Below are 56,000 nucleotides of genomic sequence, written 5' to 3' on the forward strand. Positions count from 1 at the left end.
CCGGCGGTGGACGCCCACCACCTGGTCGCCGCGCTTGGGGATGACGGCGAGGGTGGCCGTCCAGGCGCGGACCGGACGGTCGTCGGCGGCGAGGCGGGCCAGCACCCGGCGGGCCGGGCGCCAGTCCCAGGGGCTGCCGTTGATGAACTGCTGGAGCGAGAGCGAGGCGGTGGTCGCCGTCGGCCCGGTCGCCAGGCTCGCGGCCATGTTGGACAGGGACTTGCGGCCGGGGGCCGTGAGCAGTCCGCGCAGGTAGGCGCGGGCCCAGCGGCGCTGGTCCACCCGGGTCAGGTGGGCGAAGACCTGCTCGGCGAACCGGGAGAGCGTCGCTTCGCCGGCCGGTGGCAGGGTGTGCGCGTCCATCTGAGCTCCCCGGGGTCGAGTGGTGCCATGAGATGCCGTCCCTCAAAGAATAGCGAACGATCGCTTTGTTTTTGAGTCCCTTGCGGGCCGTGAATCGGTTTTGGCAAGTCCTGGCGCCCGGCGGCCGGGCGGGAAGCGCCCGGCGCGGGGGGCGGGTCGATCCGGCGCGGGGGCGGGTCGATCCGGGGCGGAGGCGGGTCGGTCCGGGGCGAGGTGGTGGACGCGCCGGTCAGCGGTGTGCGCCCGGGGCGGGCGGCCCGGCCGCCGCGCGGCGCCAGAGCCGTCCCAGCCGCCGGCGGACCTCCGTCCGGGCCGCCGGATCGCCGCCGCCGAGGGGGACGATCCCGCGCCGCAGCGCCTCCGAGCCGACCACCAGGCAGTGGGCCAGGGCCTCCAGGTCCGCGCTGTCGAGGCCGGGCTCGCCGGCGTCGGCGTCCTCGGCCGCGGGCGCGGGCGCGGAGGTCCGCTCACGGGCCAGCCGGTCGCGCAGGTCGGGGCTCCAGTCCGCGTGCCAGTTGCCGGGCGACTCCGGCTGCTCCCAGGTGAGCCGGGCGGCTGCCCGCACGCTCGGCTCCTCGTCCAGCAGCCGGGTCAGCGTGTCGATCAGCTCGACCACGCCCGCCGCGGGCCGGCCGTCCGTACCGGAGGCCCGGGCGACCGCCGTCCGGGTGAGCGCGGCCGCGTGCGCGCGGACCGCGTCCGCCAGCGCGGCCTTGGACGGGAAGTGGAAGGTGAGCGCCCCCATGGTGACCCCGGCGGTCTGGCTGACCCGGGCCAGCGAGGTGCCCGCATAGCCGTGCCGGTCGAACTCCGTGGCGGCGGCGTGCAGCAGGGTCCGGTGGGTGTGCTGGGCGCGTTCCTGCTTCATCGCGCACCGCCGGTCCGGCCGACGGGCCCCCGCCGCGGGTGGGCGTCCGCGTCGCCGGCCGCACCCGAGCGACAGGGCCGGGCGGCTGCGGGGTGCCTCGTCGTCAGGGCTGTCCGGGGGTGAGGGGGGACGAACCACATGGCCGCCGGGGCTCCTTCGCGCAGTCGGGGCGCGCCGGTGCGTACCGGCACGGTGACACTCCGACGCTACGCCCCGGCCTGCCGCACATGCGCGGTATCGCCCGGATCCTCCGGCAGCTTTGGCACTTCCTTTGCAAATGCCCGCAAAGACACGGAGGTTGGGCCATCCTGGACCTTTACGACCGGCCCCCGGAGGCCGCCCCGGAGGGCGCTCCGCCGGCCGCCCCGGCGAGGTGCGACCGGTACCAGGGCGCGGCGTCGGCGAGCCGGTGCAGCGGGCCCGGTCCGGGATCGGTGCCGGTCAGCCGCCAGATCTCCTCGCTGCGGTACCAGTGATGACGGGCCAGCAGTTCGAACTGCCGCTCGCTGTACGCCCCGGGCACCCGGCCGAGTTCGGCGGTGCAGCGCTCCCACGGCCAGTCGGCGTCGGGCACCGGTGGAAGCACCCCGTGTCCGGCGAGCGCTGCCAACAGCTCGGCGGTGGTGACGGGCCGGGGGTGTCCGGCGTGGTGCACCCCGGCCGGGACGGCCGCCCGGTCCGGGGCGACGGCGAGGTCCGCGATCAGCCGGGCCAGGTCCGTCACCGCGACCAGGGAGAGCAGCGCCCCGCCGCCGTCCCAGCGGGCCGGTACCCGGCGGAGCAGGTCCGCCAGGCAGGGCACCACCCAGCGGTCGCCGGCGCCGAGCACCAGCGGTGCGCGCAGCACCACCGCCCCGGCCTCCAGCGCGGCCCCTTCGCCGGTCAGCCGGGTGCGGCTGGCCGCCGAGACGGGCGCCGGCGCCACCTCGTCCACGCCGAGACCGCGGTGCGGGCCGGCCCCGTACACCGCGGCCGTGGAGAGGTGGACGATCCGGCCGACCCCGGCCCGTCCGGCCTCGGCCAGCAGCGCCCGGGTGCCGTGCACGTTGACGGCGGCGCACTCCTCCTCGGGGCCGCTCACCACCGAGGCGAGGTGGATCAGCACCTCGGCGCCCTCGGCCGCGCCGCGCAGCGTCGCCGGGTCGGCGAGGTCCGCCGCGACCGGGACGGTGCCGGCCGGTGCGGACGAGCGGGTGAGCGCCCGGACCTCGCCGATCCCGGGCAGCGCGCGCAGTGCGGCGAGGACGGCGGAGCCGATGAAGCCGCCCGCCCCGGTCAGCAGGACGGTGGGCCCGTCGGCGCCCGCCCGCCCGCCGTCCGGTTCCCGGCCGTCCCCTGGTCCGTCCCCCGGCCCGTTCCCCGGCCCGTTCCCCCGTGTCGTCCCCCGTGCCCCGGTCATGCCGGCTGCTTCCCGTGCTCCAGCAGGGTCGTGCGCAGCTCGGCGACCACCGGTGCGGGTGCGACGCCGGGCAGCAGGAACCACCACAGCTGGACGATCCGCTCCGGCAGGTCGGCGCGCCCGGTGCGCAGGTGGGACATGATCTGCGAACCGGTGTACGCCGCGACCAGGACCTGCGCGAGCTCCTCGATCACGACGTCGTCGAGCAGCTCACCGGCCACCCGGGCGGCCTCCAGCTCGGCGCGGAACTGCTCGGCCCACATCTCGTACGGGGTGAAGTCGCGCAGTCCGAGCTGCCCCTGCTCGACGGCGAGGGTGACGCCGGCGCGCAGCAGCACGTTCTCCCGCAGTTCGTCGGCCAGGTAGAGGGTGATCCGCACGAGCTGGCGCAGACCCGTCGGCTGGCCCGGCAGGTCCAGGTCGGAGGCCTGCTCGTCCATGACCGCCTTGGCGAGCTCCTCCTTCGACTTGAAGTGGAAGTACATCGCCCCCTGGGTCGTCCCGGCCAGGTTGATGATCTTGCTGACGCTGGACCCGCTGTAGCCGTACTCGTCGAAGATCTGCGCGGCGGCCCTCAGGATGGTCTCGCGGGTGCGTACGGCTCTCTCCTGCTTGGCTCTTGCCACGAGTAGCTCCAAACTCCTCGACAAACAAAAAGAACGACCTCTATGTTATTGGTCATGGGCGCCCGGCGTACACACCGGAGCACCGATCTTTCGCCTAGCCTGTGGCCACTCTGGGGGAGTGCATCCATGTTTCGCACAGTCCACAGCACGATCATGACCAACGACATCGACGCGATCGGGCCCGTCGAGGGGGAGGCCGCGGGCGCGGCCACCACCACGGCGGTCGCCGGGCCGGCCGCCGTGCCGGTCGCCGTACCCAAGGAGTACGTACACAAGCGGGCGGCCGAGGAGGTGCTGCTGACCGGCTGGGAGCAACTCACCGAGGACTCCTACCGGATCACCGCGCGGTGGCCGCGCGACCACCGTGCCTACGGCGTCCGCGACGGTCACCACGACCCGATGCTACTGGTGGAGACGATCCGTCAGACCTTCCCGCTGCTCTCGCACGTGGCGTTCGACGTCCCGATCGGCCACCAGCTGATCTGGGACCACTTCGGCTACGCGCTGATCCCGGACGGCCTGCGGGCCGACGCGGGCGAACCGGCGCCGGCGCAGCGCGGCACCGTCCCGCCGCAGCGCGTCGCCGGGGACGCCGCCGCGCACGCCGCCGCGCACGCCGCCGCGCACGCCGCCGCCCACGCCCGGCAGTCCGGCGAGGGGTACGACGAGGTGCAGGTCGACGCCGTCTGCCAGGACGTGGTGCGCCGCGGCAACCGGGTGGCCGCGCTGACGCTCGCCTACGTGGTCAGCCGGGACGGCGAGCCGATCGCCACCGCGCAGACCCGCTTCACCGTCCAGACCCCGGCCATCTACCGCCGCCTGCGCGCCGCCAAGGGCGACGCCGCCGAGATGATGGCCCGCGCCGTCCCGCTGCCCGCCCCGATCCAGGCCGCCCGGGCCGGCCGCGCCGTGCCGCACGAGGTGGCGCTCTCCGCCGGCGACCGCGCCCGGCGCTGGCAGCTGCGGGTGGACACCCACCACCCGGTCCACTTCGACCACCCGGTCGACCACGTGCCCGGCTCTCTGCTGCTGGACGCCGCCCGGCAGGCCGCGCAGGCGCTGCACCACGGGACGCCGGTGATGGCCGTCGCCATGGAGTGCGACTTCGGCCGCTACGTCGAGCTGGACGAGTCCTGTCTGGTCGACGTGACACCGCTGCCGCGCGACCCCGCCCGCCGCGACCGGGTCGGGGTGATCCTGCAGCAGGGCGAAGGCGACCCGTCCTGTTCGATCATCGTCACCGTGGCGCCGCTCACCACGGACTGACGGTGCGGGTGGGGGCGTGCCGTCCCCGCACCCGCGCGGGCCCGCCGGTTGTTCCCACCGGCGGGCCCGTCCTCCTGCTGCCTTCCGCTCTCCCGGGCCCTGTCCTCCCGGGCCCTGTCCTCCCGGGCCCTGCCCTCCCGGGCCCTGCCCTAGCGGGCCGTCCGCCGCCCCGTCCGCCACCTCGTCCGCCGGGCGAGCAGCAGCCCCGCCGCCGCGCACGCGAGCGCCGGCAGCAGCAGCGCCGCCCCCGCCCGGCCCGGGGAGCCCGCGAAGACCCCCAGCACCGCCACCCCGAGCGTGGCCCCCACCTGCCGGCCGGCGTTCAGCAGCCCGCCGGCCGTGCCCGCCGCCCCCTCCGGAGCCGTCGACACCACCGCCGTCACCAGGGCCGGCAGCGCGAACGACACCCCGAACCCCGCGCCCAGCAGCCCCACCGCCAGCACCGGGTACGGCGCCCCGGCCGCCACCGAGGCCGCGGTCACCAGGCACCCGCCCGCCAGCAGCGCCAACCCGCCCACGGCGGGCCGCCACGGACCGGTCCGGGCGACGATCCGCCCGGTCAGCAGCGGATTGAACCCCGGCGGCAGGGTCATCGGCAGGAACGCCGCCCCGGCCGCCACCGGGGACAGCCCCCGCCCGTCCCGCAGCAGCAGCGGCAGCAGGAACAACAGCCCCAGCAGGGCGAAGTTCACCGCCGCCCCGGCCAGCAGCACCCGCCGCATCCCGGGCGCCCGCACCACGTCCGTCCGCAACACCGGGGCGTGGCTGCGCCGTTCACGCCGGACGAAGACCGCCCCGGCGAGCAGCGCCGCCACCCCCGACCAGCCGGCCCGCGCCCACGCACCCGCCCCGGCCCCGATCAGCGCGTCGGTGGCCGCCGCCAGCGTGGCGCAGGCCGCGAGCTGCGTCCACCAGTCGACCGGCCGCCCGCCGCCCGGGCAGCGCACCACCCGGCCCGCGGTGAGCGCCAGCACCAGCGCGGTCAGCGGCACATTGGCCCAGAACACCGCGCGCCAGCCGCCCAGTCCGACCAGCACCCCGCCCGCCACCGGCCCGAAGGCCATCGCGCAGCCGCTGACCGCCGCCCACACCGCCACCGCCCGGGCCCGCTCGGCCGCGTCCGGGTGGAGCCGGGCGATCATCGCCATGCTCGCCGGCACCGCGGCCCCCGCCGCGACCCCCAGCAGCGCCCGCAGCACCACCAGCGCCGGCAGGCCCGGCGCGAGCGCGCTGAGCAGCGACCCCGCGCCGAACGCCGCGATGCCCCAGCGGAACGCGCGGTGCGCGCCGTACCGGTCGGCGATCGCGCCGCCGGACAGCAGCACCGCCCCGAACGCCACGCTGTACCCGGTCACCACCCACTGCAGCCCGGCCGTCGAACTCCCCAGCGAGGCCGCGAGATCGGGCTCGGCCACCGACAGCACGGTGGTGTCCAGCAGCACCGCGAAGTACCCCAGCGCGATCCCGGCGAGCGCGCGGCCCCGCCCCTCGTGTTCCTTCGGCATGCCGCCCACCCTGCGGCCCCGACCGCCCCGCGCTCCACCGCCCGCCCCGGACCCGGCGTTCGGGCAACCCGAACGCCGGGAGCCGTACCCTGGACTCCCGCGTCGGACACCAGGGGGACGGACCGCGCATGGAACTCAGACAGCTCCGCACCTTCGAGGCGGTCGTCGTCCACCGCACGGTCACCGACGCGGCCGTCGCCCTCGGCCTCGCGCCCTCCTCCGTCTCCGAGCAACTCCGCACCCTGGAACGCTCGTTGGGCACCGCGCTGTTCGAGCGCTCACCGCGCGGCATGACGCCGACCCGGGCCGGCCACCGCCTGCTGCCCTGGGCCCGCCGCCTGCTGGACCAGGCCGAGCAGGCCCGCCGCGAGGTCGCCGGCACCCGCCCGGTCCTGCGGCTCGGCGCCCTGGAGACGGTCGCCGCCACCCACGCGCCCCGGGTCCTCGCCCGGCTCGCCGAACGCCACCCGGACCTCGACGTCGCCCTGCACACCGACGCGGCCCGGGACGGCCTGCTGCACGGGGTCGCCGCCGGGAGGGTGGACGCCGCGCTCCTCCTGGACACCGCCGGGCCGCTCGGCGAACTCGGTTTCGCCCTGCCGCCGGTCCCCCTCGCCCACCTCGACCTGGAGGACGTCCCGCTCGCCCTGGTCGCGGCCCCCGGCTCCCCCGCCACGGGTCAGAGCCTGCTGGTGAACGCCGCTGCCTGCTCCTTCCGCCTCGCCGCCGACCGCCTCTTCGGCCCCGAGGTCGAACGCGTCCACACCGGCGGCGTGGCCACCACCCGCGCCTGCGCCGAACGCGGCCTCGGCATGGCCCTGCTCCCCGAGTTCGCCGTCCGCGACCAACTCGCCGCCGGCACCCTGAGCCGCCTCACCCCCGCGACCCCGGTCCCCCCGCTCCACCTCCGCCTGGTCTGGCGCGCCGACCGCGAAGCCCTCCCCGCCGTCCGCGACGCCCTCTACGCCGCCGCCGCCCCCCACTGACACCCACTCCGAAATCCCACCCGCACCCTCGTGCCCCACCCCTGAGTCCCAGTCACCCGGCCGTGCACGCACACGACAGAGGCCCTGCCGGATCTCTCCGGCAGGGCCTCTGCACTGGGTCGGGGTGGCGGGATTTGAACCCACGGCCTCTTCGTCCCGAATTAGGCCCTGGAAGATCGCTGAACTGCGAGACCTGCCAAAGGTGCAGTTCAGAGCGTTGGTCTGTCTTGGTCTGCATTGGTACTCCAGCGGCAGCGCTCCAAGATCTTCTCCAGGATTTCTCCAGAGCCCGAACCAGGGCCGGATGGGTTCGGCACTCCCGGCCCTGACTGCCCACGCCAACCCCGAGGGTTGGCGCTGTCAGAGTGCCGCACTAGTGTTCGACCATGCTGATGCTGTCGGAAGTCCTGTGCTGCGCGCCTCCTTGATCTAGGCTTCACGCGGGGAGGTGGGCCTATGGCGTCGGGCGAGGCTGCAACTGAGAAGAAGCCGCGCAAAAGCCACATCCAGGCCGTAGACCCCAAAACAGTCACGGACATGATGGAGCTGCTTCAGCTCGGGTACGTGACTAGCGTGGCTGCTACGGCTGGATGCACTGTGGAGCGTGTGAGCGCTGACCTGTGGGGCATGGACCTGGCATTTGTCCGCCCTCCAGCCACCCCGCTGGAGGAGGAGGTCATGCTCCTGGCCGCGCTCAAGTGCACTACTCAGGTGACGCCGAACCCGGCGAGAGACACCTTCAGCTACCAGTTCACTAAGCGTCAGTACTTCGACCACCTGGCCAAGAATCGCCGTAACTTCAAATCCATCCTGATCGTTATGACTACGCCGGTGGTCCAAGCCGACTGGACGGAAGCTTCTCATGACGGCCTGCTGACCAGGAGGGCGTGTTACTGGAAGCATTTGCAGGGTATGGAAGTTGACGCCGGCGTTCAGAGGCCTAGCGTAAAGATCTCCACGAGCGACATATTTGATGCGCAGACGCTAATTAAGCTCATGGACCGAGTCGACAGGGGTGATCCGCTTCATGGCTGAGCCTTCTGCTTCCGCTCTGGCGGAGCGGGTTAACCCGGAAAAGCTCGCGATCCTACTTGGGGAGTCCGGCTGGACGCTTGCCGGCGGCCGCCGAGGAATCTATCTACGTCTCGCGCCACCCGGTGATGGTCCCAGTTGGTCGCGGTCCCCCTCCTTGTTGCTCCCCCTGGATCAGGATGATCCAGATTACCGTGAGATGATGGTTGCGGCTCTTGATCAAATTGCCCAGGATCCCGACTTCTGGGGACGTGTCGTATTTCCTAAGCTGGCGGTAAGTAGTTCGGATGAGTTTCGCTTTCGGCGAGAGTCGGCTGCTCCTAGTGGGCTAATTGGCTGGCGCAGCGGTGAGCAATTGATTGAATCGGCTCGACGCGCAATGATTGCTGGGGCCAAGTATTATCTGGGGCCGGAGCGTCATTTTGTTAATCGGCATGGTCGCTTCGCCAGTAGGTACCTTGACCAAGTGCTGATGGGGCAGACGGCGCCGGGGAGTTACATCGTGACTGCCTTTGTCCCGCCAACGGCTGGCGTTCCACTGAAGTCTGAGCCCGAGCCTGCACTTGAAGGTTTGGGGTCGGTCTCATCTCGCTCGGTGAGTGAGGCTGTGGTCAAGGCGGTTGAAGCCACTTTGGAAGCCGTCGAGCACTTCAGGAGTCTTGGCACTCTTTCTGGCTTCATTGAAGGCGTTCCGAACGGCGTTTCATACGAGATGACAAACGCGCTTCTCGGGATGGCCGCGATGTCTGACGGGGCGGATATAACAGTTGACTGGGATCCAGCGGTCCCGGCCGGCGGATCCCAGTCAGTCCACTTTGAGCTTAAGGGGTCTGATGCTGAGGTTCTAGGTAAAGCCGCTCAGCAACTGGCCGAGGATACCGGCCCCCAGTATGTGACGATAATTGGCCGGGTTCACCTGCTTGCTAAAAAGCAGGCTGGCAGCCCGGGTGTATTCGGCGTGGAATCAATTTCATCCAGCTTGCCCAAGAAGGTGCGGGTTAGGCTCGCTGACGAAGAGGACTACCATGAAGCGATTCGGGCGCATGAGGAGGATCTGGCGCTTCAAGTGAGCGGAAGACTGGAAAAAGAGGGAAATCTTAGCTGGTTGTACAATGCCACTGTGGTCCGAATCCTTGGCCCGCTGGAGAATTTCGAGACCAGGAAGCGACGGAGGGGTCCGGTGGCTCACATTGACCAGCCCCCTCTGTTTGATTCTCCAGAATAGGGAAGAGGGTTGGGCTCATGAGCGATCGATCTCCCGCGAAGCGGTCGATGAGGCCGGCGGTAGGGTCGCCGTCATGGGCAAGCTCGTTCTCATCGACCTCGACAACACGCTGATCAACCGGAACGGTGCTATGGCGGACTGGGTCGCCGACTTCGGTGCGTCCCGGCGGCTGTCGCCAGAGGCAGCACATTGTCTCGCCGAGGGGCTCAGGGAGCGCGCGACGGTCGCTACATTCGACGGCCTTCGCTGCACCCTCGGCCTGGTGGAGTCGGCTGCCCAACTGTGGGACAGGTACGTGACCGGAATGGCAGCCCGGGTGGTCTGCAGGCCGACGACACTGTCCCGCCTCGACCAACTACGGGCCGCTGGCTGGTCGGCACGTGTGTTGACCAATGGGTCTGCCGACATTCAGCGGGCCAAGATCGCTGCTGCGGGCATCCTGGGCCGAGTCGACGGGGTCTATATCTCGGAGGAGATCGGTGTCCGAAAGCCGGACCCCAGAGCGTTCCACGCGGCGACTGAGTGGTGCGACAGCCAGGTGTCGGGTGTGGGCTGGATGGTTGGCGACAACCCCATGACCGATATCGCCGGAGCCAGCGCGATTGGCTTGCGGACCATATGGATCTCAGCCGGACGACCGTGGATGGTACCGGGCCTGGCCCCGGACCATATTGCCGAGACCGCCAACGATGCATTGGACTTCTTGCTCGGACTCCCGGAGGACTCACGATGACTGTCAGGCCGATTGTGGGCATCCTTCACCCAGGGAGCATGGGGGCAGCCGTAGCCGCCTGCGCTCGCCCGAACGCGGCGCGGGTGCTGTGGTGCCCGGTGGGCCGCAGCCCGGAGACCGCGGCACGGGCCGAGCGCGCCGGGCTCGAACCCGCCGCCGACCTCGACGACCTGCTGCGGCAGGCCCACGTCGTACTCAGCCTCTGCCCGCCGGCCGCAGCAGAGGACGTGGCCCGGGCCGTCGCTGAGCGGCAGTACGCCGGCGTCTACGTGGAGGCCAACGCCATCAACCCGGAGAGGTCCCAGCGCATCGCGGACCTGCTGGTCGGCTCCACCCACGCGGTGGTCGACGGCGCCGTGATCGGCTCGCCGCCGATCGGTGGCAAGCGGACCCGGCTCTACCTGTCCGGGCCGGCGGACGCACTCGCGCTGCTGGAGGGCCTGTTCGCCGGCAGCCCGGTGGAGACGCCCGTGCTGGGCAACGACATCGGACAGGCGTCGGCACTCAAGCTGGCCTACAGCTCCTACCAGAAGGCATCGCGCGTGCTGGCGGCGCTGGCATTCGGCGCGGCGCGAGCCCACGGCGTGGACGAAGCGCTGCTCGACGTCGCCGGGAAGCGGCAGGGCAGCTACCTGACGGAGACCGGGTACATCGCGAAGACGGCGACCCGCGCATGGCGCTGGGGCCCGGAAGTGGAAGAGGCCGCCGACCTGCTCGCCAGCGCCGGCCTCCCGGACGAGGTCCTGCGGGCCGCCGCTCAGACGCTGGCACGGTGGGACAGCAGCAAGGGCCTCACCGAGCTGACGCCCGATGAGGCCCTCGACCGTCTCGCTCAGCCGTAGCGCCCGCTGTCGGGCCGTCTTTCGTTCACCCCCGTGTCGACACCAGCTCGTCGATCAGCCGAGCCGCTTCGGCCGGCCCGGTGCTGCCGGTGTCCACCGTGAGGTCCCACCGCTGACCGGGGTGCGCGTCCACATCGGCTCGCGTGGCGTCCCACGCGGCCAGCCGGGCGCCGGTGTCGGCGTCCCCTCGACCGGCCGACCGAACCGCGGTCTCTTCTCGGGTGCACCAGAGCAGCACCGTAGACCAGGCGGCGGGGTACCCCTTCACGAGGGCGTCGATGCCGTCGATCTGTCCCAGATGGACGACCGGGATCCCGTCCTCGAACGCCTCGCCCAGACCCGGTCGGTCGATGGCGTAGACATTGCCGTACCGGCTGTTCTCGTAGACGACGTCGCCGTCGGTCCTCAGCTCGGCGAGCTGCTCGGCCGTGCCCATCCGGTATCCGACGGACTTCCCCGATCCGACCTTGAGGCGGGAGAACAGTCGGTACTCCGGACTGATGTCCTGGAGCGCCCGGGTCACCGTGTCCTTCCCGGCGGCGGGCGGCCCGTACAGGATGAGGCCCCGAGCGATCACAGCACGCCTCCACTCAGTACGTCGCGAGCTTGGTCAGCAGCGGCAATGGCCGCGCCGAGGCGGTTGTCGACCACGAAGTGCGGGCCCTGAGGACGCAACTTCAGGTCGACCGTGGCCAGGTAGTCCTCCCAGTGCTCCATCTTCCAGAGGTCGCGGGCAGCGCCACGAAACTCGACGTATTCCTTCATGGAGTCGGAGTCGCACTCGACCCAAATGGCCGCGACTGTCGCCCGCTTCGCCTTGCACCGGTTGTAGAACCGCTGCATCCATTCCTCTTGAGAAAACTCAGCCAGGAACGGGGCATCGAGGATCACGGATGTCCCGCAGTCGACGTTGTCCCATGCGGCCTCCATGAGGCAGCGGTATTCGAGCGGTCGGACCTTTTCCCGGTAGAGGTCAGAGCTTCGATCGTTCGCCTCGCCGCCTAGTGCGGCGAGAAGTTGGTCGACCAGTGGGCGGGTCAGTGAATCCTTATCCAGAATGGGCCAGCCGGTGAGGCGACCCAGGAACTTTGCGAATTCACTCTTCCCGGACCCGGCGTATCCTCCTACCAGGAGGATCATCGGGCCACTCTCGGCGCCGTTGCGGCGCTTCCACGCGTCGATGACCCGGGTGCGGAATGCATCAACGTCAACCTCGCCTGCCCCCTCGCGGACGCTGTCGAGTGCTTCGCGGATCGCACCGGCCGGGTCGGGGGCTGCTTCGACTGTTGCGCGCTGGCTGGGCACCGTAGCCACCTCTCCGGGGAGAGCCCGGCGAAAGCCCAGTTCCGCTTCGTTCAAGCGATAGAGAATGCCGTAGGCGCGGCGATAGTCAGGGCGGGGATACGACGTCGCGTTTTCGTGAGCCCAAACTGTCTGAAAGTTGGCGGCAAGGTGGAACCTGTGCCGCTCGCCGATGTCCCGCAGCTTCTCGCCGACTTGCTCAAGGGTCAGTTCGTGGGATTCCCTGATGGCCTTGAGGATTGCCGGGTTCCATCCTGGGCGTTGCCGAGCCATATTCCCCTCCTAGGAAACTGCTCGTGCCGCGAGTGTAGCGGCTCGTTGAGTCACCTGAAAATCGCGATAGAAGTCGTGATAGCAGTCGTGTAAGGAGCCGCGACCGAATATCGGTAAAGCTCTGTGATACCTGCGCGGCGCCGCCCCGGTGTGAACTGGGACCAGTCCACGCCAGGAGGCATCAGTGAAACTCGGTCCGCGCTATGCGACCGGGGGACCGCAGCAAGGCCGCGATCCCCCGAACCCCCCACCTGCGCGTCATCGCGCCTCAAGCTCCGCGACCCGGGCCTGCAACTCGCGAAGCTCGCCACGAACTTCGTCGAGCTCACGCCGCAGCCGCCCGGCCTCGCCGGCCGTTGCCGCCGTCGCCTTCGACGCCGCGTCCGCAGTCAGGAACGCTGCCTTGCCTTGGTGGCTCACCACCAAGCCGGCCTTTTTGAGGTGCTCGACGGCCGCTCGTGCGACGGTGGCGGTCACCGTGTAGTGCTCCTGGAGCTTCGCCAGGGACGGGATCTTTCCGCCCGCCTCAAACTCTCCGTTGGCGATCCTCGCGCAAAGGTCGTCCGCCACCTGCCGGTAGGCGGACTTCTCTCCGGTCCACTCGACCATCAACACTCCACATCCCTCTGCGTCTCTGCCTCATAGTGCCGCACCGTCTGGCCGGAACCAATGCTTCCGCATCTCGCCCGGCCGATGAGCTTGCTAACTCTGCCTCTCTGCCTCACAGTGGACTGTGCGGCAGAGAGAACAAAGTTCTCTCAGGCCTCGCTATTCCTGCACGTCTGCCGCCCGGAGGGGTGGGGTGACAGCCCCTCGAAGGAAGCGGTCGTTCCTTAAGAACTCCACAGAGTGTCTATCGCGACGAGGGGCTTCTCCTCGTCCCCGCTGCGGACCGGGAGATGTCCGCCCCTTGGCGACCACTTCCTGTCGCACCGGCTCTGGACGAGACCCCGCTTGCGGGGTGCCACCCGGTGCGCGTCGCCCTGCTGGCGCCAGAGCAGTGACGATGGCGCGCCCGATCACGGGCTCGGGACCGGCCGGCGTGGCAACGGCGGCCTGGTGAAGCCCAGCGTCCGAGTGTCTTTGGTCCCCGATCCGTCCGCCTGTCGGCTGGGTCGGGGGTCATGGCTGCTCGCACGTGACGAGTAGCTGGCCCGCATGAGTCGGGCCGCCGCGCTCCGGCCAAGGATCGCGCGGCGGCCCTGCGGGCTCACCCCCCGATTGGACGAGGTGAACCCATGAAACTGATTGTTGCAGGCCAGGAGGCCGCAACGCCTGAGGAGTTCGCGGAGCTGGCCTTCGGGACCGGTGCCGACTACGGGTTCGGCGTCGACACGGAGCTGTTCGACGGCAGCACGGACAGCTCCGCCGAGGACCGGTTGGTCCGGCTGGACGTGGCGCGGGCGGTTCTGCGGGACCTGGACCCGCCGGCCGCCCGCTTCGCGTCCGCGCTGATGCGCACGGCCGAGCGCCGCCGGGCCCAGGTGTGGAAGGCGGCGGCGTGATGGCCGAGCTGCACAGCCTCCTCAGCGGGCCGGCGACCCGCACCCCGCACCTGACCGGCCGCCCGGCGGCCACCGTGCTCGCCGAGGTCCGCCCGGGCGGGGACGGCGACCTGCGTGGCGCCGCCTGTGCCGGTGTCGACACCGACCTGTTCTACCCGGACCCCGAGGAGATCGGGCCGGAGGCGGCCGAGTGGGCCGAGCGCCGCGCCAAGATGATGTGCGCCGGGTGCCCGGTTCGCACGATGTGCCTGGCCGACGCGCTGAAGCGCAAGGAGCCGACCGGCATCTTCGGCGGCCTGACCGCCCGCGAGCGCTACAACCTGCAGCGCAGGGGCACCCGCTCCCGGGCCCGGGTGAGCGCCGGGGGTGGCCGCTCGTGACCACTCTGCTGATGCTCACGGCCACCGTGAGCGCGCTCACCGCCCGCTCATGGCGCACGGTTCGGGGGCCGCGATGAAGGCGGCGATGAGCCCCGCGCAGATCCGTTCGGCCGAGCGTGCGCTGAGCGTCGGGACGTGGGCGATCACGTTCGGCGCGGTCCTGTACAGCGTGCTCACGGTGACCCCGCTCATGGCCGGCCACACCCCGCCGGGGTGGAAGTGGACGGCGCCGATCCTGCCGATCGTCGTGGACGCGGCGGTGGTGATCGTGGTGCGGATGGACGCCACGCTCGCCCGCCTGAACGGCGACGGCGGACGCTGGCCGGTCGTGCTGCGGTGGATGACCGGCCTCATGACGGTGCTGCTCAACGTGGGTCTGTCCGCCCTGGACAAGGACGGGGTGGGGGTGGCGGTTCACTCGGTGGCACCGCTGCTGCTGATCGTCACGGCCGAGACGTCCCTCGCCTACCGGCGGGCGATCGGCGCCGCGCTGGCCGCCCGTGAAGACGCTGAGCGGGCCGAGCGTGAGCAGCGCGAACAGCGGGCCGAGGCCCGGCGCCAGGAGGAGCGGGCCGAGCGGCTCGCCCGGTGGGAGGCCACGGAGCGGGCCGAGCGTGAGCGCCGTGAGCACGACGCCAAGGTTGCCCGTGAGCAGCGTGAGCACGACGCGAGCATGGCCCGCGAGGAGCGCGCGGAGACCGCCCGCCGCGAGGCCGCCGAGCGCGATGAGAAGGCCCGGCGGGAGGACGCCGAGCGGGCCGAGCGTGAGCGCCGTGAGCGCGAACGGCGTGAGCGTGAGCGCCGTGAGCGTGAGGCGAGCGAGCGTGAGCGCGCCGAGCGGGCCGAGGCTGAGCGGCGTGAGCGGGAGGTCGCCGAGCAGGCCATCGTCGATCTGCTCGCCGCCGGTCCCGCCGCCGAGAAGCTGCCGGAGGAGCGGGCCCGGGAGGTCGCCGCTGCTGCCGTCGCGGCCGGACTGTCCCAGCGTCAGGCGGTGGAGCTGACCGGCTGGTCGGCCGGCTGGATCGCCGCCCGCTACAAGGAACACCCCGCCGTCCGGCCCGCCCTGCACGCCGTCCCCACCACGACCACCGACCAGGAGCAGGCATCGTGACCACCACCACCGACACCCGCCCCACCGCCGCCGACCAGATCGACGCTGCCAGTGCCCTGCTGTCCCTGCTGACCGCCCACTCGGCCCTGCCCACCGCGACCATCCAGCTCCAGTACCTGCGGATGCCCGGCACGGACGACTTCCTGTGGGGGTTCGAGGTCGCGCTGCACGACGGCCTCGACCACTTCGAGCAGTGGCGCCAGGCCCTCGGCGTCGACCCGGCCACCGTCGACCACGGCACCGTCGTCTCCGGCACGCTCGCCTGGCTCACCGCCTTCACCACGCACTGCGGCGTCCCCGTGAAGCTGACCGGCTTCTACCACCGGCCCGACACCGACGCGCCCGGCCGGTAGCGCCGTGGGACGCCCCCGGCACTGGGACCCCACCGGCGAGCGCCACGGCGGCACCCCGACCTACCCGTGGCGCATGGCCCCGCGCGGCCTGTTCACCCGCGCGCAGCTCCGCGCGAAGGGCCTGCGCCCGGGCGGGCAGGACGTCGCCGCGCAGATCTGCTGGCGCTCCCGCCGGGCCAAGGGCCCGCGCACCGCCTACCTCTACCGGATCGACCGGGCCAAGCCCGTGCGGCCGATGACCCCCGCGAAGGCCGCCGCCCTCGCCAAGGCCAACGCCGCCCGCCGCACCTGCCCGACCTGCGGCCGTGACGCCGGCTACGTCCTCCCCGCGCATCTCGGCACCTGCCTGCCCTGCGCCGATACCGCCGCCCTCGCGGCCTGAAAGGAGACCCTGGTGGAGACCACCAGCACGCCTGACTCGCCGGTCCTCTACACCTGGATGATCACGCTGCAGTTCCCGGTCCGCCTCGGGTTCGGCGCGGTCACGGAGACCGGTCACTTCCCGGTCCAGCCGGACAAGCCCGCCAGCCGCATGGCCGCTTACCGGGAGATCCGTGCGCTGATGGCCCGGACCTACCCCGAGACCACCGGCGCGACGCTCCTGTTCTTCTCGCTGGAGCCCGACCGGCTCTGACCAGCCACAACAGCCCGGAACCGCCGACAGCTCGCCAGCGCGCGGCGGTTCCGGGTGCTCCGCCCTCCCAAGAGAACCGGAGACCCGCATCATGGCCGAACCACCGGCCCCGACGCTCGTCGAGGTCACCACCGTCCCCCAGATCCAGCCACCCCCCGCTCCGCCGCAGGCGAAGACGCCACCCGCCCCGCCCGCTCCGGCGGTCGGGGCGGTTCCGGGTGTGCCGCTCGCCGTGGCCGTGGCGAACGCGCTCGGCGGCACCGTCGCCGGAGCGCTGTCCCTCGGCGGCCCCGTCACCCTCGCCGTGGCCGGCACCGCCGCCGGTGCCGCCGCGATCGGCGGCCTGGCCCGCCGCCGCGCCGCCACCCGCCACCACACCCCGAACACCGCCACCCGCCGCGCCGCCGCCCAGCGCGCGACCGCGCCGGGTGGCCTCTTCACCCCGACCACGGCCGGACGCACGCCGAGGGCGGGCGGTGCCGCCTCGGCTGCTGGGGCGGGTCGTTACGCCCCGTCCGCCCCCCGTTCGGCCGGCCGATCCGCCGGTCCGACGGCCGGCGGCGGGCGCCCGCCGGCCGCTCCCAACTCCTCCTCCGTGTCTCGGAAAGGACCCTCCGCCATGGGTCGAACGGCCGGAATCCCCTCCCACGCCCGCAGCGCGACCGGGGCGTCCGGCACGGCCGCCGGCACCCGTTCGAAGGGCGGCGGGCCGCGCCACCGGACGAACGGCGCCGCCGCGCACACCCTGGCCAAGGCCGCCTCCCGCCTGCCCGACTCCACCCCGCAGAGCGGGGCCGGCGCCGGACAGGTCGACCGGCGGGACCAGCGGCTCGCGAAGGTCGCCGAGCGCACCGCCCGCAGGGTCGCCAAGGGCCAGGCCAAGGCCGAGCGGGCCGCCGGGATCGACCCCACCACCGGCGCCGGCGCCCACCCGGCAGGGCCCGGTGTCCTGCGCGGATCGGGGCCCTCGCCGGTGCAGGCGAAGGCCCTGCGGCGCTCGGCGATGCGCCACCGCGCGCGGATGGCCGGTGCCGCCGCCGCGACGGGGCTGGTCGGCCTGGCGTCGGCGGCAGTCGGCAACTGGCGCCACAAGGGCAAGGTCGCGGGCCACATGCGCCGCACCTGGACCCGCATGGCCGCCCGCGCCCGCGCCGTACGCGACGCCCGCAACGCCGCGATCCTCGGCACCGCCAACCCCACCGACACCCACACGCCCGGTGTCGGGGCGGTGGCCGTGCCGGTCCCCGCCCAGTACGTCAACATCCCCGGCCGCCCCGCCCCCGCCCCGGCCGGCGCTCCCGGCGCCGGCGGCCCCGCGTTCGAGCTCTTCGGCCGCCCCTCCCGTCCCGGCACCACGCCCGCCGTCGCCCCGATCGCCCTCGGCAAGTCCACCGTGAAGGAGTCCACCGTGTCCGACCTCGACAGCGGCACCTCCGCCGCCTCGTTCAACCTCACCTCCGCCGCCGACGTCCTGCTCCAGGCCGCGACCACCTTCGACCCCGAGACGATGATCGAGTTCGGCGCCTTCGCCGACGACCTGCCCGTCGCGTTCACCACGCTCCAGGACGTCCTGCGCGTCCTCGCCGAGCAGGCCGCCGAGCGCCTGCCGCTGGACCCGAGCGTGGTCGAGGAGATCAGCCAGGGCTACCGGGCCATGGGCGCGGTCGTCCACGCCCTCGACGAGGTCGCCCCCACCTTCCGCAAGGCCCACGCCGAAGACCTGGAGCGCCACGAGAACCCCCGCAACGGCCTGGACGCCGAGCGGAAGTGGAACGTCTGACCCTCCCCGCCCCAGCTCCGACCTTCCGCAACCCCGCCGGGCCGTCCACAGGCTGTGGACGGCCCGGCCCCGTACGGCTGGAGACCACCGCATGACCAAGACCACGAAGAACTCCGGTCCCCGCGTGGACTGGAAGGCCGGACACGGCATCCTGTCCGGCACCCTCAACGCCACCGCCGGCGCGCTGACCACCACCGCGCTCGGCCACGCGAGCGGCATGCCCGCCACCTGGGCGCTCGCCGCCGGGGCGGCCGGGGCGCTCGGCACCATCGGCGCCGGTCTGCGCAAGCGGCTGACCGCCGCCACCCTCACGTTCCGCAGCACGTGCTGGATGACGGCCGGCGGCTGGTCGTCCTGGGCCCTGGCCCACGGCGGCCCGTGGCAGTGGCCCGAGATCGGCTCGCTCGCCGCCGCCGGGATCGCCGCCGGCACCCTCGCGGTCGGCTTCGCCGCGCACGAGGAGGTCGAGCAGGCCAAACGGCAGCATCTGCTGCTGATCGGCGCCCGCCGACAGGTCGCCGCGGAGTGGACCGACCGGATCAAGCGCGTCTGCAACGTTGACGTCACCGTCCTCGGGGTCGAGCACTGGCCCTCCGGTGCCGGGTACACGCTGGAGATCGAGCTGCCCGAGGGCGGCACCACCCGACGGTCCATCACCGACCGCACCGAAGGCCTCGGTTCCGACCTCGACCTGCCCGACGGCTGCGGACTCCAGGTCATGCCCGGCATCTCCCGCCGGCGCGTCCTCGTCCAGGTCACCACCAAAGTCCTCACCGACGCGCTCGACTTCCCCGTCGATGAGATGAGCGAGGTGACGACCGTCAACAACCCGATCCCCGTCGCGCTGCTGTCCAACGGCGCCCGCGCCGAGATGGACCTGCGGCAGGCGTCCACCATCGTCACCGGCCCCACCGGGTCGGGCAAGACCAATTGGCTCCACACGCTGGTCGCCCGCCTGCTCCAGACGAACGACACGCTCGTGTGGGTGATCGACCTCAACGCCGGGTCCATCGGCCTGCCCTGGCTGAACGCCTGGCGCGACGCCCAGATCCACCGGCCCGGCTCCCGCTGGGCCGACGCCGAGATCCCGGTGCCGGGCGTGGACTGGGTGGCGTCCACCCCCGAGGAGGCCAAGCGCATGCTGGCGGCGGCGGTCCGGATCGCCAAGCGCCGCAAGGCCGCCTACCAGGACGCCATGCGCGACGCCAACGACGACAAGCTGCCCGTCGGCCCGACCGTCCCCGAGATCGTCATCGTCATGGACGAAGGCGCCGAGGTCGCCGCCACCCGCGAGGCCCGCGCCGTCCTCGCCGGCGTCTCCGAGGTCATCCGCATCGCCCGCGCCATGGCCATCCGCGCCGTGGTCTCCGTCCTGCGCGTCACCCAGGACGTCATGCCCGACCCGCTCGTGCGCAAGATGGCCTCCAACCGGCTCGCCACCGGCGCATTCGAGGACTCCGAACTCGGGCACCTCTTCGGCTGGCGGGCCCTGCGCGCCGAGGACAGCTTCTCCGGGCCGGGGTCGGTGCTCGTCGGCACCGAGGGCAAGCAGCCGGCCAAGGCCCACCAGCCGCGCATCACCCCCGGCATGATCGAGGAGGTCAGCGTGCTCACCGCCCACCGCCGCCCCGCCCTCGACGCCCCCTCCCTCGAAGCCGCCGGCACCGACTACACCGACCGCTGGCTGCTGGAGCGCTGTGGCCACCTCTGGGCCACCGGCACCGAAGCCGTCACGGCCACCGCCACAACGACCGGCACCGCCGGCGGCCCGGCGGCCGGAACCGGCCGGGGCTCGGCTCCGGCCGGCGGGTGGAAGGCCACGGCCGGATGGGACACCCCCGCCGAGGCGCCGGTCGACGACCTCGAATCGATCTGGCTGCTGCCCGCCGCCGGCACCGACGCCGACCCCAACCCGCCCGGCACCGACTGGGCCGACCCGTCCACCTGGACCACCGGCCGCGAACTCGCCACCCCGGAGCCCGGTGCCCGGGAGGCCGCGCTCATGCTCCTCATCACGGCGGGGCCCGAGGGCACGGGAGCGAGCGCGATGGAGAAGATCCTCAAGCCGGAGTTCGGGACCACCCGTCCGACCATCGCCGGATGGCTCAAGTCCTGGGCCGAGAACGGCGAAGTGGTGCGCGTCGGCGAGGGCAGCAAGGCCCGCTACGTCCACCGTCAGCACCTGCCCGAACCGCCCGCCGGCGACTGACCAGACCGCCTGTCTGTCGCCTGTCGCCCCCGCCCCGCAGGGAGGGGGTTCCGCCCGCCCGACACCTGTCAGACCCCCTGCGACCTGCGGGACTACAGGCTACAGACAGGCGACAGGCAACAGGCGACAGACAGGCCGGCACTACAGGCACGCAACAGGCACCACGGCCCGCCCCGACAGTCTCGGGGCGGGCCGCCCCACACCCATCCACCCCCCGGAAGAGAGCCCCGCCGTGATCGTTGCGCTCAGCACCACCATCCTGTTCGCGATCATCTCCGCCGTCCTCATCCGGGGCCGGCGCGTCTCCCTGCCCACCGCGCTCGTGCTCTGGCTCTCCGGCTTCACCGCCGCCGGAACCGGCGTCGCCGGACCCGTGAACGACTTCCTCGCCTCCCTGGTCCGACTCGTCTCCGGCCACTGACCCACCCACCCGCGCACCGCCCCGCCGACGGGAGAACCCGATGGACCGCACCACCGCCCCGCAGCAGCTGTTCGCCGCCCCGGTGCTCCACGGCCCGGACGGCACCCCCTACTACCTCCCCCCCCGCCCAGAACCTCACCGCACCGCCCGCCGTCTACCACCCCGCCGCCCCCGCCCCGGTGGTCCACGCCCCGGCCCTCGCGCCGACCACCGTCTACCTTCCCACCCCGCCCCCGGCCACCAACCCGGTTCCGGCGCGGGACCCGTGGCCCGCCCGCCTGCTCGCCGGTGGCGTCGCCCTCGGCGCCGGCGGCCTTGGCATCGGCTACGCGGTTCAGGCCGTCGCGGCGGCGGCCGGGAGCGTCGGCGGCCTCGCCGTGCTCGGGGTCGGCGCCTACGCCCTCGCCAAGACCACCGGCGGCAGCGGTGGCCGGGGCGGCGGCGGGCAGGGCGCTGTGAACGTCAACGTCACTGTCTCCAACCGCAACCGGTGACCGGCGCGTTGTCGTGGACTTCTTCCTCGGCACCCACGCCCCCGGCTGGCTGAAGGACACCCGGGCCTGGCTGTTCGTCTCCGACCGCCGCCTACGCTCCCGCCGGCAGCTGCCGCGGGCGCTCGGAAACTGGTCGCTCGACTCGGGCGGGTTCACCGAGCTTCAGCAATACGGCTCCTGGGACCACGGCCCTTCCCCGCACGAGTACGCGGACCGGGTGCGCCGCTACCGGGACGAGATCGGTGGGCTGCTGTGGGCGTCGCCGCAGGACTGGATGTGCGAGCCGATCGTCATCAGCGGCGGCACGGCCGGCGGCGGCGTCACGTTCGCCGGCACGGGCCTCAGCGTGGCCGAGCACCAGCGCCGCACCGTCGCGAACTACCTGCTGCTGCGGGACATCGCGCCGGACCTGCCGTTCATCCCCGTCCTCCAGGGCTACCGGCTGGAGGAGTACCTGACCTGCATCGACCGGTACGGGGATGCGGGCGTGGACCTCGCGGGTGAGCCGATCGTGGGGATCGGGTCGGTGTGCCGGAGGCAGGCCACCACGGAAGCCGCCGAGATCATCGCGGCCGTCCGCGACCGCGTTCCTGGGATCCGGCTCCATGGCTTCGGGATCAAGACGTCGGGCCTGGCGTCCTACGGCAGCATGCTCGCCTCCGCCGACTCCATGGCCTGGTCCTACTCCGCCCGCAAGCGTCCGCCCCTGCCCGGCCACACCCACATCACATGTGCCAACTGCCGGGTGTGGGCGTTCCGGTGGCGCGAGAAGGTATTGGCCTCCCTCGCCCGGCATGCCACCCGCACCCCGCCTGCCGCCCATCGGAAAGGGGCTGCCGTGTCCAGAAAACTGGACGCCCCACCCGCCCTCGCCCCGGTCCCGGCGCCCGCCCAGGGCGGGGCCCGGGTGTCCAGAAAACTGGACACCCAACCCGCCGCCGAGGCGCCGTTGCGGTTGGCGCTGGCTGCGTTCCGGGACGACGCCGCCCGGCTGGAGCGCGACGCCACCATCCGATGGGCCCACCACACCGCCGGCCTGTCCATCCGGGCGATAGCCGCCCGCCTCGGCCTCAGCCCGGCCCGCGTCGGCCAGATCACCGCCCAACCCGATCAACCCCTGATCGAAACCCTGCGCGCCCTGCGCGCGCGGTGGGGCGTGGACGCAGACCCCGCCACGGCGGCAGCGGCCGACCACATCATCGCCACCCTCATCGACACCGCACCCGGCACCGCCGCCGCATGAGCGCCCTCGACTGGCGCGACGCTTGCCACTACGACCGCACCCGCATCCTGCCGTGCCGGTGGTGCGGCGGACCGACCCCACTCCGCGACGACCAGTGTCGGCCTTCGCACAAGGTCTGCGCTGAGCAGCACACCCCCGCTGCCGCGCTGGCCCAGGCCGCACCGGCCCCTGCGGTGCGGCTCCGCCCCGCCGCTGTGACCTCCCACGAGGAACCCGTGCCCGATAACACCCTGTTCACCGCGCCCGTCACCGGCCAGCGCCACCGGGGGAGGGTCGCGTGACCCATTCCCCGCTGCTACAACTCGCACTCTGGCTCGCCGCGCGGGGCATCCCCGCACTACCGCTCAGCGCCAACAAGCGACCCCTGCACAACTGCCCGACCTGCGCGGACATCGCGTGCGGCGGCCGGCCGAACATGAAGACCCCCGGCCCGTGCGCGTGCCCGCTGCCCTGCCACGCATGGGCCGCCGCCACCACTGCCCCTGGCACCCTGACCGGTTCGGCATGGGCCCGCGCCTGGCGACAGGCCGCCGCCGTCGGCTACCACCCCGGCGGGGCCGGTGTCACCGTCGTCGATCTCGACAGCGCGGACGCCGTAACGTGGGCCTGTGCCGCGCTGCCCCCGACGCTCACCGTGCCCACCACGCGCGGACAGCACTGGATTTACCGGGGCGTCATGAACTCCGCCAATCACGTCCGCCCGGACGTCGACATCAAGTCCCTGATGCACTACGCCCGTTGGCTCGGACCCGGCATCGGCACCATGACCGACCTGCCCGACGCCGTCCGCGCCCTCGCGGCCAAGGAAGACACCACCCCCGCGCCGAGCGGGAGCCGGGTGGTCTCTTCCACCCCCGGCAGCACGTGGTCCCGCAACACAGACCACGGATGCCGCCACACCGAGGGCTACGTCCGCACCGGCCTCGCCCGGGGCGTCGACCTCATCCGCGCCCGCCAGGAAAACGGCGCCAGCTCACAGGCGTTCGGCGCCGCCCGCTTCCTCGCCGCCCAACACACCCGCTGCCCCGGCCCCTGCCACCTCAGCACCCTCGCCGAGCAGCTCATCGGCGCGGCCGTGTCCGTTGGGGTGCCCCACGCCTACGCCACCCGCGCCGTCACCCGTGGCCTTGCCGCCGCCGGCGCCCACCTCACCTAGCCACCCTACGAGCACACCGGAGCGGCCACCCATCCGGCAAAGAACCGGTGGCCGCTCCGCTCCGGCTCACAGAACCAGAGAGGCCAGCATGACCGATTCGACCAACGCCGTCACCCCCACCGAGGACGGCGCCGCCCTGCTCGACGAGATCGAGCGCCACCACCGCCGCTTCAACGCCCTGCCCAGCGAACACGCCTACGTCGCGCTCGTGCTGTGGGGCGTCCACACCCACTTCATGGACTGCTTCGAGACCACCCCCCGCCTCGCCCTGCTCTCCCCGGAACCGCAGAGCGGTAAGACCCGCGTGCTGGAGATCGCCCAGACCATCGTCCCCAACCCGATGGTCACCAACGACATCTCCGCCAGCGCCCTGTTCCGCTCCATCTCCGGCGACGACGCCGGGCGCCCCACCATCCTCTGGGACGAGGTCGACACCGTCTTCGGCCCCAAGGCCGCCGGCGCCGAAGACCTGCGCGGCCTCATCAACTCCGGATACCGCCGTACCGGAGGCGTCACCCGCAGCGTCCGCGAGGGCGACACCCACAAGGTCGTCAAGTTCCCCGTCTACGCCGCCCTCGCCCTCGCCGGAATCGGGGACCTGCCCGACACGATCATGGGCCGCTCGATCGTCATTCGCATGCGTCGCCGGGCCCCTAACGAGAAGGTCGAGCCCTTCCGCGAGCGCATCCACGTGCCCGAGGGCCACGTACTACGCGATCGCCTCGCCGCTTGGGCCGACGCCGTACGCGAGAAGGTCGACGGCGCGTGGCCCGAGATGCCCGAGGGTGTCAACGACCGGCCCGCCGACGTGTGGGAACCCCTGCTCGCCGTCGCCGAGGCCGCCGGCGGGCACTGGCCCAAGCGGGCCCGCGCCGCCTGCCTCCACATGGTCAAGGCCGCACAGGACACCGACAGTGGATCGCTCGGCATCCGCCTGCTCACCGACGTGCGCGCCATCTTCGACGGCGCCGAGCGCGTGCTCAGCAACGTCCTGGTCGAGAAGCTCAACGACCTCGACGACGCCCCGTGGGCCGACCTCGACGGCCGCCCGCTCACCACCCGCACCCTGTCCCAGATGCTCGGCGAGTACGTCACCGCCGCCGGCAAGCCCATCAAGACCCGCAACATCAAGACCGCCCCCAAAACGGTCCTCAAGGGCTACTACGCCGAAGACCTCGCCGACGCGTGGCTGCGCTACTGCCCGCCCGTTCCCGAAACTGCCGCTACCTCCGCTACCTCCGCTACCGCGCAGGTCAGGACCCTCTTTCCGGTAGCGGAAGAGGTAGCGGTAGCGGCTACCGACCCGGCATCCGCCACCACCGGGCAGGACGTGCCCGCCGCCGTCCCGGCCGGGCTCACCACGGTCGGCTGACCCCGTCCGATCCGCTACCGCTACCTCTGCCGCTACCAATCCACCCACCCTGACCTGCAAGGTAGCGGGGTAGCGGCGGTAGCGGTACCTCAGAGAACAAGGGGAAGCACCCCCAATAGAACTCAGGAGGGTTGACCTTGCCCAAGACGCAGAACGGACTGCCGCCCCTGTTTCTCCCGGCGGACGTGGCCGAAGCCATCGGCATGTCCGAGTGGTGGGTGAAGGAGCAGGCGCGGCGCGGACGCATTCCGTTCACGAAGCCCGGTCGCTCCTACCGGTTCACCGCCGACCAGTTCGCCGAGATCATCCAGCTCTACGAGACGAGGCCGGCCCCGCCCCCGGAGAACCGGCTGGGGGCGGCCACCACACAGGCACGCATGAGCCCGCGTCGGGCTCCGGAGCCGGCCAGTGCTCCGGTTCGCCTTCGTGCGCGAGTGCCGCGTCGGTCCGCCGTTCACCAGCAGGCGAACGCCGCCTGAGTACACCATCGCGTGCCGCCCGGATTCTGCCGGGCGGCACGCCTCTTTGTAGGGAGAACAACTTGGGCTACGCCGAGAACCTCGGCGGCTACTGGCGCGGCCGGTACAAGCTCGCGCCGGGCAAGTACGCCACCGTCCGCGATGATCAGGGCGAGGCCATCCGCTTCCGCACCAAGGCCGCTGCGAAGAAGGCCGCAGACGCCGAGGAGGCCAAACTGCTAGCTGGCCTGAAGAAGGCCGTCGTAGCCAACAGGACCACGTTCGGCGAGTACGCCAACGAGTGGTACGCCCTCCAGGATCTCGCTCCGTCGACCATGCAGAACTACCGGCGGCACATCGAGGAGCACCTGCTTCCCGAGTTCGAGCAGATCGCCGTCGTCGACCTGACGCGGGCCCAGATCGAGGAGTGGGCAAAGAAGGAGCGCGAGCGGGGTTACGCAGTCAGCAGCATCAAGACCTGGCGCAGCACCCTGCACCTGATCCTTGGGGACGCCGTCGAGGACGGACTGCGCGAGGCGAACCCGGCCAGCCGCCGCCGAGGGCGAGGCCGCCGAGCGGGCCGCTCCCGGAACCGCGGCCCGGAGAAGGTGGTCACCAGTGCGCTGGGCCTCCTGCTGATTGCCGAGCGCGCGTCCCTGCTGTCCGGCCGGGACGACGAGTTCGTGGCCGTGACCACCAAGGGCTACATGGGGCCGCGCTGGGGTGAGCTGGTCGGACTGGAGACGGAGTACGTCCGCTCGGCGAGCATCCGCATTGAGCACCAGCTCTACGAGCTGGACTCCGGCGAACTGCACCGCTGTTCACCCAAGGACGACTCATACCGGACCGTGGACTCCCCGCGGTTCATCACCGGCCTGCTCACCGGACAGATCAGCCGGACCGCCCCGAAGCCCTGCGAGTGCCACGGCCGGACCTACGTCTTCAGCGGACACGGTGCTGCCAACGGGGCCGCCCAACGTCCCGGAGCGAAGCTGGTCGACGTCGCGCGGCGAGCCGGCGTCTCCACGGGGACGGTCTCCAACGTGCTGAACCGGCCGGACGCCGTGGCCGAGGCCACCCGCATTCGCGTGGAGAAGGCGATCGCCGACCTCGGCTACGTGCGGAACGCCACCTCGGGGGAGCGGGCGGCGCACTGGCGGCGCTCCGGTTTCGGCACCTGGCTCTTCCAGCCTGCGGTCACCGGTTGGTATCCCGCGCGCGGCAAGGAGGAGGCCCACCCGGTGCCGGTGCTGGCCGCCCCCTGGCCGGGCGTACCGGCCAGGGGACGCGGGGCCACGGCGCGTGCGGATTCCTGCTGGATGCCGATCGCCAAGGGGATGACGCCGCACAGCGCGCGCCATCTCCAGAAGGTGCTGCTCGATGAGCTGAAGACGCCCAAGGTCCTGGCGGACGAACGGATGGGCCACATGGATGGGTCGGTCCAGGCCCGCTACTCGCACGTGACCACCGAGATGCGCGAGGAACTGGTCGACGGCCTCACCTCGATCTGGGACGCCGCGCTCGACGCGCGTCGGCAGATGTGCCCTGGCTCACCTGTGGCCGTTCTCGACGCTCTCCTGAAGGGCAGCCAGTAGGGCCCGTCCTGGAGGGGAATTCCAAGATCTTCTCCAGGATTTCTCCAGAGCGGGCCCCGAAAACCAGTCAGGGCCGGTCTCCCTTGCGGGAGACCGGCCCTGAGCTGGTCTTACTGGGTCGGGGTGGCGGGATTTGAACCCACGGCCTCTTCGTCCCGAACGAAGCGCGCTACCAAGCTGCGCCACACCCCGGTCTTTCTGTTTGTCGCTCCGTCTCCTTCGCGACGAGTAGAACTCTACCGGACGCTCGCCGAGAGACGAAATCCGGTATCTCGGCGAGCGGGGTGGGTGGGTCAGCGGGAGACCGGGGTGAGGGTGAGGAGGGTGGCCTCGGGGGGGCAGGCGAAGCGGACGGGGGTGTAGCGGTTGGTGCCGCAGCCGGCCGAGACGTGGAGGTAGGAGCGGCTGCCGCCGGCCTGGTGGGTGGAGAGGCCCTTGACCCGCTTGGCGTCGAGGTCGCAGTTGGTGACCAGGGCCCCGTAGAAGGGGATGCAGAGCTGGCCGCCGTGGGTGTGGCCGGCGAGGATCAGCGGGTAGCGGTCGGCCGCGAAGGCGTCGAGGACGCGCAGGTAGGGGGCGTGCACGACGGCGAGGGAGAGGTCGGCGTCGGCGGAGGGGCCGCCGGCGACCTCGCTGTAGCGGTCGCGGCGGATGTGCGGGTCGTCCAGGCCGGTGAACTCCAGGTCGAGGCCGGCGACGGTGAGGCGGCCCCGGGTGTTGGTGAGGTCGAGCCAGCCGGCCGCGTCGAAGCCGTCGCGCAGCTTCTCCCACGGGTTGTGGACGGCCCCGGAGATGCCGCGGGCGGCGCTGCCGTCGGGGTTGTTCATGCCGTGGACGCCGCTGCGCATGGCCTGGAGGTAGCGGGCCGGGTTCTTGCGGGCGGGGCCGTAGTAGTCGTTGGACCCGAAGACGTAGACGCCGGGGAACTCCATCAGCGGCCCGAGCGAGTCCAGGACGGCCGGGACTCCGAGCGGGTCGGAGAGGTTGTCGCCGGTGTTGACCACCAGGTCGGGGCGCAGGCCGGCGAGGCTCTGGAGCCAGCGCTGCTTCTTGGCCTGGTTGCCCACCATGTGGATGTCGGAGACCTGCAGTACCCGGATGGGGCGGGCGCCCCGGGGGAGGACCGGAACCTCGACGCGCCTGAGGCGGAAGGAACGGACCTCGTACCCGGCGGAGTAGGCGAGGCAGGCGGCGCCGGTGGCGGCGATTCCGAGGGGAACGGAGTACAGCGGTCGCATCGTTCCATGCTCTCAGACGGCGGATCAGCAGGTGAACTGCCGGTGCTCGTAGGGGGACGCACGGGGACGCGCGGGGCCGGGCGGGGACGCGCGAGGTCACTCCTCGGGCTGTCCGCGCCGGGCGCGCAGGGCCCGGACCTTGTGGCGGTTGCCGCAGCGCTCCATCGAGCACCAGCGCCGCCGCCCAGGCCGTGAGGTGTCGACGAAGAGCAGCCGGCAGTCGTCGGCGCCGCACTCGCGGACCCGGTCCGCGTGGGGGCCGGTGAACAGGGCGATGGCGTCGCGGGCGACGGCGGAGGCGAGCTGGTCGCCGTCGCCGGGCAGGGGCGGTGCCGGGGTGCCGTCCGGGGCGATCTGCGGGGCGAGCGGGGGCCGGGCGGCGGCCCGGTTGAGCACGGCGTAGTCGGCGGGGTCCCCGGCGGCCGGGCCGTGGGCGGCGCGGGCCGCGGTGAGCCGCCAGAGGGCGTCCCGCAGGGCGCGGACGGCGGTGAGCTGGCCGTCGGTGATCCGGACGGCGCCGGGCGGCAGGGCGAGCCGCGAGCGCCCGGCCCAGTCGGCCAGGTCGGACGGGCGGTGCAGCACCTCGTAGCGGGCGTACGGGCCGGGGCCGCCGGTGGGCAGCAGTTCCAGGCAGAGCGTGCCGGGGTCGAAGTGGAACCGCGTTCCGCCGGGGGAGTGCAGGACCAGGCCGGGGGCTCGCTCGTCGGTCATGTAACCACTTTAAAGCGGGAGGCCGGGTGGAGGGAGGGCGCGGGGGAGGGGCACGGTTAATGGTGGGCGGCGGAACGTCGCAGGTGGGAGACTCGGGGCCATGACCACGCTCAAGGTGCAGCTGCAGGAGGACCTCACGGCTGCCATCAGGGACCGGGACGAGCTGCGCTCGTCCACCATCCGGCTCACGCTGGCCGCCGTCACCAGCGAGGAGGTGGCGGGCAAGGCGAAGCGCGAGCTCTCCGACGCCGACGTGCTCAAGGTGATCGGCCGGGAGGCGAAGAAGCGCCGGGAGGCCGCGGAGGCCTTCGACACCGCCGGCCGGGCCGAGCAGGCCGCCCGGGAGCGGGCCGAGGGCGAGCTGCTGGCCGGGTACCTGCCCAAGCAGCTGTCCGACGAGGAGCTGGCGGCGATCGTGGCCGCCGCCGTCGCGGAGAGCGGGGCGAGCGGGCCGCAGGGCATGGGCGCCGTGATGAAGCTGGTGCGGCCGAAGGTCGAGGGCCTGGCCGAGGGCGGCCGGGTGGCCGCCGCGGTGAAGTCCGCGCTCGCCGGCTGAGCCCGCGGCAAGCCGACCGGTCCCGCAGAGGGCCGGGACGAGGGGCGCCCCCCGAGCGATCAGCTCGGGGGGCGCCCCTCGTCGTTCGGCGGGCGTCCGCTCAGTGGCGGCCGTGCCCGTTGCCGTTCCCGTTGCCGTTCCCGTCACCGCCGCCGATGACGCCGGGCGGGAAGGTGAAGCCGCCGCCGATCACGCCGCCCGCGTTGGTGCCGGGGATGCCGGGGTTCGGGGCCGGCGGCGGGTTGCCGCCCGCGTTCGGGTCGGCCGGCGGGCTGGCCGGGGCGGTGGCGTTCGGGTCCGGCTTGGGGGCCGGGTCCGGGATGTCGACGGTCTGGAAGGTCTCCTTGGACGAGCCCTTCAGCGCGCCGTCCATGGCCATCTTCCAGATCGGGCCGGGACCGGTGGCGCCGAAGACGCCGTCGGAGCCGTAGTAGGTGTCGCCGATCTTCATGTTCTTCATCTCGACGCCGCCGGTCGGGCCGCCGATCCAGACCGCGGTCGCGAGCTGCGGGGTGTAGCCGCTGAACCAGGCGGCCTTCTTCTTGTCGGTGGTACCGGTCTTGCCGGCGATCTGGCGGCCGTCCTCCAGGCCGAGGGTGGCGCCGGTGCCCTTCTCGGTCACGTTGAGCAGGACGGTGTTCATCGCGTCGGCGGTCTGCTCGGAGAAGGCCTGGGTGCAGCTGGTCTGCGGGACCTTGACGTCCTTGCCGTCGACGGTGGTGATCTTGTTGATCGCGATCGGCGTGCAGTGCTTGCCGCGGGCGGCGAAGGTCGCGTAGACGTTCGCCATGGTCAGCGGCGACATCTCCTTGGTGCCCAGGGTGATCGAGGGCACGACGTCGATCTTGTCACCGGACGCGGTGGCGGTGATGCCCAGCTTGTCGAGCATCTGCTTGACGGGGCAGAGGCCCATCTCCTGCTCCATCTGAACGAAGTAGGTGTTGACCGAGAGGGCCATCGCCTGCTTCAGCTCGTAGGGGCCGACCTCGCTCTTGCTCTCGTTCGGGACGTAGCGCTTGTCGCCCTTCTCGGTGTTCTTCCAGGTGCCTTCGCAGGTCTTCATCGTCGGCCACTCGATGCGGTTCTCGGACGGGTACGCCTTGGTGGGCGGCATGCCGTTCTCAAGCGCGGCCGCGGCGATGATCGGCTTGAACGTCGAACCGGGCTGGAAGCCGTTGCCGCCGCCCATCGCCGCGTCGACGTTGAGGTTGACGACGGTCTGGTTCTTGGCCGGCTCCAGGCCGTACGGGCGGGTCTGGGCCATCGCCAGGATCTTGCCGGTGCCCGGCTCCATCATGGTCGCGGCGGCCGAGACCGGGTCGGTGACCTTGACCTTGGTGGTGACGGCGGCCTGGGCGGCGGCCTGCTTGTCCGGGTCGAGGGTGGTGTAGATGTTCAGACCGCCCTGGTCCCAGAACTTCTTGCGCTCGGCGGCGTTCTTGCCGAACACCGGGTCCTGCTTGACCACGTGCCGGACGTAGTCGCAGAAGAAGCCCATGCCCGCCTGGGCGGTGATGCAGCCGTTCTGCGGGTCCTTGTACTTCAGGCCCAGCGGGGCGGCCTTGGCCTCCTTGGCCTGGTCCGGGGTGACGTGCTTGTTCTCGACCATCTTGTCGATCACGACGTTGCGCCGCTTCACCGCGTTGTCCGGGAAGCGCACCGGGTCGTACTGCGACGGGTTCTGCACCAGGCCGGCCAGGGTGGCGGCCTCGGCGATGGTGAGGTCCTTGTTGGACTTGCTGAAGTAGCGCTGGGACGCGGCCTCGATGCCGTACGCCTGGTGGCCGTAGAAGGTGATGTTGAGGTAGTTGGTGAGGATCTGGTCCTTGGTCAGGTCCTCCTCCAGCTTGATCGCGACCTTCAGCTCCTGGATCTTGCGGCCCAGGGTCTTGCGCTGGGCCTCCAGGACGGCGGCCTGGTCGTCACCGGCCTTCTCGACGTTGACGTTCTTCACGTACTGCTGGGTGAGCGTCGAGGCGCCTTGGGAGGCGGTGCCGCTCTCCGCGTTCTTGCTGATCGCGCGGAGCACGCCCTTGAGGTCGACGGCGCCGTGCTCGTAGAAGCGGGCGTCCTCGATGTCGACCTGGGCCTGCCGCATGTACGGCGACATCTGGTCGGCGGTGAGGACGGTGCGGTCGCGCTCGTACACCTTGGCGATCAGCCCGCCCTTGGCGTCGAAGATCTGGGTCGCCTGGGTGAGCGGCGGGGTCTTGAAGTCGTCCGAGATGTTGGAGAAGCCCTCCGCCGTGTTCTTGGCGGTCAGCCCGAGCGCGCCGACGGCAGGCAGGGCCATGCCGGCCAGCAGGACGCCGGAGAGCACACTGACCCCCAGGAACTTCACTCCGTGTCCCGCGTAGTCCAGCGGTGACCCGCGGCGCTTGCCGCGCGGAGCTCCGGTGTTGCCGGGGGGCGGGGATGCCTGGGGGCGCTTCGGTGCCATGGGGAGAACCCTACGTTGCCGAATGCCACACACCGGGGCAGGTGTTCGCCTACGCTTGTCACAAGCTTGCGACAGCTTCGCTGTGTCAGCATCGATCACTCTTGTGAGTGATGAGAATTGCCCGAATTGCCCGCTCCTGGGGTGCTTTTGAGGCAGCTGTCGCCCGCTGCACCGCTGTGTCCGGTAGCGCTGAGTGACGACCCGCGTGGCGAGAGTGGCGCCCGTCGGGCTGGCAAGGCTTGCGACCTGCGATCACTCCAACGAGTGAGCTGATCGCCACCCATAGTCCAATTGGGTCATTCGAGATTGAGCCCGAAGGGGCTGTTGCAACCTGTCGTTCTTCCGTAACGTCCTCAACTGGCAACGGTGAATATGCCGTTGCCGCCGTGGGGGAGCCTCGATTCGGGAGAGGACGGCGCCGGCATGGGCTGGGTAGACGACTGGAGTGCGCAGGCCGCCTGCCGCACGAGCGATCCGGACGAACTGTTCGTCCAGGGGGCGGCGCAGAACCGCGCCAAGGCGGTGTGCAGCGGGTGCCCGGTGCGCACGGAGTGCCTGGCGGACGCGCTGGACAACCGGGTGGAGTTCGGGGTCTGGGGCGGGATGACCGAGCGCGAGCGCCGGGCGCTGCTGCGCCGCCGGCCGACCGTGATCTCGTGGCGCCGGCTGCTGGAGACGGCGCGTACGGAGTACGAGGCCTCGCTGGCCACCGGCGTGATACTGACGGACTACGCCCAGGCGGGCTGAGCCCCCGGGTCGTAGCAGGACGGTCGGTCGGCCCGGGCTGGGGGGCCCGGGCCGACCGGTGTCCGGGCCGACCGGTGTCCGGGGCCGGCGTCAGCCGGTGGAGCCGCTGAGCCGTTCGCCGATCGCCCGCAGTCCGTCCAGGTCGTGGACGTCCCCGGGCAGTGCGGCGACCTCGACGATCGGCACGTCCGGGTAGACCGAGACGAAGCGGTCGCGGGTCCGGCGTTCGCGCACCATCACCTGCATCCGCTCGGCGTGCAGCCGCAGCAGCCCGGCCGCGAGCAGCTCGGCCTCCGGCGAGGCGTGCTCCGCGCCGTTCTCCTCCAGCGCCTCGGCGGCGGCCAGCGCCCGTTCGGCGGTGAGCTGCGGCGCGCCCGTCCCGTGCACCCGGTTGAGCACCAGCCCGGCCAGCGGCATCCGGTCGGCGGCCAGCCGGTCCACGAAGTACGCCGCCTCGCGCAGCGCGTCCCGCTCCGGAGCGGCCACCACCAGGAACGCCGTGCCCGGCGCCTGGAGCAGCTGGTACGTGCGGTCCGCGCGTTCGCGGAAACCGCCGAACATCGAGTCCATCGCGCTGACGAAGGTCTGCACGTCGGTCAGCAGCTGGGCGCCGAAGATCTTGCCGAGGGTGCCGGTGAACAGGCCCATCCCGGCGTTCAGGAACTTCATCGCGGACCGGCCGCCGACCTTGGCCGGCGCGGTCAGGATCCGGATCACCTTGCCGTCCAGGAAGGACCCGAGCCGGTTCGGCGCGTCCAGGAAGTCCAGCGCGGAGCGCGAGGGCGGGGTGTCGACGACGATGAGGTCCCACTCCTCGGCCGCCCGCAGCTGGCCGAGCTTCTCCATCGCCATGTACTCCTGGGTGCCCGCGAAGCCGGCCGACAGGGACTGGTAGAAGGGGTTCTCCATGATCGCGCGGGCCCGCTCGGGCTCGGCGTGGGCGAGCACGACCTCGTCGAAGGTCCGCTTCATGTCGAGCATCATGGCCTGCAGCTCGCCCTCGCCGCTCACGCCCTTGACGATCCGCGGGGTGTTGTCGAGCTCGGTCAGCCCCATCGACTGCGCCAGCCGGCGGGCCGGGTCGATGGTCAGCACGACGACCTTGCGGCCGCGCTCGGCGGCCCGCAGGCCGATGGCCGCCGCGGTGGTGGTCTTGCCGACACCACCGGAGCCGCAGCAGACGATGATCCGGGTCTTCGGGTCGTCGATCAGCCCGTCCACGGCGAGCCGGCTGCCGTCGGCGCCGCTCGCTCCGCCGCTCGTTCCGCCGTTCGGACCGCCGCCCGCGATGCCGTTCACGCCGCCGTTCACTCCGCCGCCCGCGCCGCCGCTCCCGCTGTTCCGCCCGCTCACGCTGCCCCCTGACGCTTCAGTTCGCCCGCCAGCCGGTAGAGCCCGCCGAGGTCCACGCCCTCGCCCAGCAGCGGAAGTTCGTACGTCGGGAGCTTCAGCTGCTGCAGGTCGGCGCGCCGCGCGCGCTCCAGCTCCACCCGCTCGGCGTGCTCCCTGGCCTGCTCCAGCAGCGGGTCGAGCAGCGGCTCGACCGCCGCCCGGACGGTCTCCGGCTTGCGCGAGCGCCCGCCGAGCCCGGCCTCGCCGAGGGCCAGTGCGACCTCCTCGCGGTGGTCGCCGTCCACCGCGGCCACCGCCGCCGCGTCCAGCACCGGCGGCCGGACCATGTTGACCAGCACCCCGCCCACCGGCAGCCCCGCCTCGTGCAGCTCGGCGAAGCCGTCCACGGTCTCCTGGACCGGCATCTCCTCCAGCAGGGTGACCAGGTGCACGGCGGTCTCCGCCGACTTCAGCACCCGCATCACGGCCTGCGCCTGGCTGTGGATCGGGCCGATCCGGGCCAGGCCCGCCACCTCGGAGTTGACGTTCAGGAACCGGGTGATCCGCCCCGTCGGCGGCGCGTCCATCACCACCGCGTCGTACCGGCGCCGCCCGTCCGGGCCCTTGCGGCGGGCGGCCTCGCAGGCCTTGCCGGTCAGCAGGACGTCCCGGACGCCGGGGGCGATGGTGGTGGCGAAGTCGACGAAGCCGACCTTCTGCAGCGCCTTCCCGGCCCGGCCGAGCTTGTAGAACATGTCGAGGTACTCAAGGAGGGCCTGCTCGGTGTCGATGGCGAGCGCGTGCACCTCGCCGCCCGCGGCCGCGGCGCCGTCCCGGGCCGGCAGGCCGAGCTGGGCCGGGGTGACCGAGGCGATCCGGCGCTCCTCGTAGGGCAGCGCCGCTATGCCGAACAGTTCGGCGATGCCCTGCCGGCCCTCCACCTCGATCAGCAGCGTCCGGTGGCCCTGGGCGGCGAGCGCCAGCGCCAGCGCCGCGGCCACCGTGGTCTTCCCGGTTCCGCCCTTGCCGCTGACCACGTGCAACCGCACGCCCTCCCAGTCGGGATCGCGCCGGGCCGCCTGGCCGGGGGTGCGTGCCACGCTCCGTCTCCGTCCGTCTCCGAGGGCCGGCACCTCGCGGGTGCCCTCCCGCGAGGGTAACCAGGGACCGCGCCGGATGCCGGGACTACCCCGGGGGCCGGACCTGAATCATGCCCGCTTTGTGGGCCACCTCACACGCCGGAGCACGCCGGGGCGCGGACCGTGCCGGTCCGCCGGGACGGAGCGTCTAGAGTCTGGCCATGACCAAGTGGGAATACATGACGGCACCCCTGCTCGTGCACGCCACGAAGCAGATCCTGGACAACTTCGGCGAGGACGGCTGGGAGCTCGTCCAGGTCGTACCGGGCCCGAACCCGGAGCAGCTGGTGGCCTACTTCAAGCGGGAGAAGCAGGCATGAGCAAGGTCGAGGAGAAGCTCGCCGAGCTGGGTCTGACCCTGCCGCCGGTGGCCGCCCCGGTCGCCGCCTACGTGCCCGCGGTGCGCACGGGTGAGTTCGTCTTCACCTCCGGCCAGCTGCCGATGGTGGGCGGCAAGCTGCCGAACACCGGCAAGGTCGGCGCCGAGGTCACCCCGGAGGAGGCCAAGGAGCTCGCGCAGATCTGCGCGCTGAACGCGCTGGCCGCCGTCAAGTCGGTGATCGGCGACCTCGACCTGGTCGAGCAGGTCGTCAAGGTGGTCGGCTTCGTCGCCTCCGCCCCCGACTTCACCGGCCAGCCCGGGGTGATCAACGGCACCAGCGAGCTGCTCGGCAAGGTGCTCGGCGAGGCCGGCGTGCACGCCCGCAGCGCGGTCGGCGTCACGGTGCTGCCGCTGGACGCCCCGGTCGAGGTCGAGCTGCAGGTCCGCGTCCGCGCCGGAGCCTGAGCCCCACCCGGACGCGAGGACCCGCCGGGGCGGGGAAGGACAACGGATCACCCCTGTCCAACCCCGCCCCCGGGCGCTTAGCATCCGGGCATGGACCAGCGAGCAAGGACGCTCCCGATGCCGCCCGGCTGGCCTGCCCGGATCCGGGCGGCCGACGCGGGCGAGCTGACCCCGCCCGTGCCGAAGCCGTCCGCCACCGTGGTGCTGCTCAGGGACACGGCCGCGGGCGACGCGCCCGAGGCGTACCTGCTGCGCCGCCGCACCTCGATGGCGTTCGCCGCCGGGATGTACGCCTACCCGGGCGGCGGGGTGGACCGGCGGGACGCCGAGGCGGAGATCGGCTGGGCCGGTCCCGGCCCGCGCGCCTGGGCCGAGCGGCTCGGTGTGGACCCGGCGACCGCGCAGGCGGTGGTCTGCGCCGCGGTCCGCGAGACCTTCGAGGAGGCCGGGGTCCTGCTGGCGGGCCCGGACGCCGGCAGCGTCGCCGAGCCCCGCGACTGGAGCGCCGAGCGCGCCGCCCTGGAGGCCCACGAACTCTCCTTCGCCGGTTTCCTGCGCGACCACGGCCTGCTGCTGCGCAGCGACCTGCTGGCCGGCTGGGCACGCTGGATCACCCCGGCGTTCGAGGAGCGCCGCTACGACACCTGGTTCTTCGTCGCCGCCCTGCCGCCCGGTCAGGACGCCGCCCGGGAGGTCGGCGAGGCCGACCGGGTCGCCTGGCTCACCCCGGCCGAGGCCGTCCGCGGCCACCAGGAGGGCCGGTTCGGCATGCTGCCGCCCACCGTCACCGTGCTGCGCGAACTGCTGCCGGTGCGCAGCGCCGCCGAGGCGCTGGAGGCGGCGGCCGGCCGCTCGCTGGAGCCGGTGCTCGGCCGCGCCGAGGTGCGCGGCGAGCGGCTGACCGTCCGCTGGCCGGGGTACGACGAACTGACCATCGACGGCACCTTCCCCGAGGAACGCGTCGGCTGACGCCGCGCCCCTCCTCGCCCGCACGACCCGCTCATGCCCGTCCCCTTCTTCTTCCTCCCGGAAAGGACCGACGCCCGATGACCCACAATGACGTGGCTCGCCGGACGGCACCCGAGATGCCCGCCCGCAGCCTGACCCCGCGCACCCCGGCCTGTGACGACAGCGGCCCGGTCCGCTTCACCGAGGTGGCCCAGCGCGCCCTCGTCCGGGCGCTGCCCCTGCGCCTGTTGCACCGCGACGGAGAGGGCGGCCGGTGAGCGGACTCCTGCCCGGTGACCCCGCCGCCGCCATCGGCGGCGAGGCCACCGCCCGTGCGCACTGCGTGCTGGCGCCGAACCCGTCCCCGATGACGCTGGACGGCACCAACACCTGGCTGCTCGCCGAGCCCGGCTCGGACCTCGCGGTGGTGATCGACCCGGGCCCGCTGCACGAGGGCCACCTGCGCCGGGTGATCGAGACCGCCGAGCAGCGGGGCCTGCGGGTGGCGCTCACCCTGCTGACCCACGGGCACGCCGACCACTCCGAGGGCGCGGCCCGGTTCGCCGAGCTGACCCGCACCGAGGTCCGCGCGCTGGACCCGGCACACCGGCTCGGCTCCGAGGGCCTCACCCACGGCCAGCGGCTGGACGTCGGCGGTCTCGACCTGCGGGTGGTGGCCACGCCCGGCCACACCTCGGACTCGCTGACCTTCCACCTGCCGGCGGACGGCGCGGTCCTCACCGGTGACACCGTGCTCGGCCGCGGCACCACGATGGTCGCCCACCCGGACGGCCGGCTCGGCGACTACCTGGACTCGCTGCGCCACCTGCACACCATGGCCGCCGAGCACGGCGTGCGGACGGTGCTGCCCGGCCACGGGCCGGTGCTCGCGGACGCGCTCGGCGCGGTGGACTACTACCTCGCGCACCGGGCCGGCCGGCTGGCCCAGGTGGAGACGGCGGTCGAGGCCGGCTGCCGGACGGCCGCCGAGGTGGTGGCCCGGGTGTACGCGGACGTGGACCGGGCGCTGTGGCCGGCCGCCGAGCTGTCGGTCCGCGCCCAGCTGCAGTACCTGCGGGAGCACGGGCTCATTCCGGACTGACGTCCGGCGCCCGTCCGGCGCCCGTCCGGCGCCTGTCCGGCCGCGCTCCGGCCGCACGCGAAGGGCCCGTACGCCGGAGCGTACGGGCCCTGTCGCGAGCGGTGCGCGGTCGCGCTGTCGGCGGCTGCGCGGTTCGCGGCTACCGGGAGCGGCGGGAGAGCCGCTCGACGTCCAGCAGGACGACCGCGCGGGCCTCCAGCTTCAGCCAGCCGCGGCCGGCGAAGTCGGCGAGCGCCTTGTTGACCGTCTCGCGGGAGGCGCCGACCAGCTGGGCCAGCTCCTCCTGGGTGAGGTCGTGGGCGACGTGGATGCCCTCCTCGGACTGCACGCCGAAGCGGCGGGAGAGGTCCAGCAGGGCCTTGGCGACGCGCCCGGGCACGTCGGAGAAGACCAGGTCGGACATCACGTCGTTGGTCCGGCGCAGGCGGCGGGCGATGGCGCGCAGCAGGGCGATCGAGACCTCGGGGCGGGCGTGCAGCCAGGGCTGGAGGTCGCCGTGGCCGAGGCCGAGCAGCTTGACCTCGGTCAGCGCGCTCGCGGTGGCGGTGCGCGGGCCCGGGTCGAACAGCGAGAGCTCGCCGATCATCTCGCTGGGGCCGAGGACGGCGAGCATGTTCTCGCGGCCGTCCGGCGAGGCACGGTGCAGCTTGACCTTGCCCTCGGCGACGACGTACAGCCGGTCGCCCGGGTCGCCCTCGTGGAACAGCGACTCACCGCGGGCGAGCGTCACCTCGGTCATGGAAGCGCGCAGCTCGCCGGCCTGTTCGTCGTCGAGTGCCGCGAAGAGTGCGGCGCGCCGCAGAACGTCGTCCACGTGCTTCCTCCTTCTCGGCCGGCCGGCCGTCAAGCCCTCCGGCACAAGTTCGTACAGTGCTCTGCATCACCAAGCATGGCGCATGTCGCTCCGATCATATGAGGAGGGGGTGTTCCGAGGGGTGCTGCGCGGGGCCATTCGTACCGCCGGAATCGTTCCGGGAGCCGCCCGAACCGGCAGGTCAGCCGGTCAGCGGGGCCGGGTGGTGCAGCCGGGGCCGGTCGTGATCAAGCCAGGTTCGATCAAGTCCGGTCAGGTTCGGTCACGGCGGGTCGTGACGGGTCGGGGTCGGATCCGGGTACGGGTGGGGCAGGTGCGGGCCGGCCCGGTCCGTGGACCTTCAGACCTCCGACGGCGCCGGCAGGTCGGCGAGCGTCGCGGGCCGCCCGGCGGCCGGGGCGGGCAGCCCGAGCAGCCGCCGCATCGCCCGCCGGGCGCGGTCGGCCGCCCGCCGGTCGCCGTACAGCCGGCGGGCGTGGTTGAGCGCGAGCACCTGGCCGGTCAGCTCGAAGACGGTCTGCTCCGGTTCCGTTCCGGCGGGCAGCTGCCCGGCGGCGACCGCCAGCTCGACCTGGTGGCGCACCCGGCGCTGCCAGAGCGCGTTGCGGGCCACCACCGCCGAGCGGACCGGCCCGGGCTCCCGGTCGTCGAACTCCGCGCTCACCGTGGTGAAGAAGCAGCCACCGGGCAGCAGGTCGCGCTCCAGGTAGGAGACCCAGGCCTCGCACTGGGCGAGCAGCAGCGGCAGGCCCGGCGCGGCCCCGGCGGTCTCCGAGCGCCGCACCACCTCGCGGACGAACATCGCGACGGCCTCGTCGACGACGGCCAGCTGCAGGCACTCCTTGGTGCCGAAGTGCCCGAGGACACCGGACTTGCTCATCGACAGGTCGGTCGCGAGCCGGCCGATGGTCAGGCCCTCCAGCCCCTCGACCGAGGCGAGGTCCAGGCCGCGGGCCAGGATCGCGTCGCGGGTCCGGCGGCTGTCGGCGGCGGATCTTCTCGGGCTCACCGCGCCAGTGTAGCGAGCGCCGGGGTTTTAGAGTCCGACCGTTCGGACGCTATAGTCCGGCGTGATGACGCCCCATCACCGACCCGTCCCCGAGGAGCAGCCATGCCGGGTTCCCGCATCGTCGCGCTGGGCCACCACCAGCCCGCGAAGGTCCTGACCAACCACGACCTCGCCCGGCTGGTCGACACCAGCGACGAGTGGATCCGGCAGCGCACCGGCATCGTGACCCGTCGCATCGCCGAGGACGAGACCGTCACCGACCTCGCCGCGGCCGCCGCCGGCAAGGCGCTCGCCGCCGCCGGACTGGCGCCCGACGAGATCGACCTGGTGGTGGTCGCGACCTGCACCGCGATGGACCGCTGCCCGAACATCGGCACCCAGGTCGCCGGGCGGCTGGGCATCCCGGCCGCCGTCGGCTTCGACGTCAACAACGGCTGCGCCGGCTTCTGCACCGCGCTGGCCACCGCCGACCACGCCGTCCGGGCCGGCGCCGCCCGCCACGCGCTGGTCGTCGGCGCCGAACGGATGAGCGACGTCACCGACTGGACGGACCGCTCCACCTGCGTCCTGCTCGGCGACGGCGCGGGCGCCGCCGTGCTCGGCCCGGACACCGCGGCCACGTCGGCCACCGCGGGCACCGGGCGTCCGGGTGTCGGGCCGGTGGTCTGGGGCTCCGACCCGACGCGGGGCCACGCCGTCCGGCTGGACGACGGCTGGCGCCCGCACTTCCGCCAGGAGGGCCAGACCGTCTACCGCTGGGCGACCACCACCCTGGCGCCGATCGCCGAGGAGGCCTGCCGCCGGGCCGGCCTCGCCCCCGCCGACCTGGGCGCGGTGGTCACCCACCAGGCCAACCTGCGGATCGTCGAGGCGCTGGCCGACCGCCTCGGTGCCACCGGCGCGGTGGTGGCCCGCGACGTCGTCGAGTCCGGCAACACCTCGGCCGCCTCCGTCCCGCTCGCCCTCGCCAAGCTCGTCGAGCGCGGCGAGGTGCCGACCGGCGCCCCCGCCCTGCTGCTCGGCTTCGGCGGCGGCCTCTCCTGGGCCGGTCAGGTCGTCACCTGCCCCTGACATGTGCCGACCGGCGCGCGGCCATCGGCTAGGGGCGCGGGCCCGGCCGATCCGCCGCAGGAGCGCGGCCGTCCGGCGTAGCCTTCACGCATGGCAGAGAGCAAGGTCCGGAAGACCGCGTCTGCGGGGCAGCCGGCGGGCAGGGCGGTCAAGGTGCGCAAGCCGGAATCGCGGCTGGCGATGGTGCGCAGGGCCCGGAGGATCAACCGGGAACTGGCGGAGCTGTACCCGTACGCGCACCCGGAGCTGGACTTCGAGAACCCCTTCCAGCTGCTGGTGGCGACGGTGCTGTCGGCGCAGACCACCGACCTGCGGGTGAACCAGACGACACCGGCGCTGTTCGCGAAGTACCCGACGCCGGAGGACATGGCGGCGGCGAACCCGGCCGAGCTGGAGGAGATCATCCGGCCGACCGGGTTCTTCCGGAACAAGGCGAAGTCGCTGATCGGCCTGTCGATCGCGCTGCGCGACGAGTTCGACGGGGAGGTGCCCGGCCGGCTGGCCGACCTGGTCACCCTGCCCGGCGTCGGCCGCAAGACCGCCAACGTCGTCCTCGGCAACGCCTTCGGAGTCCCCGGGATCACCGTGGACACCCACTTCGGGCGGCTGGCCCGCCGCTTCGGCTGGACCGCCGAGGACGACCCGGTGAAGGTCGAGGCGGCGGTCGCGGAGATCTTCCCGAAGTCCGAGTGGACAATGCTCTCGCACCGGGTGGTCTTCCACGGCCGGCGCATCTGCCACTCCCAGAAGCCGGCCTGCGGGGCCTGCCCGATCGCACCGCTCTGCCCCTCCTACGGGGAGGGCGAGACCGACCCGGAGAAGGCGCGGAAGCTGCTGAAGTACGAGCTGGGCGGCCACCCGGGCCAGCGGCTGCGGCCGCCCGCCGACTTCCCCGGCGAGGCCGGCGCCCGCGCGGACGCCGCCGCGCACCACGGCGAGGTCGCCGACCTGGCGGTGGCCGAGTGAGCGGGCGGGGGGAGCCGCGGGTGCCGCGGGTGCCGCAGGTCGAGCGGGACGGGCTGCCGGTCTGGCTGGAGCCGGTCCGGGAGGCCGCGGAGCGGGTGCTGCCCGAGCAGCTGAGCCTGTTCCTGCCGCCGCCCGAGGGCGGCCGGGCCGCCGCGGTGCTGATGCTGTTCGGCGAGGGCGCGTCCGGACCGGACCTCTTGCTGATCGAGCGGGCCCGCTCGCTGCGCTCGCACGCCGGACAGCCGTCCTTCCCGGGCGGCGCGCTGGATCCGGAGGACGGCGACCCGGCGGGGCCCGGGCCGGTGGCGGCGGCGCTGCGCGAGGCGTGGGAGGAGACCGGGCTGGAGCCGGACGGCGTGCAGGTCTTCGCGACCCTGCCCGCGCTGTACATCCCGGTCAGCCGGTTCGTGGTGACCCCGGTGCTCGGCTGGTGGCGCGAGGAGTCGCCGGTCCGCCCGGTGGACCTGGGGGAGACCGGCGCGGTGTTCCGGGTGCCGATCACGGAGCTCACCGACCCGGCCAACCGGGCCCGGCTGCGCCACCCGTCCGGCCACCTGGGGCCGGCCTTCGCGGTCGGCGGGCGGCTGGTCTGGGGCTTCACCGCCGGGGTGATCGACCGGGTGCTGCACCACAGCGGCCTGGAGCTGCCGTGGGACGCGGGCCGGATCGTGGACCTCTCGGACGAGGCGCTGGCGCTGGTGCAGGGCGATCTGGAGCGCTCCCGCGCGGTGCTCGGCCGCGACGCCGGGGCGCTGTGAACCGCAGGGGTGGTGGTGCTGCCCGCCGCGGCGACCGGGCCGTGAACCGCGGGACGGTGGGCGGGGGGCGTGGCGCGGTCGGGGGTGGCGTGCCTCCCCGGGCGGTCGGGGCGGGCGTGTTTCCCCGGGCGGTCGGGGTCGGCGTGCCTCCCCGGGCGGTCCGGGCCGGATTCGGCGGTCGTCCCTCCGGCCGGGTGGTCCGTCGTGGGAGGGTGTCCGGGTGAACGTCCTGGATGTGCTGTTGATCGCCGCGGCCGTCGGCTTCGCCGTCTCGGGCTACCGGCAGGGCTTCGTGGTCGGCGTGCTGTCGGTCCTCGGCTTCCTGGGCGGCGGCCTGCTCGCCGTCCAGCTGCTGCCGCTGCTGCTCGACCACCTCAGCCCCGGGACGGCCGCCTCGGTGATCGCCGTGGTGGTGGTGATCGTGCTGGCGGCGACCGGCCAGGCGATCACCACCCACTTCGGCTGGAAGCTGCGCGGCCACATCGACCGCCGTCCGGCCCGGGCCCTGGACGCGGTGGGCGGATCCGTGGTCAACGTGATCTCGATGCTGCTGGTGGCCTGGCTGATCGGCTCGGCGCTCGCCGGGACGTCCCTGCCGACCGTCTCCAAGCAGGTCCGCACCTCGGCCGTCCTCGGCGGCGTCCAGGACGCCCTGCCCTCGGACGCGCCCAACTGGTTCTCGGACTTCTCCAAGGTGCTCGCCCGCAACGGCTTCCCGCAGGTGTTCAACCCCTTCGAACACGAGCCGATCACCCAGGTCGACACCCCCGACCCGGCGCTGGCCGGCAGCCCGGCGGTGGCGAAGGCGCGGCAGAGCCTGGTCAAGGTGGTCGGCACCGCCACCGCCTGCGGCAAGACGCTGGAGGGCAGCGGCTTCGTCTACGCCCCGCACCGGGTGATGACCAACGCCCACGTGGTCGGCGGCGTCGACGAGCCGACCGTGCAGATCGGCGGTGTCGGACAGCTGTACGACGCGACGGTGGTCAGCTACGACTGGCAGCGCGACATCGCCGTCCTCGACGTGCCCAAGCTGAACGCGCCGCCGCTCGCCTTCGCGGGCGAGGCGAAGACCAACGACAGCGCGATCGTCGCGGGCTTCCCCGAGAACGGCGCCTTCAACGTCCAGCCGGCCCGCATCCGCGGCCGGATCCAGGCCAACGGCCCGGACATCTACCACCGCGGGCAGGTCGTCCGGGACGTCTACTCGGTGCGTTCGCTGGTCCGCCAGGGCAACAGCGGCGGCCCGCTGCTCACGCCGGACGGCCAGGTGTACGGGATGGTGTTCGCGAAGTCGCTGGACAGCGCGGACACCGGGTACGTGCTGACCGCCGCCGAGGTGCGGCAGGACGCCGAGCAGGGCGTCACGGCGACGGGCCGGGTGGACACCCAGGGCTGCGCGCTCTGACCGCGGGGCCGGCCGGGCGGGTCCCGGCCGGCCCCGGGCCGGTCGGGCGCTGTGGTGGGGCGGGGCCGGTCGGGCGCTGTGGTGGAACCCGGACCGTCGGGTGCCGTGGTGGAACCGGACCGGACCGGTCAGGTGTCGCGGCGGAGCCGGGCACCCACCCAGCGGGCGCGGCGGCCGAGGATGTGCGGGATGCCGAGCTGCCGCTGCGCCGTGCGGGGGTGGCCGCCCGCACCGTCGAAACCGCTCTCGAAACCGGAGTCGTAGCCGGATTCGAAGCCGGTGTCGTAGCCGCCGTCGTAGCCGTGCTCGTCCGCCCACTCGGGGCGGTGGGCGGAACGCTGCGGGCTGTTGCTGTGCTGTCGGCCGCGCGGGGCGCCGCCGCGATCGGGCATCCAGGTCATACCGCAATGGATGCCCCTGGGCCGACGGGGGTAACCGCCCGGCGGGCCACCAACCGGGCCTATGCGTTTGTCATATGAACGCCAAATCAAGGGAGTTGGGACCTTCGGCCCCGTTCGGCCATCCGGGCGCCGGGACCATCGCCCCGTGCCCTTTCCCGGTGGCGGGCCGTTGCACCCTCAGTCCTTGTGCCGGCCGATCCAGTCCAGCAGCTCGGCGGTGAACTGCTCCGGCGCCTCCTCGTGCGGGAAGTGCCCGATCCCCGGCATCAGCCGCCAGCGGTACGGTGCGGCCACGTACTCGCCGCCGCCCAGCGCGGTGTGCGACAGGAGCACCGGGTCCGCCGCGCCCTGGACGTGCAGGGTGGGCGCGGTGATCGGCTTCTTCATCCGGCGGGCGAACTGGATGCCGTCCGGGCGGGCCATCGAGCGCAGCAGCCACCGGTAGGGCTCGATCGAGCAGTGTGCGGTGCTGGGGATCTGGATCGCCTGCCGGTACGCGGCCACCGTCGCGCGGTCCAGCTGGTTGCGGCCGGTCCAGGCGTCCAGGTAGCGGCCGACCAGCGCGGCGTCGTCGGCCACCAGGCGCCGCTCCGGTATCCACGGGCGCTGGAAGCCCAGCACGTGCTCGAAGGCGGCCATCTGCTTGCGGTCGGTCAGCAGCGCCCGGCGGAGGTCACGGGGGTGCGCGGCCGAGACCACGGTGAGGCTCTGGATCACCGAGGGCCGCATCACGGCCGCCACCCAGGACAGCGTGCCGCCGGAGGCGTGGCCGACCAGGTGCGCCCGGTTCTCGCCGAGGGAGCGGATCACCCCGGTGATGTCCAGCGCGAGGTTGCCGGGGTCGTAGCCGCGCGGGGTGCGGTCGCTGCCGCCGATGCCGCGCAGGTCCACGGCGACGGCCCGGTAGCCGGCCGCGGCCAGCGCGGTCAGCTGGTGGCGCCAGGCCCACCAGTACTCGGGCCAGCCGTGCACCAGCAGGACCAGCGGGCCCTCGCCGAGCTCGGCGATGTGGAACCGCGCGCCGTTGGCGGCGAGGTCGCGGTGGATCCACGGCCCGGCCTGCCGGACGTCCCAGGAGGCCGGGGACGCGTCCTGGGCGTCACCGGGGGTGGAGAGGCCGGAGCTGTCGGACGGCTGCGCGGGCACGGGCTTCTGGTCGAGCGACATACCGAGAGCGTGTCACATCCGCGCGCCGGACACGCGCCCGGCACTCGCATGCGGACCGTTCCGGCCCGCCGCTCGGCGGGCGCACGTCGCCCACGGGTCCCCGGCGCATCCCTGGCGCGTTCCCGGCGTGCCCCTGGCGCGCGCCGCGGGCCCGCCGGAGGGTCTGCGGAGGCGCCTCCGGGATGCGGGCGGGGCGCGTACGGGGTGCGGCCGGGAACGCCGGCCGGACGCCTGCGGGACGCCTGCCGGGCGCCTACGGGATGCGACCCAGGGCGCGGTCGATCTCCTCCTTGGTGGCGGGGCGCGGCCGGGCGTTCTTCAGGACGTCGGCGGTCTTCTGCGCGCCCTCGATGGTGCGGACCGGCTTCTCGATCTTCTTGAACGAACGCAGCGCCAGCAGGCCCAGCAGCACGGCCAGCAGCAGGTACGCACCGGCCACGATCAGGAACGACCAGCCGAGCGACAGGCCCAGCGCGTGGATGCCGAACGCCGCGGCCGCGCTCAGCATCGGGACGGCGGCCAGCGCGACCACGCCGGCGACGCCCAGCGAGACGCCGCCGGAGACGCCGCGCTTGACGTCGGCGCGGATCTCGGCCTTGGCGAGCGCGATCTCGTCGTGGACCAGGGCGGACAGGTCGGCGGTGGCCGCGGCGAACAGCTGCCCCACCGAACGCTCGCCCTCGTAGGGCGCCCGGCCGTTGCTGGACGGGTCTGCGGCTCCTGCGGGCATCAGCGGTTCTCCTCTTCGGTGGACTGTCGACAGTTCAGAATCATGCCTCTACCGGACGAGCGGACACCACTCCGGGGCCCCGCCGGGGGGACGTGTCCGGCGAGGCGGGCTGCTCAGCGCGCTTCGTCGCGGCCCTGGTCGGCCGGGCGTGTCGGCCCCGCGTCGGCGGGCCGTCCGTCGGTGGGCTGTCCGTCCGTGGGCCGGCTGTCGGCGGGCCGTCCGTCCGTAAGCCGTCCGTCGGTGGGCTGCCCCTGGGCGGCCATGCGGCTCTGCCAGGCCGGGTCGTCGAGCTGGTAGACGTCGGGGATGCCGTCGCCGTCGAGGTCGCGGTCCTCCTCCTCGCACAGCTCGCGGTAGTGCCGGTTGCGCAGCTTCAGCAGCACGGTGGCCGCCAGCGCGCAGATCAGCGAGCCCACCAGGACGGCGGCCTTGGCCCGGTCGGCGAGCGCCTGGTCGTCCGGGAAGGCCAGTTCGTCGATCAGCAGCGAGACGGTGAAGCCGATGCCGGCCAGGACCGAGACCGCGAACATGTCGGCCCACTTGAGCTGCGGATTCAGCTCGGCGCGGGTGAAGCGGGCGGTCAGCCAGGTGCCGCCGAAGACGCCCACGGACTTGCCGACCACCAGACCGACCACGATGCCCAAGGGGGCGGACTGGGTGAACACCTCGCGCAGCGCCGGACCGGAGATCCCCACGCCGGCCGCGAACAGTGCGAAGACCGGCACCGCGACCCCGGCCGAGAGCGGCCGGACCAGGTGCTCGATGTGCTCGCCGGGGGAGTGCTCCTCGTCGCCCTCCCGGTGGCAGCGGAGCATCAGGCCCATCGCGACGCCCGCCACCGTGGCGTGCACGCCGCTCTCGTGCATCAGCGCCCAGATCACGAACGCGAGCGGGACGAACAGGTACCAGCCGTGCACCCCGCGCCGGTGCAGGAACCAGAACAGCGCGAGCCCGACGAAGGCCAGCCCGAGCGCCCAGAACTTGATGCCGGAGCTGTAGAAGACCGCGATGATCAGGATCGCGATCAGGTCGTCCACCACTGCGAGGGTGAGCAGGAAGGCGCGCAGCGCCGAGGGCAGGTGACTGCCGACGACGGCGAGCACGCCGAGCGCGAAGGCGATGTCGGTGGCGGTCGGGATCGCCCAGCCGCTCGGATGCCCGCCGGGCCCGGCGTTGACGACGGTGTACAGGACGGCGGGCAGCACGACACCGCAGACGGCCGCGATGACGGGCAGCATCGCCGCGCTGGGGCTGCGCAGCTCGCCCGCCACGAACTCGCGCTTGAGCTCGATGCCGGCCACGAAGAAGAAGATCGTCAGCAGCCCGTCCTTGGCCCAGGTGCCCAGGGTGAGGTCGAGGTGGAGCGGGGCGGAGGGGCCGACGGTGTGGTTCAGCACGGACTGGTAGGCGTCCGGCCAGACGTTGGCCCAGATCAGCGCGATGACCGCGGCGGTGAGCAGCAGCACGCCGCCGACCGTCTCGGTGCGCAGGGCTTCGGCGAGGAAATTGCGTTCGGGGAGCGGCAGCCTGCCGAGGAACTGGCGGCGCTGGGGCGTCGAGGTCGGCTCGTGAACGGGCGGCTGGCTGGCCACGCGCGGCCTCCTGGGGGCGAGGGGACGGTGTGGATGCACCGGTGGTGCATCGCCGACCAGACTTCCCGGCTCGCCCTGTGGCGCGGATCTTGATGCGCCTTTGACATTGTAGCGTGGCGGCAGACCGATAGACCGATAGACCGACAGAGCGGAAGCCCGGTGGACCGGCAGACCGACGGAGCGACATCCGGATTGTCCTACTCAAGGACTTAAGCCCTCGCGGCCCGTTGCGCACGGCGGACGGGGTGCGGGAGGGGTCCGGACACGGCGGTGCCCCGGGCGGTCATGACCGCCCGGGGCACCGTCACCCGTGGTTCAGGGGGTGGGTCAGCTCTCGCTGCCCGCCTGCGGCAGCTGGGCCTGGATGAGGTTCATCACCGTGGAGTCGGCCAGCGTGGTGGTGTCGCCGACCTCGCGGCCCTCGGCGATGTCGCGCAGCAGCCGGCGCATGATCTTGCCGGAGCGGGTCTTCGGCAGCTCGCCGACCACCTTGATCTGCTTCGGCTTGGCGATCGGGCCGAGCGTGCGGCCGACGTGCGCCCGCAGCTCCTCGACCAGCTCGGGGCTGTCGGTGGCGTTGCCGCGCAGGATCACGAAGGCGACGATCGCCTGCCCGGTGGTGGCGTCGGTGGCGCCGACCACGGCGGACTCGGCCACCGACGGGTGCCCGACCAGGGCCGACTCGACCTCGGTGGTCGAGATGTTGTGGCCGGAGACCAGCATGACGTCGTCGACCCGGCCGAGCAGCCAGATGTCGCCGTCCTCGTCCTTCTTGGCACCGTCACCGGCGAAGTAGCGGCCCTCGAAGCGCGACCAGTAGGTGTCGATGTAGCGCTGGTCGTCGCCCCAGATGGTGCGCAGCATGGACGGCCACGGCTCGGTGAGCACCAGGTAGCCGCCGGAGCCGTTCGGGACCTCGACGGCGTTGTCGTCGACCACGGTGGCCGCGATGCCCGGCAGCGCGCGCTGGGCGGAGCCCGGCTTGGTCTCGGTGACGCCCGGCAGCGGGCTGATCATCATCGCGCCGGTCTCGGTCTGCCACCAGGTGTCCACGATCGGGGCCTTGCCGGCGCCGATGTGCTCGCGGTACCAGATCCACGCCTCGGGGTTGATCGGCTCGCCGACGCTGCCCAGCACCCGCAGCGAGGACAGGTCGAACTTCGCGGGGATGTCGTCGCCCCACTTCATGAAGGTGCGGATCGCGGTCGGCGCGGTGTAGAGGATGGTCACGCCGTACTTCTGGACGATCTCCCAGAACCGGCCCTGGTGCGGGGTGTCCGGGGTGCCCTCGTAGATGACCTGGGTGGCGCCGTTGGCGAGCGGGCCGTAGACGATGTACGAGTGGCCGGTGACCCAGCCGATGTCCGCGGTGCACCAGTAGACGTCGGTCTCCGGCTTGAGGTCGAAGACGGCGTGGTGGGTGTAGCTCGCCTGGGTGAGGTAGCCGCCCGAGGTGTGCAGGATGCCCTTCGGCTTCCCGGTGGTGCCCGAGGTGTAGAGGATGAAGAGCGGGTGCTCGGCGTCGTGCGCCTCGGGGGTGTGCTCGGTGGACTGGCGCTCGGTGGCCTCGTGCCACCAGACGTCGCGGCCCTCGGTCCAGGCGACGTCCTGGCCGGTGCGGCGCACGACCAGGACGTGCTCGACGCCCTCGACCTTGGTCAGCGCCTCGTCGATGGCCGGCTTGAGGGCGGATGGCTTGCCGCGGCGGTAGCCGCCGTCGGCGGTGATGACCAGCTTGGCCTGGGCGTCCTGGATGCGGGAGGCCACGGCGTCGGCGGAGAAGCCGCCGAAGACCACCGAGTGGGTGGCGCCGATCCGGGCACAGGCGAGAATCGCGACGACCGCCTCGGCGATCATCGGCAGGTAGATCGCGACCCGGTCGCCCTTGACGACCCCGAGCTCCAGCAGCGCGTTGGCGGCCTGCGAGACCTCGTCCTTGAGCTGGGCGTAGGTGATCGAGCGGCCGTCGCCGGGCTCGCCCTCGAAGTGGATGGCGACGCGGTCGCCGTTGCCGGCCTCGACGTGCCGGTCGACGCAGTTGTAGGCCACGTTGAGCTTGCCGTCGGCGAACCACTTGGCGAACGGCGGGTTGGACCAGTCGAGCGTCTGGGTGGGCTCGACGGCCCAGCTGAGGCGGCGGGCCTGCTCGGCCCAGAAGCCGAGGCGGTCCTCGGAGGCCTGAGCGTACGCGGCCGCGGTGACGTTGGCGGCTGCGGCGAGCTCTGCCGGCGGGGCGAAGCGCCGCTCCTCCTTGAGCAGGTTGGCCAGGCTCTCGTTGCTCAACGCGCACTCCTCATGAGTCATGATCGGGGTCGTTTCCCGTGCGTGGGGATTGTCCCGTGTGTCCCAGCGCACAGCTCACCAGGCGAAGAGGTCAGTTGACAAGAGGCTCCGGATAATTGGTGTAGACCTTTGACCGGGCGTCGAACGGCCGCCCGAGGTCGGTGGTGCCCCGGGGGCGGGGTGGGAGGTGGGCCCGCGTCCTTGGCCCGCCCGGCGGGACGCGGGCCCGGCTCTCAGGCGGCCAGGCCGGGACCTCCTCCGCCCCTGGCCGGATCGGTGACGGCGGTACCGACGGTCGGAACCTGTTCGAATTCATCCACCCGTCCGGGCGTGTCGCGTTCCTGCCGCGGAGCGGACGCCCGCTCGGACGCCCGCTCGTGCGCCAGCGCGCGGGCGCGGGCGTGGGCGGGCGCCGGTGCGGCGGCCTCGACCGGACCGAACCGGCCGCTCTCCCGGTCGAGCACGTAGGCCTGCGCGGTGGCGAAGTCGAAGTACATGCCGACCAGCCGCAGGGTGCCCTCGGCCACCCGCCGTTCCACCGCCGGGTTGGCCATCAGCTGGTCCAGCTGCTGGACGACATTGGTGATGCAGAGCTGCTCGCCCAGGTCGACCGCCGGTCGGTCGGTGAACTCCGCCGGAACCCTGCGCAGCCGGTCCAGCGAGCCCCGGCCGTTGCGCAGCCAGCGGGCCAGCGGGGTGGGCCGCCCGGGCTGCTCGTGCACACCGTCCAGCAACGCCTTCATCGCCCCGCAGCCCGAGTGCCCGCAGACCGTGATCGACCGCACCTCCAGCACCTCGACCGCGTACTGCACCGCCGCCGCCACCGAGTCGTCGGCCGCGCCGGGCTCGTGCGGGGCCGGCACCAGGTTGCCGACGTTGCGCACGGTGAAGAGGTCGCCCGGACCGCTGTTGGTGATCATGCTGGTGACCATCCGGGAGTCGGCGCAGGTCAGGAAGAGCTGCGAGGGCGTCTGCCCCTCCCGGGCGAGCCGGGCCAGCTCGGGCCGCACCAGCGGGGCGGTGTGCAGCTGGAACACCCGGACCCCGTCCAGCAGCCGGCCGTGCGGGTCCTCCTGCTGCTCGATGCAGTGGTGGCCGACCCAGGGCGTCCAGGCGCGGCAGCGGTGCGGGCCGGGGGAGCTGCCGGTGCGGACGGTGCCGTCCGGGTCGAGGACCTCGTCGTCCTGGCGGCGCGTCACCATCGACACCCGGCCGCCGCCCGCCTGGTGGCCGGTGCGCCAGCTGTGCACCGTCTCGTAGGCGGCGTGGTCCAGGAAGGAGCCGTCGTGGACGACGGCGACCTCGGCGCCCGCCGGGATGCCCGCCAGCGCCCGGCTGAGCCGGGGCACCGCGGTGAAGGTGAGCGGACCGTGCGTCTCCACGGTGAACGAGCCGTCCGGACCGGGCAGGACGTCCACATGGGCGCGGGTCAGCCGGTAGAGGGCGAGCAGCACCGCCGTCCCCGCGCCCAGCGCCACCCCCGGCAGGACGCCGAGCAGCACCACGGCGACCACGGTGGTCAGGTAGACCGGGAACTCGCGGTGCCGGTGCACCTTGCGGATGTGCGCGAAGCTCACCATCTGCAGGCCGACGACCAGCACCAGGGCGGCGAGGGCGGCCAGCGGGATCCGGCGCAGCCCGCCGGCGAGGGCCAGCGCGGCCGCCAGCACCCAGATCCCGTGCAGCACCGAGGAACGGCGGCTGCTCGCCCCCGCCCGGACGTTGGCCGTGCTGCGCACCGCGCCGCCGGCGACCGGCAGCCCGCCGACCAGTCCGCTGACCACGTTGGCGAGGCCCTGGCCGCGCAGTTCCCGGTCGAGGTCCCCGGTGCGGTGCGACATCCGGTCGACCGCGACGGCGGAGAGCAGCGACTCGACGCTCGCCACGGCGGTGACGGTCAGCACGGCGGCCAGCACGGCGAGCGGCGGGCCGTGCGGCAGGTCGGGGGCGAGGCCGTGCGGCTGCCAGGCGGGCAGCGCGACCCGGGCGAGCCGCAGGTCCAGCGCGACGGCGAGCCCGGTGGCGGCGGCGACGGCGACGAGCGGGCCGGGGACCTTGGCCAGCCGGGCGCCGAACTCCTCGTACCGGCCGGGGAGCCGTCCCAGCCGGGGCCAGCCGAGCAGCACGGCGACGGTGACCGCGCCGACGGCGAGGGCGGCGGGGTGGGGAGACGCCAACTGGTCGGGCAGGGCGAGCAGGTTGGCCGAGGCGGAGCTCTGCGGCGAGCCGCCGAGGACGACGTGCAGCTGGGCGATGGCGATGGCGAGGCCGACACCGGCCAGCATGCCGTGCACGATGGCGGGTGAGACGGCGAGCGCGGTGCGGGCCACCCGCCGTACGCCGAGCAGGAGTTGGAGCAGACCGGCGGCGGCGGTGATGGCGCAGGTGGCCTGCCAGCCGTACTGGGCGATGAGCCCGGCGGTGATCACGGTGAGCGCGGCGGAGGGGCCGCTGACCTGCAGCGGGGTGCCGCCGCACAGGCCGACCACGATGCCGCCGACGGCCGCCGCGGCCAGGCCGGCGGTGAGCGGGGCGCCGGTGGCCAGGGCGATGCCGAGGGAGAACGGCACGGCGATCAGGAACACCACCAGGGAGGCCGAGAGGTCCCGGGCCCAGTCGGCGCGGGGACGTCTGCCCGGTGGGGCGTGGTCGGTGGTGTCGGAGGCGATGGGGGCGCTGGAGATGTCGAGGGTCATGGGTCTTCCCGTCTGTCCGGGGGAACGAACGCAGTCAGGTCCGGCGGTGAGTCCGGCGCGGGCTCGGTGGAACGGATCGGCTGTCGTGGGTCGCGACGGTGTGGCGGGACGGCGCGGTCGGGCCGGGAGTGCGGGTGTCACCGGCCGGGCCTTGGTCCATCGGGCCGGCCCGCGGCCGCTCGGCGGGGCGCTGGGAGGAGCCAGGCCACGGCGAGGAGCACCGGGACGGATCGGAACATCAAGACTCGGTAAACCGAGGGTAATGAGAGCTTTGCACAGCGTCATTCGGAACGACAGTGAATAACCGCCTGGTTCACCCCATTGGGTGGTGGTCGAACGGACGGGAATCTGCTGGTGGCGGGCCGGCCGGGGGCGCGCGCGGGCCGCGGTCCCCGTGCGGGGGACCGCGGCCCGTGGTGGGTGCGGCGGGGCTGCGGCTCAGACCGCCGCGCCGGCGGCGGCGGGCTCGCCGGCCGGGGCGGGCCCGCCGCCGAGCACGAAGTCCGGGTCGACCTGGGCGGCGAGGTCGGTGCCGACCTTGGCGTTGGCCCAGCTCTCGGCGTTGCGCAGGTGGAAGAGGACGGCCTGCTCGGTGTACCGGCGCGGGTCCCGCAGCCCGTGCGCGGCGTCGGCGGCCGAGTGCAGCTCGTCCAGCGCCGCGCGGTTGGCGGGTTCGAGGGCGTGCAGCGGCGGCTGGGCGCCCTGCTCCAGACGGCGCACCCAGTCGGACTGCCCGAAGGCGGTCAGCAGGTCCTCGCCGACCTCGCGGCGGAGGAAGTCCAGGTCGTCCGGACCCTGCACCTTGTTGCCGACCACCCGCAGCCGCACGCCGAAGTCGCGCGCGTAGTCCCGGTACTGGCGGTACACCGAGACGCCCTTGCGGGTGGGCTCGGCGACCAGGAAGGTGAGGTCGAAGCGGGTGAACAGGCCCGAGGCGAAGGAGTCGGAGCCGGCCGTCATGTCGGTCACCACGTACTCCTCCCGGCCGTCGACCAGGTGGTTGAGCAGCAGCTCGACCGCGCCGACCTTGGAGTGGTAGCAGGCGACGCCGAGGTCCTCCTCGGTGAACGCGCCGGTCGCCAGCAGCCGCACCGAGCCCTCGTCGAGCGCGACCGGGCGGGCGCAGGCCGTGTAGACCGGGTTCTCCTCGACGATCCGCAGCAGCCGCGACCCCCGGCCCGGCGGGGTGGTCTTGATCATCTCCTCGGCGGAGCGGATCAGCGGGTTGCTGCCGCGCAGGTACTCCTTGATCTCGGGCAGCCGGGCCCCGAGCGCGGGCAGCGCGGCGGCCTGCTCGTCCGTCAGGCCGAGGGCCGGGCCGAGGTGCTGGTTGATGTCGGCGTCGACGGCGAGGACCGGGCGGCCCGCGGCGGCCAGATGGCGGATGAACAGCGCGGACAGCGTGGTCTTGCCGCTGCCGCCCTTGCCGACGAAGGCGATCTTCATCTGGGACTCCGGCTCTCGCTCCTGGGCCCGCCGCGGTCGCGGCTGAGCGCCGCGGCGAGGACGACGATCCCCCGAGGTGGAAATCGTTATCGTCTTCGACGGCGGCCATGCTATCGGGGGTTTCGGGTCATTGGTCGGCGGGAAGTGAGGATTGCCTCTAACGGGTGATGCGAGGTTGCTGTTCCGGCCGGGGCGCCCGGGTCATTACTCTCGGGTAGGTGAGCACTGGAACAGATCCCCTCGCCCCGCTGGCCCAGCTCCCCGGAGTGCCGGACGCGGTGGCCGAGGTGCGCAAGGCCGTCGACCGCCTCTACGGCCACCGGGTGATGCGCCGCCGCGCGGCCGAGGTCACCTCCGAGTCCGCCCTGCGCGGCGCCCGCGCCTCGGCGGCGCTGGCCGGGGCCGACTGGCCGCTGGAGGAGGTCCGGCGGCGCAGCGACTTCGGTGCGGACCCCGGGGCCCGCACGGTCGGCGCCGCGCTGCGGGTCGCGGCCGAGGCAGGTCAGCTGCTGAGCGTCTGGCGGCACTCGCCGCTCCAGGTGCTGGCCCGGCTGCACCTGCTGGCGGTCGGCGACGCCGATCCCGCGGCGGGCCGCCCACGACAGGGGGGCGAGGGCGCCGACGACCCGTTCCCGCTGGAGCTGAAGCCGGTGGAGGGCGTCGCGGCGGACCACGCCCCCGGGGCCGGGCCGGCCGGCGCGGTCGCGGACGGTCCGGTGCCGGCGCTGCCCGCGGCGCCCGGTCCGGAGGAGGTCGCCTCCCGGCTCGACCAGCTCTCGCGGCTGCTGGTGGCCCGGGCGGAGGGCCAGGGCGTCGGCACGCCGGCCCTGGTGGTCGCCTCGGTGGTGCACGGCGAGCTGCTGGCGCTGCGGCCGTTCGGCGCGTACAACGGCCTGATCGCGCGGGCCGCCCAGCGGATCGTGCTGATCGCCGAGGGGCTCGACCCGAAGTCGATCTGCCCGGCCGAGGTCGGCCTGGCGGAGCTGGGGACGGACGCCTACCGGCGGGCGCTGGCCGGGTACCTGGCGGGGACGTCGGAGGGGCTGGCGGCCTGGATCGGGCACTGCGGCCGGACGCTCCGGCTCGGGGTGCGGGAGAGCACGGCGGTCTGCGAGGCGATGCAGCGCGGCATGGTCTGAGCGTTCGAACGCCCCGCCCCGACGGGGTTCCGTCGGGGCGGGGCGGACAACGAGATGCGGCGGCACCTGATCCTGCCAGGTGCCGCCACTGGCACAGATGCCGGGTGACCATGCATGCACCGGAAGTGCCGATCAGACGGGGATCCTGCCCGTTCGTCTGGTCCGGCGGCCCGACAGCGGGTCGGCTGCATGTGGGTGCTCGGTCATCTGCACGGCGGTCCGTGGGGCCTGAACTGCGTTGTCGGTTTGACCTCTTCGGTCCTGACCGGGTCTCGCGGGCCGTGCTTCATTTGTATCGCGTTTCGGGCGAAAGGGGAACCCGAAAAGCGACGTCTTCGGCTTTTGACCGTTTTGTCCAACGGTCAGCGGTCCGGGCGTGCCGGGCGCGCCGG

At 72.9% G+C, this 56,000-nt stretch carries 55 protein-coding genes and 1 tRNA gene (1 of these 56 running past the window's edge); 33 read left to right on the plus strand and 23 right to left on the minus strand.

What is annotated here, in order from left to right:
• The 4 genes from ACFVVL_RS22005 to ACFVVL_RS22020 form a co-directional block, all read right to left on the minus strand.
• On the minus strand, positions 1-363 hold the start of the coding sequence (locus tag ACFVVL_RS22005; RefSeq protein WP_387677692.1) for an IS701 family transposase. Its footprint begins 879 nt before the window's first position; 363 of the gene's 1,242 nt are visible here — the first part of the coding sequence; the start codon lies at positions 361-363; the stop codon falls past the left edge of the window.
• A gap of 229 nt (positions 364-592) precedes the next feature.
• A complete protein-coding gene (locus ACFVVL_RS22010; protein ID WP_387677695.1) occupies positions 593-1,231 on the minus strand; it encodes a TetR family transcriptional regulator in 639 nt (212 codons plus the stop codon).
• Between the two features lie 316 nt (positions 1,232-1,547).
• Entirely contained in the window at positions 1,548-2,630 is a 1,083-nt protein-coding gene (locus ACFVVL_RS22015; RefSeq protein ID WP_387677698.1) for an NAD-dependent epimerase/dehydratase family protein, read from the minus strand.
• Positions 2,627-3,256, minus strand: a complete 630-nt coding sequence (locus tag ACFVVL_RS22020; RefSeq protein WP_380296207.1) for a ScbR family autoregulator-binding transcription factor — start codon at positions 3,254-3,256, stop codon at positions 2,627-2,629. Before ACFVVL_RS22020 ends, ACFVVL_RS22015 begins: the two co-directional genes overlap by 4 nt.
• Positions 3,257-3,382: 126 nt before the next feature.
• On the opposite strand from ACFVVL_RS22020, the gene ACFVVL_RS22025 reads away from it, so the two are divergent.
• Positions 3,383-4,522 (plus strand): AfsA-related hotdog domain-containing protein, encoded by a 1,140-nt coding sequence (locus tag ACFVVL_RS22025; RefSeq protein WP_387677702.1) that lies wholly within the window; start codon positions 3,383-3,385, stop codon positions 4,520-4,522.
• A 149-nt stretch (positions 4,523-4,671) separates the two neighbouring features.
• Here ACFVVL_RS22025 and ACFVVL_RS22030 read toward each other — a convergent pair whose 3' ends face one another.
• Positions 4,672-6,027, minus strand: coding sequence for an MFS transporter (locus tag ACFVVL_RS22030; protein ID WP_387677705.1), 1,356 nt, complete (start codon positions 6,025-6,027; stop codon positions 4,672-4,674).
• Between the two features lie 128 nt (positions 6,028-6,155).
• On the opposite strand from ACFVVL_RS22030, the gene ACFVVL_RS22035 reads away from it, so the two are divergent.
• From ACFVVL_RS22035 to ACFVVL_RS22055, 5 genes are all read left to right on the plus strand, one after another.
• Positions 6,156-7,013 carry a LysR family transcriptional regulator gene (locus ACFVVL_RS22035; protein WP_387677708.1) on the plus strand — a complete coding sequence of 286 codons (858 nt, stop codon included), beginning with the start codon at positions 6,156-6,158 and terminating at the stop codon, positions 7,011-7,013.
• A 456-nt stretch (positions 7,014-7,469) separates the two neighbouring features.
• Positions 7,470-8,048, plus strand: a complete 579-nt coding sequence (locus ACFVVL_RS22040; RefSeq protein WP_387677711.1) for a DUF4365 domain-containing protein — start codon at positions 7,470-7,472, stop codon at positions 8,046-8,048.
• A gap of 463 nt (positions 8,049-8,511) precedes the next feature.
• A complete protein-coding gene (locus ACFVVL_RS22045) occupies positions 8,512-9,270 on the plus strand; it encodes a hypothetical protein (protein ID WP_387677714.1) in 759 nt (252 codons plus the stop codon).
• A 73-nt stretch (positions 9,271-9,343) separates the two neighbouring features.
• Entirely contained in the window at positions 9,344-10,003 is a 660-nt protein-coding gene (locus ACFVVL_RS22050) for an HAD family hydrolase (protein ID WP_387677717.1), read from the plus strand.
• A gap of 38 nt (positions 10,004-10,041) precedes the next feature.
• Positions 10,042-10,845, plus strand: coding sequence for a DUF1932 domain-containing protein (locus ACFVVL_RS22055; protein WP_387677720.1), 804 nt, complete (start codon positions 10,042-10,044; stop codon positions 10,843-10,845).
• Between the two features lie 25 nt (positions 10,846-10,870).
• Here ACFVVL_RS22055 and ACFVVL_RS22060 read toward each other — a convergent pair whose 3' ends face one another.
• The 3 genes from ACFVVL_RS22060 to ACFVVL_RS22070 all read right to left on the minus strand — a co-directional run bounded on the left by ACFVVL_RS22060 (position 10,871) and on the right by ACFVVL_RS22070 (position 13,029).
• Positions 10,871-11,422, minus strand: coding sequence for a guanylate kinase (locus tag ACFVVL_RS22060; RefSeq protein ID WP_387677723.1), 552 nt, complete (start codon positions 11,420-11,422; stop codon positions 10,871-10,873).
• Positions 11,419-12,420, minus strand: coding sequence for an AAA family ATPase (locus ACFVVL_RS22065; protein WP_387677726.1), 1,002 nt, complete (start codon positions 12,418-12,420; stop codon positions 11,419-11,421). The genes ACFVVL_RS22060 and ACFVVL_RS22065 overlap by 4 nt, the downstream gene beginning before the upstream one ends.
• 258 nt (positions 12,421-12,678) lie before the next feature.
• Positions 12,679-13,029, minus strand: coding sequence for a GntR family transcriptional regulator (locus ACFVVL_RS22070; protein ID WP_387677729.1), 351 nt, complete (start codon positions 13,027-13,029; stop codon positions 12,679-12,681).
• 629 nt (positions 13,030-13,658) lie between these two features.
• Between ACFVVL_RS22070 and ACFVVL_RS22075 the strand changes: the two genes are divergently transcribed.
• The 15 genes from ACFVVL_RS22075 to ACFVVL_RS22145 all read left to right on the plus strand — a co-directional run bounded on the left by ACFVVL_RS22075 (position 13,659) and on the right by ACFVVL_RS22145 (position 27,131).
• Positions 13,659-13,925 (plus strand): hypothetical protein, encoded by a 267-nt coding sequence (locus tag ACFVVL_RS22075; protein WP_387677732.1) that lies wholly within the window; start codon positions 13,659-13,661, stop codon positions 13,923-13,925.
• On the plus strand, positions 13,925-14,305 hold the full coding sequence (locus ACFVVL_RS22080; RefSeq protein ID WP_387677735.1) for a WhiB family transcriptional regulator: 381 nt from the start codon (positions 13,925-13,927) through the stop codon (positions 14,303-14,305). The genes ACFVVL_RS22075 and ACFVVL_RS22080 overlap by 1 nt, the downstream gene beginning before the upstream one ends.
• Positions 14,306-14,390: 85 nt before the next feature.
• Positions 14,391-15,416, plus strand: coding sequence for a DUF2637 domain-containing protein (locus ACFVVL_RS22085; protein ID WP_387677860.1), 1,026 nt, complete (start codon positions 14,391-14,393; stop codon positions 15,414-15,416).
• Positions 15,413-15,769, plus strand: coding sequence for a hypothetical protein (locus tag ACFVVL_RS22090; protein ID WP_387677738.1), 357 nt, complete (start codon positions 15,413-15,415; stop codon positions 15,767-15,769). The genes ACFVVL_RS22085 and ACFVVL_RS22090 overlap by 4 nt, the downstream gene beginning before the upstream one ends.
• 4 nt (positions 15,770-15,773) lie before the next feature.
• Positions 15,774-16,151, plus strand: a complete 378-nt coding sequence (locus ACFVVL_RS22095) for an RRQRL motif-containing zinc-binding protein (RefSeq protein ID WP_387677741.1) — start codon at positions 15,774-15,776, stop codon at positions 16,149-16,151.
• A gap of 12 nt (positions 16,152-16,163) precedes the next feature.
• Complete coding sequence (locus ACFVVL_RS22100) at positions 16,164-16,403, plus strand: hypothetical protein (protein WP_387677744.1); 240 nt, start codon at positions 16,164-16,166, stop codon at positions 16,401-16,403.
• A gap of 91 nt (positions 16,404-16,494) precedes the next feature.
• Positions 16,495-18,183, plus strand: a complete 1,689-nt coding sequence (locus tag ACFVVL_RS22105; protein ID WP_387677747.1) for a hypothetical protein — start codon at positions 16,495-16,497, stop codon at positions 18,181-18,183.
• A 91-nt stretch (positions 18,184-18,274) separates the two neighbouring features.
• Positions 18,275-20,392, plus strand: a complete 2,118-nt coding sequence (locus tag ACFVVL_RS22110; protein ID WP_387677750.1) for a hypothetical protein — start codon at positions 18,275-18,277, stop codon at positions 20,390-20,392.
• Positions 20,393-20,624: 232 nt separating this feature from the next.
• Complete coding sequence (locus ACFVVL_RS22115) at positions 20,625-20,813, plus strand: hypothetical protein (protein WP_387677753.1); 189 nt, start codon at positions 20,625-20,627, stop codon at positions 20,811-20,813.
• Between the two features lie 179 nt (positions 20,814-20,992).
• Positions 20,993-21,307: a hypothetical protein gene (locus ACFVVL_RS22120; RefSeq protein ID WP_387677756.1), complete on the plus strand. Its 315-nt coding sequence runs from the start codon at positions 20,993-20,995 to the stop codon at positions 21,305-21,307.
• A gap of 13 nt (positions 21,308-21,320) precedes the next feature.
• Complete coding sequence (locus tag ACFVVL_RS22125) at positions 21,321-22,550, plus strand: hypothetical protein (protein ID WP_387677758.1); 1,230 nt, start codon at positions 21,321-21,323, stop codon at positions 22,548-22,550.
• A 277-nt stretch (positions 22,551-22,827) separates the two neighbouring features.
• Positions 22,828-23,706, plus strand: coding sequence for a bifunctional DNA primase/polymerase (locus ACFVVL_RS22130; protein ID WP_387677761.1), 879 nt, complete (start codon positions 22,828-22,830; stop codon positions 23,704-23,706).
• An 88-nt stretch (positions 23,707-23,794) separates the two neighbouring features.
• On the plus strand, positions 23,795-25,078 hold the full coding sequence (locus ACFVVL_RS22135) for a DUF3631 domain-containing protein (protein ID WP_387677764.1): 1,284 nt from the start codon (positions 23,795-23,797) through the stop codon (positions 25,076-25,078).
• Positions 25,079-25,215: 137 nt separating this feature from the next.
• Complete coding sequence (locus ACFVVL_RS22140) at positions 25,216-25,557, plus strand: helix-turn-helix domain-containing protein (RefSeq protein WP_387677767.1); 342 nt, start codon at positions 25,216-25,218, stop codon at positions 25,555-25,557.
• A gap of 62 nt (positions 25,558-25,619) precedes the next feature.
• A complete protein-coding gene (locus ACFVVL_RS22145) occupies positions 25,620-27,131 on the plus strand; it encodes a LacI family DNA-binding transcriptional regulator (protein ID WP_387677770.1) in 1,512 nt (503 codons plus the stop codon).
• Between the two features lie 118 nt (positions 27,132-27,249).
• On the opposite strand, the gene ACFVVL_RS22150 is transcribed toward ACFVVL_RS22145, so the two are convergent.
• From ACFVVL_RS22150 to ACFVVL_RS22160, 3 genes are all read right to left on the minus strand, one after another.
• Positions 27,250-27,323 (minus strand) — tRNA-Pro (locus ACFVVL_RS22150).
• 101 nt (positions 27,324-27,424) lie between these two features.
• Positions 27,425-28,369, minus strand: a complete 945-nt coding sequence (locus ACFVVL_RS22155) for a metallophosphoesterase (protein ID WP_387677772.1) — start codon at positions 28,367-28,369, stop codon at positions 27,425-27,427.
• Between the two features lie 96 nt (positions 28,370-28,465).
• Complete coding sequence (locus tag ACFVVL_RS22160; protein WP_387677775.1) at positions 28,466-29,080, minus strand: CGNR zinc finger domain-containing protein; 615 nt, start codon at positions 29,078-29,080, stop codon at positions 28,466-28,468.
• 100 nt (positions 29,081-29,180) lie between these two features.
• On the opposite strand from ACFVVL_RS22160, the gene ACFVVL_RS22165 reads away from it, so the two are divergent.
• On the plus strand, positions 29,181-29,636 hold the full coding sequence (locus ACFVVL_RS22165; protein WP_380296198.1) for a GatB/YqeY domain-containing protein: 456 nt from the start codon (positions 29,181-29,183) through the stop codon (positions 29,634-29,636).
• A 100-nt stretch (positions 29,637-29,736) separates the two neighbouring features.
• Here the strand turns inward: ACFVVL_RS22165 and ACFVVL_RS22170 are convergent, their stop codons facing one another.
• Positions 29,737-32,076 carry a transglycosylase domain-containing protein gene (locus tag ACFVVL_RS22170; protein WP_387677778.1) on the minus strand — a complete coding sequence of 780 codons (2,340 nt, stop codon included), beginning with the start codon at positions 32,074-32,076 and terminating at the stop codon, positions 29,737-29,739.
• Positions 32,077-32,499: 423 nt separating this feature from the next.
• Here ACFVVL_RS22170 and ACFVVL_RS22175 point away from each other — a divergent pair, with 423 nt between their 5' ends.
• A complete protein-coding gene (locus ACFVVL_RS22175; protein ID WP_344338874.1) occupies positions 32,500-32,823 on the plus strand; it encodes a WhiB family transcriptional regulator in 324 nt (107 codons plus the stop codon).
• 90 nt (positions 32,824-32,913) lie between these two features.
• On the opposite strand, the gene ACFVVL_RS22180 is transcribed toward ACFVVL_RS22175, so the two are convergent.
• Together ACFVVL_RS22180 and ACFVVL_RS22185 are read right to left on the minus strand one after the other, a co-directional pair.
• A complete protein-coding gene (locus ACFVVL_RS22180) occupies positions 32,914-34,044 on the minus strand; it encodes an ArsA family ATPase (protein WP_387677862.1) in 1,131 nt (376 codons plus the stop codon).
• 128 nt (positions 34,045-34,172) lie between these two features.
• Complete coding sequence (locus tag ACFVVL_RS22185; protein ID WP_380294546.1) at positions 34,173-35,255, minus strand: ArsA-related P-loop ATPase; 1,083 nt, start codon at positions 35,253-35,255, stop codon at positions 34,173-34,175.
• 200 nt (positions 35,256-35,455) lie between these two features.
• On the opposite strand from ACFVVL_RS22185, the gene ACFVVL_RS22190 reads away from it, so the two are divergent.
• The 5 genes from ACFVVL_RS22190 (at position 35,456) to ACFVVL_RS22210 (ending at position 38,131) form a co-directional block, all read left to right on the plus strand.
• The gene (locus ACFVVL_RS22190) at positions 35,456-35,614 is read left to right on the plus strand and encodes a DUF4177 domain-containing protein (RefSeq protein WP_350541473.1); all 159 of its coding nucleotides are present in this window, start codon (positions 35,456-35,458) and stop codon (positions 35,612-35,614) included.
• Entirely contained in the window at positions 35,611-36,081 is a 471-nt protein-coding gene (locus ACFVVL_RS22195; RefSeq protein ID WP_344338870.1) for a RidA family protein, read from the plus strand. Before ACFVVL_RS22190 ends, ACFVVL_RS22195 begins: the two co-directional genes overlap by 4 nt.
• A 90-nt stretch (positions 36,082-36,171) precedes the next feature.
• Complete coding sequence (locus ACFVVL_RS22200) at positions 36,172-37,050, plus strand: NUDIX hydrolase (protein WP_387677783.1); 879 nt, start codon at positions 36,172-36,174, stop codon at positions 37,048-37,050.
• A gap of 77 nt (positions 37,051-37,127) precedes the next feature.
• On the plus strand, positions 37,128-37,307 hold the full coding sequence (locus ACFVVL_RS22205; RefSeq protein ID WP_380294548.1) for a hypothetical protein: 180 nt from the start codon (positions 37,128-37,130) through the stop codon (positions 37,305-37,307).
• A complete protein-coding gene (locus ACFVVL_RS22210; protein ID WP_387677786.1) occupies positions 37,304-38,131 on the plus strand; it encodes an MBL fold metallo-hydrolase in 828 nt (275 codons plus the stop codon). Before ACFVVL_RS22205 ends, ACFVVL_RS22210 begins: the two co-directional genes overlap by 4 nt.
• Positions 38,132-38,270: 139 nt before the next feature.
• Here the strand turns inward: ACFVVL_RS22210 and ACFVVL_RS22215 are convergent, their stop codons facing one another.
• On the minus strand, positions 38,271-38,945 hold the full coding sequence (locus tag ACFVVL_RS22215; RefSeq protein ID WP_030288117.1) for a Crp/Fnr family transcriptional regulator: 675 nt from the start codon (positions 38,943-38,945) through the stop codon (positions 38,271-38,273).
• A gap of 340 nt (positions 38,946-39,285) precedes the next feature.
• Positions 39,286-39,954 carry a TetR/AcrR family transcriptional regulator gene (locus ACFVVL_RS22220; RefSeq protein ID WP_380294550.1) on the minus strand — a complete coding sequence of 223 codons (669 nt, stop codon included), beginning with the start codon at positions 39,952-39,954 and terminating at the stop codon, positions 39,286-39,288.
• Positions 39,955-40,056: 102 nt separating this feature from the next.
• Between ACFVVL_RS22220 and ACFVVL_RS22225 the strand changes: the two genes are divergently transcribed.
• From ACFVVL_RS22225 to ACFVVL_RS22240, 4 genes are all read left to right on the plus strand, one after another.
• Positions 40,057-41,025 (plus strand): beta-ketoacyl-ACP synthase III, encoded by a 969-nt coding sequence (locus tag ACFVVL_RS22225; RefSeq protein WP_387677789.1) that lies wholly within the window; start codon positions 40,057-40,059, stop codon positions 41,023-41,025.
• 90 nt (positions 41,026-41,115) lie between these two features.
• A complete protein-coding gene (gene nth / locus ACFVVL_RS22230) occupies positions 41,116-41,991 on the plus strand; it encodes an endonuclease III (protein ID WP_387677792.1) in 876 nt (291 codons plus the stop codon).
• Positions 41,988-42,749 carry an NUDIX hydrolase gene (locus ACFVVL_RS22235; RefSeq protein WP_380294553.1) on the plus strand — a complete coding sequence of 254 codons (762 nt, stop codon included), beginning with the start codon at positions 41,988-41,990 and terminating at the stop codon, positions 42,747-42,749. Before nth ends, ACFVVL_RS22235 begins: the two co-directional genes overlap by 4 nt.
• A gap of 220 nt (positions 42,750-42,969) precedes the next feature.
• Positions 42,970-44,154, plus strand: a complete 1,185-nt coding sequence (locus tag ACFVVL_RS22240; protein ID WP_380294554.1) for a MarP family serine protease — start codon at positions 42,970-42,972, stop codon at positions 44,152-44,154.
• Positions 44,155-44,282: 128 nt separating this feature from the next.
• On the opposite strand, the gene ACFVVL_RS22245 is transcribed toward ACFVVL_RS22240, so the two are convergent.
• The 7 genes from ACFVVL_RS22245 to ACFVVL_RS22275 all read right to left on the minus strand — a co-directional run bounded on the left by ACFVVL_RS22245 (position 44,283) and on the right by ACFVVL_RS22275 (position 54,469).
• Complete coding sequence (locus ACFVVL_RS22245) at positions 44,283-44,555, minus strand: hypothetical protein (RefSeq protein WP_380294555.1); 273 nt, start codon at positions 44,553-44,555, stop codon at positions 44,283-44,285.
• Between the two features lie 177 nt (positions 44,556-44,732).
• Entirely contained in the window at positions 44,733-45,722 is a 990-nt protein-coding gene (locus tag ACFVVL_RS22250; RefSeq protein ID WP_380294556.1) for an alpha/beta fold hydrolase, read from the minus strand.
• Positions 45,723-45,975: 253 nt separating this feature from the next.
• Positions 45,976-46,452, minus strand: coding sequence for a phage holin family protein (locus ACFVVL_RS22255; RefSeq protein ID WP_350558600.1), 477 nt, complete (start codon positions 46,450-46,452; stop codon positions 45,976-45,978).
• Positions 46,453-46,565: 113 nt separating this feature from the next.
• On the minus strand, positions 46,566-48,044 hold the full coding sequence (nhaA, locus tag ACFVVL_RS22260; RefSeq protein WP_387677797.1) for a Na+/H+ antiporter NhaA: 1,479 nt from the start codon (positions 48,042-48,044) through the stop codon (positions 46,566-46,568).
• Between the two features lie 327 nt (positions 48,045-48,371).
• Positions 48,372-50,348 (minus strand): acetate--CoA ligase, encoded by a 1,977-nt coding sequence (gene acs, locus ACFVVL_RS22265; protein ID WP_387677800.1) that lies wholly within the window; start codon positions 50,346-50,348, stop codon positions 48,372-48,374.
• A gap of 212 nt (positions 50,349-50,560) precedes the next feature.
• On the minus strand, positions 50,561-53,023 hold the full coding sequence (locus ACFVVL_RS22270; protein ID WP_387677803.1) for a SulP family inorganic anion transporter: 2,463 nt from the start codon (positions 53,021-53,023) through the stop codon (positions 50,561-50,563).
• 438 nt (positions 53,024-53,461) lie between these two features.
• Complete coding sequence (locus ACFVVL_RS22275; RefSeq protein ID WP_387677806.1) at positions 53,462-54,469, minus strand: ATP-binding protein; 1,008 nt, start codon at positions 54,467-54,469, stop codon at positions 53,462-53,464.
• Between the two features lie 218 nt (positions 54,470-54,687).
• Here ACFVVL_RS22275 and ACFVVL_RS22280 point away from each other — a divergent pair, with 218 nt between their 5' ends.
• On the plus strand, positions 54,688-55,608 hold the full coding sequence (locus tag ACFVVL_RS22280) for an oxidoreductase (protein WP_387677809.1): 921 nt from the start codon (positions 54,688-54,690) through the stop codon (positions 55,606-55,608).
• The last annotated feature ends 392 nt before the right edge of the window (positions 55,609-56,000 follow it).

This window comes from Kitasatospora sp. NPDC058115, from assembly GCF_042884635.1.
Taxonomy (GTDB): Bacteria; Actinomycetota; Actinomycetes; order Streptomycetales; family Streptomycetaceae; genus Kitasatospora.

Excerpts from the sequence above, each read along its gene's own strand:
- ACFVVL_RS22200 (WP_387677783.1), top strand. The coding sequence starts at position 36,172 with ATGGACCAGCGAGCAAGGACGCTCCCGATGCCGCCCGGCTGGCCTGCC.
- ACFVVL_RS22015 (WP_387677698.1), bottom strand. The coding sequence starts at position 2,630 with ATGACCGGGGCACGGGGGACGACACGGGGGAACGGGCCGGGGAACGGG.
- ACFVVL_RS22070 (WP_387677729.1), bottom strand. The coding sequence starts at position 13,029 with ATGGTCGAGTGGACCGGAGAGAAGTCCGCCTACCGGCAGGTGGCGGAC.
- ACFVVL_RS22205 (WP_380294548.1), top strand. The coding sequence starts at position 37,128 with ATGACCCACAATGACGTGGCTCGCCGGACGGCACCCGAGATGCCCGCC.
- ACFVVL_RS22155 (WP_387677772.1), bottom strand. The coding sequence starts at position 28,369 with ATGCGACCGCTGTACTCCGTTCCCCTCGGAATCGCCGCCACCGGCGCC.
- ACFVVL_RS22080 (WP_387677735.1), top strand. The coding sequence starts at position 13,925 with ATGGCCGAGCTGCACAGCCTCCTCAGCGGGCCGGCGACCCGCACCCCG.
- ACFVVL_RS22135 (WP_387677764.1), top strand. The coding sequence starts at position 23,795 with ATGACCGATTCGACCAACGCCGTCACCCCCACCGAGGACGGCGCCGCC.
- ACFVVL_RS22035 (WP_387677708.1), top strand. The coding sequence starts at position 6,156 with ATGGAACTCAGACAGCTCCGCACCTTCGAGGCGGTCGTCGTCCACCGC.
- ACFVVL_RS22085 (WP_387677860.1), top strand. The coding sequence starts at position 14,391 with ATGAGCCCCGCGCAGATCCGTTCGGCCGAGCGTGCGCTGAGCGTCGGG.
- ACFVVL_RS22225 (WP_387677789.1), top strand. The coding sequence starts at position 40,057 with ATGCCGGGTTCCCGCATCGTCGCGCTGGGCCACCACCAGCCCGCGAAG.
- ACFVVL_RS22275 (WP_387677806.1), bottom strand. The coding sequence starts at position 54,469 with ATGAAGATCGCCTTCGTCGGCAAGGGCGGCAGCGGCAAGACCACGCTG.
- ACFVVL_RS22190 (WP_350541473.1), top strand. The coding sequence starts at position 35,456 with ATGACCAAGTGGGAATACATGACGGCACCCCTGCTCGTGCACGCCACG.
- ACFVVL_RS22040 (WP_387677711.1), top strand. The coding sequence starts at position 7,470 with ATGGCGTCGGGCGAGGCTGCAACTGAGAAGAAGCCGCGCAAAAGCCAC.
- ACFVVL_RS22075 (WP_387677732.1), top strand. The coding sequence starts at position 13,659 with ATGAAACTGATTGTTGCAGGCCAGGAGGCCGCAACGCCTGAGGAGTTC.
- ACFVVL_RS22170 (WP_387677778.1), bottom strand. The coding sequence starts at position 32,076 with ATGGCACCGAAGCGCCCCCAGGCATCCCCGCCCCCCGGCAACACCGGA.
- ACFVVL_RS22065 (WP_387677726.1), bottom strand. The coding sequence starts at position 12,420 with ATGGCTCGGCAACGCCCAGGATGGAACCCGGCAATCCTCAAGGCCATC.
- ACFVVL_RS22255 (WP_350558600.1), bottom strand. The coding sequence starts at position 46,452 with ATGCCCGCAGGAGCCGCAGACCCGTCCAGCAACGGCCGGGCGCCCTAC.
- ACFVVL_RS22055 (WP_387677720.1), top strand. The coding sequence starts at position 10,042 with ATGGGGGCAGCCGTAGCCGCCTGCGCTCGCCCGAACGCGGCGCGGGTG.
- ACFVVL_RS22110 (WP_387677750.1), top strand. The coding sequence starts at position 18,275 with ATGACCAAGACCACGAAGAACTCCGGTCCCCGCGTGGACTGGAAGGCC.
- ACFVVL_RS22270 (WP_387677803.1), bottom strand. The coding sequence starts at position 53,023 with ATGACCCTCGACATCTCCAGCGCCCCCATCGCCTCCGACACCACCGAC.
- ACFVVL_RS22195 (WP_344338870.1), top strand. The coding sequence starts at position 35,611 with ATGAGCAAGGTCGAGGAGAAGCTCGCCGAGCTGGGTCTGACCCTGCCG.
- ACFVVL_RS22250 (WP_380294556.1), bottom strand. The coding sequence starts at position 45,722 with ATGTCGCTCGACCAGAAGCCCGTGCCCGCGCAGCCGTCCGACAGCTCC.
- ACFVVL_RS22025 (WP_387677702.1), top strand. The coding sequence starts at position 3,383 with ATGTTTCGCACAGTCCACAGCACGATCATGACCAACGACATCGACGCG.
- ACFVVL_RS22245 (WP_380294555.1), bottom strand. The coding sequence starts at position 44,555 with ATGACCTGGATGCCCGATCGCGGCGGCGCCCCGCGCGGCCGACAGCAC.
- ACFVVL_RS22010 (WP_387677695.1), bottom strand. The coding sequence starts at position 1,231 with ATGAAGCAGGAACGCGCCCAGCACACCCACCGGACCCTGCTGCACGCC.
- ACFVVL_RS22030 (WP_387677705.1), bottom strand. The coding sequence starts at position 6,027 with ATGCCGAAGGAACACGAGGGGCGGGGCCGCGCGCTCGCCGGGATCGCG.
- ACFVVL_RS22160 (WP_387677775.1), bottom strand. The coding sequence starts at position 29,080 with ATGACCGACGAGCGAGCCCCCGGCCTGGTCCTGCACTCCCCCGGCGGA.
- ACFVVL_RS22050 (WP_387677717.1), top strand. The coding sequence starts at position 9,344 with ATGGGCAAGCTCGTTCTCATCGACCTCGACAACACGCTGATCAACCGG.
- nth (WP_387677792.1), top strand. The coding sequence starts at position 41,116 with ATGGCAGAGAGCAAGGTCCGGAAGACCGCGTCTGCGGGGCAGCCGGCG.
- acs (WP_387677800.1), bottom strand. The coding sequence starts at position 50,348 with ATGACTCATGAGGAGTGCGCGTTGAGCAACGAGAGCCTGGCCAACCTG.
- ACFVVL_RS22175 (WP_344338874.1), top strand. The coding sequence starts at position 32,500 with ATGGGCTGGGTAGACGACTGGAGTGCGCAGGCCGCCTGCCGCACGAGC.
- ACFVVL_RS22165 (WP_380296198.1), top strand. The coding sequence starts at position 29,181 with ATGACCACGCTCAAGGTGCAGCTGCAGGAGGACCTCACGGCTGCCATC.
- ACFVVL_RS22105 (WP_387677747.1), top strand. The coding sequence starts at position 16,495 with ATGGCCGAACCACCGGCCCCGACGCTCGTCGAGGTCACCACCGTCCCC.